The following is a 57,671-nucleotide window of genomic DNA, read 5'->3' as shown; positions in this document are numbered from 1 at the left end:
ACACCGTTAAAACCAGTTGAACGGGTCAGGGCTTGCCCGGTCAAAGCGTCGCCCCGGCCCTGGGAGGCAAGGCTGCCAATCGCGGCGATCCCGTCATAGGCGAGACCGGCGAGCGGATGCGGCGCGCTGCTGTAAGCTGCGCTGTAGCGGGCGTTGAACCCAGCCTGCTGGCTGCGGTTGGGAAGTGTAAACCAGGCTCCCTCGGCGCCCGGCAGACCAAACAGGTCGGGGCGCACGTCCCAGCGGGTCAGCCCGACATATTGCGTCGAAGCCGGCGCAGCGCCATTTTCGGGCAGCATGTTCAGAAGCATCGGCATGGCCGCATTGGTTGCATCCGTCGTGATGAAGACAGTGTCGGCGCCGCTTTCCCGGATTGCGCGACCAGCGGATTGAGCCGTCGCGGACACACCTTCGACAGATAGAGTGTAAGCTTCAGAGCTGACCACCCGAACACCGGCGGATGTGGCGGCCTGTTCGATGGCGACCTTGCCGAACTGCCCCGGAACATCGTCGGAATGCACCACCACAACAGAGTTTTTGCCCTGCTTTTTCGCGAATCTCATCAACCGTTGGGCGGTGTTGTTGAACGTCGGCCCGAGCACAAAGACGTTGCCGCCAGCAATCGACGGGTTGTTGGAGAAGCTGAGGACGTTGACGCCTTCATCAGCCACCGCGAGCCCTGCTGCATTGGCCGCTTCGCCAAAGAGCGGTCCCAGGATAACACGCGCACCTTCATCCACCGCGCGCTGGGCCTGAGCTGCTGCCGTGCTGCTGTTTCCAGCCGTGTCATAGACCCGCAGTTCGATCTTTGCCCCGTTCAGCTCGGAAATCGCAAGACGGGTCGCGTTCTCAAGCGCTTGGGCAACCGGGGCCGCGCCCGCATCGGACTTCGGAACCAGAAGGGCCACCTGGATCGGTTTGCTCGGGTCAATCTTCGGCCCGCCAGAGTTCGCGCCGCCAATGGACGGCAACATGGTCGCGTCACAAGCGGCCAACCCCAGGGCAGCCAGACCAAAGGCTGCGGGCCGGACGGCCTTGCGAACGGATGTCAAAAAAGCAAACATGATGAGCGGGCTCCCTCGTTGTCAGCGCTGGCTTTGGGTGCTAGCGCCGTTTGAGCGCAACTATAAAGCAGCCGAAAGAGGGGTCCAGTGACGATTGCGGGGAAAAATGGCGCTTTGTCGCCGGGTCTGTATCTCGTCGCGACGCCGATCGGGAATGCGCGGGATATCACTCTGAGAGCCTTGGACATTCTGCGCGATGCAGATGTGCTCGCCGCCGAAGACACGCGCAGCTTGCGGCGGTTGATGGACATTCACGGCATCGCCTTGGGCGAAAGGCCGCTGATCGCATACCATGATCACAACGGCGCCAAGGCGCGGCCTCGGATCCTTGCAGCGTTGGAGGCGGGACAATCGGTGGCCTACGCGTCCGAAGCGGGAACGCCGCTGATTTCGGATCCCGGATTTGACCTGATGCGCTCCGTTCAGGACGCCGGTTTGTCGGCAACGACCGCGCCGGGCCCCTCCGCCGTAATCGGCGCTTTGACGCTGGCTGGTCTGCCCACTGACCGGTTCCTTTTTGCCGGTTTCCTGCCGAACGCATCGGGGCCTCGGAAAAAAGCGCTGCGCGGTCTGTTGGATCTGACCGCTACCCTGGTGTTCTACGAATCGCCGAAACGATTGGCAGCCATGCTGAAAGCCGCCTCTGAGGTGATGGGACCGGACCGCCCGGCGACAGTGTGCCGGGAATTGACCAAGAAGTTCGAAGAGGTGCGCCGAGGTACGTTGTCGGAACTTGCAGCTTTTTACGAAGAAACCCCGCCCAAAGGGGAAATCGTGGTGCTGATCGGCAAAGGTGAAGCCGTGCCTGTTAGCGAAGCTTTAGTGGAAGACGCGATAAAAGAGGCTCTGACCCTCATGTCTGTCCGGGATGCGGCCGATACGGTTTCGGCACAACTGGGGGTGAAACGGCGGGATGTCTATCAAATGGCGATGAAAATCGCCAAATCCTAGATCGCGCCGGCTTCATGAGGAGTGCGACGTGACAAAGGCGCCTAAGAAGGACTTCCAGTCGATTCCCGGCATGCCTGTACGGCAAGCCCGTGGGCAGACCAATCATTTTGCCGGATATGCGGCCGAAGATGCGGTGACTCGGGATTACGCCGCGCGCGGTTACGAGGAAGTGAGCCGAAGATGGCGCGGCAAAGCTGGCGAGATTGACCTGATCGTGCGCGATGGGAACGGGCTGGTGTTTGTCGAGGTCAAGAGCAGTCGCGATTTCAACAAGGCTGCCCAACTTTTGACTCCCCGACAGATTCAACGACTTCAACGCGCAGCAGAAGAGTTTCTGGGCACGCAGCCGAACGGGCAACTGACGGATATGCGATTTGATGTGGCGCTTGTGGATCGGTTTGGCACGATCGCAGTTGTCGAGAATGCGCTGGTGGCCATGTAGGCGTCTCGGGGACACCCGGCATTGAACCTGCCACCCGGTTAAGCCATGTAGAGAGAGCCAACCGGGGAGAGACAATGAAGATCGCCTTTCAAATGGACCCGATAACCGGGGTTGATATCAACGCAGACAGCAGTTTCCGGCTGGCCGAAGAGGCACAGGCGCGGGGGCATACGCTTTTCTACTATGGCCCTGACCAGCTGGCTTACGACGAAGGCCGCATTGTCGCGCGGGGGCATTGGATGACCGTGCAGCGCGTGGCCGAAGCACCAGCCATCCTGGGCGAAGAGGTGCTGGTCGATCTAGCAGATATGGATGTGATCTGGCTGCGGCAAGACCCGCCGTTTGACATGCATTACATAACGTCGACACACCTTCTTGATCGTCTCAAGGGGCAGACCCTCGTGGTGAATGATCCGTTCTGGGTGCGAAACTTCCCGGAAAAGCTGCTTGTTCTCGACTTTCCCGATCTCACCCCACCAACAACCATCGCCCGCGATTTGCAAACCATCCGGGCCTTCAAGGAAAAGCATGGAGACGTCATCCTAAAACCGCTCTATGGCAATGGCGGGGCAGGGGTGTTCCGTCTGGACGCAAACGACAAGAATCTGTCTTCGCTGTTTGAGCTGTTCACCGGTTTTTCGCGTGAGCCCTTGATTGTTCAAAAGTATCTGCCGGATGTCACCGCAGGCGACAAACGCGTGATTCTCGTCGACGGCGAGCCTGTCGGTGCGATCAACCGGGTTCCGGCCAAAGGCGAAGTGCGTTCGAACATGCACGTTGGCGGACGGCCCGAGAAGATTGCGCTCAGCGACCGGGACCTGGAGATCTGCGAGGCAATCGGGCCGACGCTGAGAGACAACGGGCAGGTTTTTGTCGGGATCGACGTGATCGGGACTCATCTGACGGAGATCAACGTGACGTCTCCCACGGGGATTCAGGAACTGGAACGGTTTGACCAGATTAATGTTGCCGGGAAAATCTGGGATGCGATCGAGGCCAAGCTGGCGTGAGCTGGCAGGCGCGGTTGCTGACGCGCCTGTTGCGGCTGTTTGTGAAGCCGCATCTGGCGCGGGTTAAAACCGTCCCGTTGGCGCGCCGTGGCTTTCGGCGCGCCGCGCTTGGTTTTCCTCACGTGCCGTTCACCCGAGTGCTGCAGCGCCCCGGTAATCTCTGGTGGATTAGCGCCGGTCCAACTGCGCCGCGCCGCGTCCTTCTCTATTTTCATGGCGGTGGGTACATTGTCGGCAGTCCCGCGACGCATCAGGCCATGCTAGCGCGATTGTCCAAGCTATCCGGTGTGGAGGTCTGCGCGTTGCAGTACGGTCTCGCGCCGGAAAACCCGTTTCCCGGGCCTTTTGAGGACGCGAAAGGGGCTTGGGAGCGGCTCATTGCACTGGGCTATCGCCCTTCTGACATTGTGCTTGGAGGCGATTCCGCTGGCGGAGGCCTTGCGTTGGCGCTGTTGGCGCATCTGTGTCAGGCCGGAAGGCAACCGGCGGCTGCGTTTGCATTTTCTCCGTGGACGGACCTGACACTGTCGTCCCCCAGTTTGGATGAGAACCGTCACAAAGACCCACTTTTGCCAGCAGAGCGGATCGAGGAACTCAGGGAATACCATTTGCAGGGTCACGATCCTGCGGACCCAAGAGGCTCGCCGCTTTTTGCGTCCTTTCCCTCGCCGCCGCCGGTCTTGCTGCAGTGTTCGAACACGGAGATCCTGCGAGACGACACCCTGCGGATAGCAGAGCATTTGCGTGCGGCAGGCGGGAAAGTTACGTTGGAGATGGCAGCGGACTTGCCACATGTCTGGCATCTGTTTGACGGTCGGTTGCCCGAGGCGCGGACGAGTTTGGAACGCGTTGCCGCCTTTGTTCAGGAATCCTTTGCGCCGGTCAGCCGGTAGCTTACGGCTTCGGCCACATGCGGGCGTTTGATCGCTTCGCTTCCTTCGAGATCGGCGATCGTCCGGGCGACACGAATACAGCGATGGTAGCCGCGCGCGGAAAACCCGAAACGCTCTGCTGCCTTTCGCATCAGGTCCCTGCTTTCACTGTCCAGCGCTGCGATTTCGTCAAGCTGGCTGCCTTCGGCGTCGGCGTTTGTGCGAATGTCGCTGTTTTCGCCAAACCTTGCGAGCTGGATGTCACGGGCTGCGGCGACCCGGGCAGCAACCTGAGTTGAACTGTCACCCGAAGGCGGCAGATCCAGGTCGGTGAAGGAGACGGGCGGCACTTCGATTCGAAGATCAAAGCGATCCATGAGCGGGCCCGAAATTCGGCCCAGGTAGTCTTCGCCGCAAGCGGGCGCGCGGGAGCAGGCGCGGGCCGGATCTGTGAGATACCCGCACCGACAGGGATTGGCCGCCGCCATGAGCATGAACCGGCAAGGATAGCGGATGTGCGCATTGGCGCGCGCGATCATGACTTCGCCGGTTTCGATGGGTTGGCGAAGCGTTTCCAGGGTGCTGCGGGCGAACTCGGGGAACTCGTCCAGAAACAGGACGCCGTTGTGGGCGAGACTGATTTCGCCGGGACGCACACTGCGTCCGCCGCCGACAATGGCGGGCATGGAGGCGGTGTGATGGGGTTCTCGGAAAGGTCGACTCTTGGAAATGCCGCCGTCGTCCAGCAACCCGGCAAGCGAGTGGATCCTCGAGGTCTGAAGCGCTTCCATGGCATTAAGCGGCGGCAAGATGGAGGGCAGGCGTTTGGCCAGCATGGATTTCCCCGATCCGGGCGTGCCGACCATGAACATGTGGTGACGCCCTGCCGCCGCGATTTCCAATGCGCGCTTGGCGCGTTCCTGACCTCGGACGTCTCGTAGGTCTTTGTCGCCCCTTGTGTCGTGCACCTCGCCAGCGACGGCCGCAGGCAAGACGGATTGTCCGGTGAAATGTTGGACCACCTCCAATAGCGAGGCCGCACCCAGAACGTTGCAGGCGTCCACCCAGGCTGCTTCGGCACCGGAGGCGCGGGGGCAAAGCAGTGCGCGGTCGTCCTCAGCGGCGGTCAAAGCAGCGGGGAGTGCACCAATGACAGGCATAAGGCTACCATCGAGAGAAAGCTCACCCAGCGCAACGGTTTGCGCCACGGCGTCGCTCGGGATGATGTCCAAGGCGGCAAGCAGGCCGAGCGCAATGGGCAGATCGAAATGCGACCCTTCTTTCGGCAGGTCTGCCGGTGAGAGGTTTATCGTGATGCGTTTGGAGGGCAGGGCAATCGCCATGGAAGACAGTGCGGTGCGCACTCTGTCCCGCGCTTCAGAGACGGCCTTGTCCGGCAATCCGACGATGGCAAAGGCCGGAAGTCCCGGGGTAACGGCACATTGCACTTCGACCGGCCGCGCCTCAATGCCTTCAAATGCAACCGTGTACGCGTGCGAAACCATAGCCAGAAATCCGGAATTGAATGATTTCGTAAAGGTGCCGGTATCGTGGTTAGAATTTCGTTAACGGACGGCAAACCAGATATTCGGAAGGCCGGGCGGACAAAAAACTGATCCGTTCCGCCTATCGCTGCGTACCCCTGACATATCCGGACCCAGAATGGGCAAAAAGAAACGGGGAAGCCGATGGCACTTGATGGTATGAACGATCAGACATTGTCTCGCAAAGCGATGAAGGCCGAGCTGCTCGATGCCGAAACGGAACGCGCGCTGGCTTATGCGTGGCGCGACCAGCGGGACGAACAGGCCCTTCACCGGCTCATCACTGCTTACATGCGTCTGGCGATTTCGATGGCGTCGAAGTTCCGCCGTTACGGCGCGCCGATGAATGATCTCATTCAGGAGGCGGGTCTGGGCCTGATGAAAGCGGCAGACAAGTTTGACCCGGATCGCGGCGTGCGCTTTTCGACCTACGCGGTTTGGTGGATCAAGGCGAGCATTCAGGACTACGTGATGCGCAACTGGTCCATGGTACGCACCGGCTCGACGTCTTCTCAAAAATCTCTGTTCTTCAATATGCGGCGTGTACAGGCGCAAATCGAACGGGAGGCATCGGCAACGGGCGAGACATTGGATCGTCACCAACTGCGCGAGATGATCTCAAAGGAGATCGGCGTTCCCTTGCACGACGTGGAAATGATGGAAGGGCGGCTATCCGGTTCGGATTTCTCGCTCAACGCAACGCAGTCCGTCGAAGACGAAGGCCGCGAATGGATCGATACGCTGGAAGACGACAGCGCGCAGGCCGAGGATCTTGTCGAGAACGCGCATGACCGTGAGCAGTTGCGGGAATGGCTGCTTGTTGCGATGGATTCTCTCAACGAGCGCGAGCGTTTCATCGTGCGCGAGCGCAAGCTGCGGGAAGAGGCGCGTACACTGGAAAGCCTCGGTAATGAACTTGGCTTGTCCAAAGAGCGGGTTCGGCAGCTCGAAGCAGCGGCCTTTCAAAAGATGCGCAAATCTCTGGAGACGCAATCGAGTGAAGTGCAACACTTCCTCGCCTGATCAGTCCTTCACCAACCCAGGCGCGCGGTATAGGGCAATTGAGTTTCCCGGCGGGACGGCCTAACACTTGGTCCGGTAATTCACTTCGGGGCCGGGAGAGACTGTCATGCTGAACGGCAAACGCGTTTTGCTTATCGTCGGAGGCGGTATTGCGGCCTACAAGTGCCTGGAATTGATCCGCCTTTTGCGCGGTCACGGTGCGGCAGTAACGCCTGTGATGACCAAAGCCGCCGAAGAGTTCGTCACCCCTCTGAGCCTGTCCGCCCTTGCCGGAGAAGAGGTGCACCGCGATTTGTTTGATCTGACCAAGGAAGCGGAAATGGGTCACATCCAGCTCAGCCGTGTGGCAGATCTGGTTGTGGTGGCGCCCGCGACGGCGGATCTCATGGCCAAAATGGCCAGTGGGCTTGCAAATGATCTGGCGTCGACGCTTCTGATGGCCACGGATACGCCGGTGATGATCGCTCCGGCGATGAACGTCCGGATGTGGGAACACCCCGCGACGCAAAGAAACCTCGCTGTTTTGCAGAACGATGGGGTGCAGGTTGTGGGACCGGACAGCGGGGATATGGCTTGCGGCGAGTACGGGCCCGGACGTCTGAGTGAACCCTGTGCGATACTGGCTGCGATCGAGGCGCGGCTCTCGGGCGGGCCTCTCAATGGGAAACGCATTGTCGTGACTTCAGGCCCAACCCATGAACCGATTGATCCTGTGCGTTACATCGCCAACCGCTCTTCCGGCGCACAAGGCACGGCGATTGCAAGCGCTTTGCGCGATCTTGGTGCAGAGGTTGTGTTTGTAACCGGTCCTGCGGACGTGGCCCGGCCGGATGGTGTGACAGTGATCGAGGTGGAGACGGCTCAGCAAATGCGTGCCGCCGTGATGGAAGCTTTGCCCGCCGATGCCGGGGTGTTCGCCGCCGCTGTTGCGGATTGGCGCGTGGCGCAGCAAAGCGGGAGCAAAATCAAGAAGAAGGCCGGAGCTTTGCCAGTTCTGGAGTTCGCCGAAAATCCGGACATTCTGGCGGAAGTCTCGCAGCTTTCGGACGGGCGTCCGGGTCTTGTGGTTGGTTTTGCGGCGGAAACCAATGATGTGGTCGCCCATGCCACCGCCAAACGCACCCGAAAGGGCTGCGATTGGATTGTCGCCAATGATGTCAGTCCCGCGACGGGTATCATGGGCGGCGCGGAAAACGCGGTTGTGCTGATTTCCGATGCAGGGGCAGAGGCATGGCCGCGCATGAAAAAAGATGCCGTGGCACGGCAGTTGGCAGAGCGCATAGCGCAAGCGCTGACCTGACCGCCAAGGCTATTGGAAAGACGAAACCCCATGAATCACTGTGAGATCGCTTTCGTTTGGGAGACTGACGCCGACAGCGCGCTGGGCCTTCCAACCTACGCTACGGACGGGGCGGCAGGCGCGGATTTGCGCGCCAATCTGCCGGATCGCGGCGCTGTTGTTTTGGAACCCGGCGGGCGTGTGCTGGTTCCGACAGGTTTGCGCGTCGCTATTCCGGATGGCTTCGAGGTGCAGATCCGGCCGCGCTCCGGGCTGGCTCTCAAACACGGGATCACCCTCCCGAACGCGCCGGGCACAATTGACAGCGACTACCGCGGCCCCCTTGGTGTGATCGTGATGAATGCGGGCGCCGAAGCATTCACCATCGCCCACGGCGACCGGATTGCGCAAATGGTCGTCGCGCCGGTGATCCGGGCGAGTTTTGCCACTGTGGACAGCCTGCCGGATACCGCGCGCGGCGCGGGCGGCTTCGGGTCTACCGGACAAAACTGATGCTTCTGGTCGTAGGTGTCATGGCTGGGCTTTGGGGGATGGGGCACCTCATGGGTGCGCCGGTCCGGGCGCGGCTGATCATGATCGGGTTTGTCTATGTCGGCGTCGTGCTCGCCACGCTTGTCTTGCCCGAGGGCAATGAGTTAAGGGACCGGCTTGGCGGCGGCCCGGAAGGTTGGCTCATCCTAGGTGGAATGCTGGCGCTCGGGTTTGCTTATGCAGGCGTCGTCAGGCGGCTCAAGGCTGCGTCCAGCAAGCGCGCAGGGGACTCCGAGCCTGCGAAGGCGGGCGCTTTTGCTGACGGAGAACTGTCACGCTATGCCCGCCACATCGTTCTGCGCGAGTTGGGCGGACCGGGGCAGAAAAAGCTGAAGGAAGCGAATGTTTTGGTGGTCGGGGCAGGGGGTCTTGGGTCACCGGCTTTGCTCTATCTCGCCGCTGCTGGCGTTGGGACGATCGGCGTGATCGACGACGACGAGGTCGACAGCGGCAACCTGCAACGACAGGTTATCCATGACGATCCGAGCATCGGTAAACCCAAGGTGTTTTCTGCGCGGGACCGCATGCTGGCGATCAACCCGTTTATCGAGGTGCGCCCCTACAAGCGAAAGCTGACCGAAGACATCGCAGCGGATTTGCTGGGCGATTATGATCTGGTGCTGGACGGCACGGACAATTTTGACACGCGGTATCTGGTCAACAAGGTCGCAGCCGCACAGGACAAACCGCTTGTGTCAGGCGCTTTGAGCCAGTGGGAAGGGCAGGTGTCCGTTTTCGATCCGGCCACGTCAGGCCCTTGTTACCAATGCATCTTTCCCGAAGCGCCCGCGCCTGAACTGGCGCCCAGTTGCGCCGAGGCGGGGGTGCTCGGACCACTTCCCGGCGTGGTCGGCAGCATGATGGCCGTGGAGGCGGTGAAGGTGATCACCGGGGCCGGGCAGGCCCTGCGCGGTGAGATGCTGATTTACGACGCGCTTTGGGGCGAGACCCGCAAGATCACGTTGAAGGCGCGCGCGGATTGTCCGGTTTGCGGCGACCAGGCTCCGGACGTTTGATCCGCCTCACCCGGTACGCATCTCCTTCATCTTTTCTCTCCAAACGTGCGTTTGCGCGTTGAAGCGGCGCGCGGCCAAGCCTAGCTTCCAAGGCAACAGACAGGAGATCCGCATGACCAACCCTTTGCTTGCTGACTGGGATACCCCCTTTGGCCTCGCGCCGTTTGACAAGATTTCCGACGAGGATTTCGCCCCGGCGCTGGAGGTCGCGTTGGAAGCCCACCTCGCCGAGATCGAGGCCATTGCAGGCAATGCGGACCCTGCGAGTTTTGCCAATACGATTGAAGCGATGGAGGGCGCGGGTGAAGCGCTCGACAAAGTGTTGGGCACGTTCTTCAACATCGCAGGTGCGGATAGCAACGATGCGCGCCAAGCGCTCCAACGGGATTTCTCCCCGAAACTATCGGCGCATAGTTCGGCTATCTATGCCAACGAGGCGTTGTTTGCCCGGATTCGCGATCTGTGGGAGAAGCGGGACACGCTGGATCTGTCCGACGAAGAAGCGCGCGTCTTGATGCTCACCCATCGCGGGTTTGTCCGCGCGGGCGCAGCGCTGACCGGCGATGAAGCCGAGCGCATGAAAGAAGTCAAGGCGCGGCTTGCGGTGCTTGGGACAGCCTTCACCCAGAACCTGTTGAAAGATGAATCAAGCTGGATGATGGATCTGTCCGAGGCGGATTTGGACGGACTACCAGAGTTCGTGATCGATGCGGCGCGCGCGGCCGGGGCGGCGGCAGAAAGGCCGGGGCCGGTGGTGACTTTGTCGCGGTCCTTGATTGCGCCGTTCCTGCAGTTTTCCCCGAAACGCGCCTTGCGCGAACAAGCCTGGCGGGCCTGGACCGCGCGCGGCGCGAATGGCGGCGAGACAGACAACCGGGCGGCCGCGGCCGAGACGCTCAAGCTGCGCGAAGAGCGCGCGGCGCTGCTGGGCTATTCTGACTTTGCCAACTTCAAGCTGGAAACGGAAATGGCCAGAACGCCCGAGGCGGTGCGCGGGTTGCTGATGGATGTTTGGAGGCCTGCAAAAGCAGCGGCGGAGTCTGATGCCGCCGAGATGGAGGCTATGCTGATCGAAGACGGTTTTGCCGCGCCTTTGGAGCCTTGGGACTGGCGCTACTATGCGGAGAAACGGCGCAAAGCGCTGCATGATCTCGATGAGGCCGAGCTTAAGCCCTACCTGCAACTGGATCGAATGATCGAGGCATCTTTTGCCTGTTCAAACCGGCTGTTCGGGCTCGAGTTCGAGCCGCTGGATGTGCCGCTTTATCATGAAGACTGCCAGGCTTGGGAAGTCACGCGCCGCGGTGAACATGTGGCGGTTTTCATCGGGGATTACTTCGCGCGTGCCTCCAAGCGCTCCGGCGCCTGGTGTTCGGCCTTCCAGTCACAGGCGCGGCGCCCGGTGGAAAAAGCCCCGATCGTGATCAACGTGTGCAACTTTGCCAAACCATCGGAAGGCAAGCCCGCACTTTTGTCTTACGACGACGCGCGGACCCTGTTCCACGAGTTCGGCCACGCATTGCACCAGATGCTGTCCGACGTGGAGTTCGGCTCGGTTTCAGGCACCTCTGTTGCGCGGGATTTCGTTGAACTGCCGTCTCAGCTCTACGAACACTGGCTGGAAGTGCCAGAGGTTCTGTCCGAATTTGCAACACATGCGGAAACCGGCGATGCCATGCCAGAGGCGCTTTTGCAAAAAGTATTGAAGGCGGCGACCTTCGACATGGGCTTTCAGACAGTGGAATACGTAGCCTCTGCGCTGGTCGATCTTGAGTTCCACAGCGGGCCTGCCCCGGCGGACCCGATGCAGAAACAGGCCGAGGTGCTGGAAAGCATCGGCATGCCGCATGCGATCACCATGCGCCATGCGACGCCGCATTTTGCACATGTCTTTGCCGGGGACGGGTATTCTTCGGGCTATTACAGTTACATGTGGTCCGAGGTTATGGATGCAGACGCCTTTGCGGCCTTCGAAGAGGCGGGCGGGGCGTTTGATGCTGAAATGGCCAAACGGCTGGAAAAGTTCATTCTCTCACGCGGCGGATCGGAGGACGCGGCAGAACTGTACATGCAATTCCGCGGGAAAATGCCGGAGGTTGAAGCTCTGCTCAAAGGCCGTGGCCTGATCGCAGCCTGAGCCGGACGGCGGGGTGGCGCTCGTCCTTTGGACATCGCGCCACCCGCCGTCCCGCAACGCGTCAGAAGTTCTGTCGTGTCAGCGTGTAGCCTTGCCTTGACAACAGATCGAGCACGCCGTCTACGCCCGCCAGATGGCCCGCACCGAAGGCGGCGACGACCGGGCCGTCTGTATCTGCCAGCGCTTGCTCTGTGACCGGGATCCACGCTCGGTTGCGGCTGAACAGCAGCGCTTCGAGAAACTCGGCCTGCTCGGCTTCCAGCTTTTCGCGGCTCATGCCGTCGGGTACCGGCGTCAGCAGCAAAGATGCTTGGAACGTTGCGGCATGCTCTTCGCTGACGTAGCCGGCAAACATCGTTTCGAGCAGGTTTTCGCTCAGCGTGGTGTCTGTCACGGAGGCCATCAGGAAGTCGATCTGATCTGCGCGTGGGCTGTCAGTGAACAGGCGGATGGCGCTGTCGTAGGGCTCCAGCGCGCGGGTTGGGATCTGGGCGCGCCCCGCAATAGCTTCGAGGCGGGCATCGACCCCGTCGGGCTCTGCCAGTTTTTGCATCATGCAAGGCGGCATGGCGAGCACCATGGCAATGTACCAAGGTTCGAATTTTGCGGCCATGAAACCGGGGATGCCGCGCGCGGCCATGGCTTCCTTGATGCGTTCCCAGTCTTTTTCGGACAGCAGTTCCGGCAGGCTGGTGTTTTCAAGCACGAAAAAGCCGGGGTCGCTGGACATCATCGTCATCAAAGCCTCCTGATCGGCTTTTGGCAGTTCCAGCAGCAGGAGGCTTGCGTTTTCGATCACCGGTGTGAGGCGCTCCACAGGGGCGTCAAGGCGCGGATCGTCAAGGTGAATCGTCCCGATCAGATGCAGTTGCTCGCCGTCTTTCTCCGCCAGCCAATGGTTGCCGCTTGGGTATGGGGTGCCATCCAGCGCGGCGGCCAGTTGGTCCTGTTGCGCCGCGGTCAACGTCGGCATCAGGTTCTGCCCCTGGCACGCCGCATGGGCGCTTGTTGCAAGGGTGATGGCGAACAAAGCTGAGAAAAGGCGGTGCATCTTGGACTTTCACTGAGACATTTGGCAAAACCAATGCGAGGCATGCCGGGAGAAACGGGCGAGGATGCGGCGGGAAAGCGAACTTTATGCACCGCTCAAGGGATATCTTGAGGCACAGGGCTATGAGGTCAAGGGCGAGGTGGGCGCAGCCGACGTCGTGGCGCGGCGTGGTGGCGAAGAGCCGGTAATCGTTGAGTTGAAGCTGCGCATCACGCTGTCGCTGTACCATCAGGCGGCCGCGCGCATGACGTTGACCGATCTTGTTTACATCGCTGTTCCAAAACCGACAGGAAAGTCGGCCCGGCGATCCCTGAAGGACAACAAGGCGCTGTGCAGGCGCATAGGTCTTGGCTTCATTACGGTCCGGGATGATGGTTTTGTCGAGGTGCATTGCGATCCCGGAGGCGCCGCGCCCCGGCGCAACACCAAAAAACGCGAGCGATTGCTGCGCGCGTTTGAGCGCCTGCGGGGGGACCCGAACGACGGGGGTGCGACGCGCTATGGCATTGTCACAGGCTATCGGCAGGATGCGTTGGCTTGTGCCGCCTACCTGGGCAATGCGGGGGCCGAGAAAGGGTCGATCGTGGCCAAGGCCACTGGCGTGCCGAAAGCGACGGAGATCATGCGGCGCAACATTTACGGTTGGTTCGACAAGGTGGAAACCGGGGTTTACGCGCTTAACGATCAGGGCCGGAAAGGGCTTGCGGATTGGGCGCATAGCCTGGAGGATGTATCCCCTGGCGGCACGGGAAACTAGTCTCGTGGAACGTAGGAAATGGGCGGGTCAGGACACAGCCGATTGTGTCTTTCTGCGCGCGTTCAGGCGCTCGCGGTGCAGAGTGTAAAGGCCTGACACCACGATCACGGCACAGCCGAGCAGGGTCCATTGATCCGGCAGATCCGAGAAGGCTAGATAGCCATAAAGCGTCCCCCACAAGATCAGTGTGTAATGCAGCGGGGCCAGCACTACGGCCTGCGCCATGTCCAGCGCGCGGATGACAAGAACTTCGCCGCCCGCCGACGTGCACGTGAGCCCGAAAAGCAGCACCCATGTTTGCCAGCCTGTTGGCGCCTGCCAGACAAAGGGCACCGCGACGCTCAGGATAACCGTGGCCGTGATCGACGTGTAAGCAACCGTGGTAACCGGGCTATCGCCGCCGCTGAGCCAGCGCGACAAGATCTGGCGAAAGGCGAACAGGCTCGCAGCGGCGACCACCAACAGGATGGCTGGATGAAAGACGCCGAGCCCGGGACGGATGACGATCAGCATGCCGACAAAACCGATGGCGACAGCTGTCCAGCGTCTCGGGCCAACCGGTTCGCGCAGGAGCAACGCGCCGAATATGGTCACAATGAAAGGCGCGATGAAGGAAACCGCAACCGCGTCTGCCAAAGGCACGTGACGGACTGCCGTGATGAACAGAGTGGCCGATCCAGCGGCGGCAATGCCACGCATTATCTGCAAAACCGGGGTCTTGCTGCGCAGCACATGGGAGCCCCGGAGCGCCAGTATGACAAGCACACCGAAAAACAGGCCCAACATGCGGAACCATGTGATTTCCAGTGACGGCAAGTGGGCCGTCAGCAGCTTCGCTTGCGCGTCCGCCGCTGCGAAAAAAGAAAAACCAAAGAACATCAATACGAGCCCCTTCGCATTGTTCGGCGCGGTGGGGGGCGGTGCGCTGCGGATCGGGCTGGTGGTTTGCAGGGGCATGGGCGAACACGGTTGACCTCGCCGGATTGGCGCGGTGGTTGGAAAATGGGGAAGAAGTGTTGACCAACTGTGCGGGCTGACCACCGGTTCGTCAAGTGAAATGCCGCCGGATCAGACGCGGGTCATTGCTCTGGCGAGAGCTTCTTTTCAAAAAAGACGTCCGGGTAGGGGTCTTCGTTGAACCGGTTAATCTCGGCCCAGCTCCATTTGCGGTACATCGCAATGGCTTCCTGCAGCGCCGAGTTGCTATCGAGCCTCAACACGTGGTGGCCGAGCGCCAGCGCCCGGGATTCCAACTCTGCCATCAGCGTTCTAGCAAGTCCCAGGCCGCGCGCTTGGGGGGAAACCCACAGGCGCTTGACTTCGGCGTATCCCTTTGACGTCCCTTTCAAACCCACGCAGCCGAGCAGCTCTTCTCCCTGCGTGGCGATGAGGAATGACCCTTTAGGCGGGATCATGGAACCGGCTTCGGGATCGGCTGAAAGATGTACTTCGAACCCTTTGTCGAGCCGGGTTGCCAACTCTGCGTAGTAGTGCTCTAGACAAGTGATGGCACGCGGATCCAGCGGGGATACTTCGATCAAATCCACGGTTGTTTCTGCGTGCATGGCCTCTGCCTCCTTGATCCACGTTTTCTGGCAGGGGGACAGGGCGGCGACAAGCCCTTGCGTGGCGGTGCGGCGGCGACCCCGGCAAAATTTTTGCGCGCATTTTGGTTGACTCACCTTCTCGCGGTGCCTAGCTATGCGCCGTTAGCACTCGAACAGGGTGAGTGCTAATACCTCTCCGCAGGGGAGGTCCAAGGATATGTAACTTTGAGCAAGGAGACTCGAAGATGGCTTTTAAACCGCTTCATGACCGCGTGCTGGTTCGCCGCGTTGAGAGCGACGAAAAGACCGCCGGTGGTCTGATCATTCCCGACAGCGCCAAGGAAAAGCCCGCCGAGGGCGAGATCGTGGCTTGCGGCGAAGGCGCCCGCAAGGACAGCGGTGAGCTGATCGCGATGGCCGTGAGCGAGGGCGACAAAGTCCTGTTCGGCAAGTGGTCCGGCACCGAAGTAACGGTCGAAGGCGAAGAGCTGCTGATCATGAAAGAGAGCGACATCCTCGGCATAATCAGCTGAGGCGGTAGGGGAGATCCCCGGCCCACGCACTCTTAACGAAATTTAGAATTCAGGAGAACGCTGATGTCTGCTAAAGACGTAAAGTTCGATACCGACGCCCGTGGCAAGATGCTTGCCGGTGTTAACATCCTCGCCGACGCGGTGAAGGTGACCCTCGGCCCCAAAGGCCGCAATGTTGTGCTCGACAAATCCTTTGGCGCACCGCGCATCACCAAGGACGGTGTGTCCGTGGCGAAGGAAATCGAACTGGAAGACAAGTTCGAGAACATGGGCGCCCAGATGGTGAAGGAAGTTGCTTCCCGCACCAACGACGAAGCCGGTGACGGCACCACCACCGCGACGGTTCTGGCGCAAGCCATCGTCAAGGAAGGCATGAAGGCGGTTGCCGCCGGCATGAACCCGATGGACCTCAAGCGCGGCATCGACGCGGCAACTGCCAAGGTTGTTCAGGCCATCAAAGACGCAGCCCGCACCGTCGAAAACTCCGACGAAGTTGCACAGGTTGGCACCATCTCCGCAAACGGTGAGGCCGAAATCGGCCGTCAGATCGCCGACGCGATGCAGAAAGTTGGCAACGAAGGTGTGATCACTGTCGAAGAGAACAAAGGCCTCGAAACCGAGACCGACGTTGTTGAAGGCATGCAGTTCGACCGCGGCTACCTCTCCCCGTACTTTGTCACCAACCCGGACAAGATGATTGCCGAGCTGGAAGACTGCATGATCCTCCTGCACGAGAAGAAACTCTCCTCGCTGCAGCCGATGGTTCCGCTGCTCGAGTCCGTGATCCAGAGCCAGAAGCCGCTTCTGATCATCGCCGAAGACGTGGAAGGCGAAGCGCTGGCGACCCTCGTGGTCAACAAGCTGCGCGGCGGCCTGAAAATTGCGGCTGTCAAAGCACCGGGCTTCGGCGATCGCCGCAAAGCCATGCTGCAGGACATCGCGATCCTGACCGGCGGTCAGGTCATCTCCGAAGACCTGGGCATGAAGCTCGAGTCCGTGACCATGGACATGCTTGGCACCGCCAAGAAGGTTCAGATCACCAAGGACGAGACCACCGTTGTTGACGGCGCAGGTGACAAGGCCGAGATCGAAGCACGCGTTGCTCAGATCCGTGGCCAGATCGAAGAGACCTCCTCGGATTACGACCGTGAGAAGCTGCAAGAGCGCGTTGCCAAACTGGCAGGCGGTGTTGCGGTGATCCGCGTCGGCGGCATGACCGAAGTCGAAGTGAAAGAGCGCAAGGACCGTGTGGACGATGCTCTGAACGCGACCCGCGCTGCTGTGCAGGAAGGTGTCGTCGTTGGTGGCGGTGTTGCTCTGGTACAGGGCGCCAAGGCGCTCGACGGCCTGACCGGCGACAACGCAGACCAGGATCGTGGCGTGTCCATCGTTCGTGCGGCTCTCGAAGCACCGCTGCGTCAGATCGCAACCAACGCCGGCGTTGACGGTTCCGTTGTGGCTGGCAAGGTTCGCGAAAGCGACGACGTGAAGTTTGGCTACAACGCCCAGACCGGCGAATATGGCGACATGTTTGCGTTTGGCGTAATCGACCCGGCCAAAGTTGTGCGCACCGCACTCGAAGACGCAGCCTCCGTGGCTGGCCTGCTGGTCACCACCGAAGCCATGGTGGCAGACAAGCCGTCCAAAGACGGCGCTGCAGCCGGCGGCGGCATGCCCGACATGGGCGGCATGGGCGGCATGATGTAATCTGCCCCGCCTACCGCGGAAAAACTGACATCCGTCAGGACAAGAGCGCCCCCGGGCGCTCTTGTTGCATTTGGGGGCGCGTGAAACAGGCGGCTCCCCTTGTCTGATTAACGGGAATGGGGTTTCACGGGTGGCATGGAACCATTGAAGACAAGTTTTGAGTCGCCCTTCTGGGACAAGGACCTGCGCGTTGCAGGCATTGATGAGGTCGGCAGAGGGCCGCTGGCAGGCCCTGTCGTCGCGGCTGCGGTTGTGCTCAATCCTGATGCCTTCCCGGAAGGCCTGCGCGACTCCAAGACCCTGAGCGCCAAGCGCCGGGAGGCGATGACGCTGCTTATCCGTCAACAGGCCGAAGTTGGGATCGGCGTCGCGAGCGTCGAAGAGATCGACGAGGTGAATATCCTGCAGGCGACCTATCTTGCGATGCAACGCGCCATCGCTGCTCTGCCCAAATTGCCGGATCATGCGCTGGTGGATGGCAACCGGGTTCCGCCGCTTTTGTCCTGTCCGGGGACGCCAATTGTGAAGGGTGACACCAAATCACCCTCCATTGCCGCGGCGTCAATTGTGGCGAAAACATGGCGCGATAATGTCATGAAAGAGATCGCGACACAGTTCCCGGGTTATGGTTGGGAAACCAACGCCGGATATCCCACCAAGTGTCACAAAGATGCACTTCGAAATCTTGGGGTGACCCCACACCATAGACGTTCGTTCAAACCGGTGCACAACATCTTGTATCAAGATGAAATCGCAAGAGACTGATTAAAAAAGGAAATTGACCGCGAATCGCTTAGGATTCAGATTCAAAGCCAATCGACGAGAGCGCAAAAGCGCCGGATCAGAGGCAGAGAATGACGACAATGACTAAGCAGAAGAGCGCGGGCGCGCTCCCACTCAACACGATTCTTTCAGGGGACTGCATCGAAGCGATGAACAGTCTCCCGGAGGCATCGGTGGACCTGATCTTCGCGGATCCGCCCTACAATCTTCAGCTCAAGGGCGATCTGCATCGCCCGGATAACTCCCGTGTGGACGCCGTAGACGACCATTGGGACCAGTTTTCCAGCTTCGCCGCTTACGACAGATTTACCCAGGACTGGCTCAAAGCGGCACGCCGGTTGCTCAAGCCCGACGGGGCGATTTGGGTGATCGGCTCCTATCACAACATCTTTCGGGTTGGGGCCGCGCTTCAGAATGAAGGGTACTGGATCCTGAACGATGTGATCTGGCGCAAGGCCAATCCGATGCCGAACTTTCGCGGTAAACGGTTCACCAACGCGCATGAGACGATGATCTGGGCGTCGAAGAGCGAAGGCGCGAAGTACACCTTCAACTATGAGGCGCTCAAGGCGTTGAACGAGGGCATTCAGATGCGTTCGGATTGGGTTCTGCCGATCTGCAACGGCAACGAACGTCTGAAGGACGACAAGGGCGAGAAGGCGCACCCGACGCAGAAGCCGATCAGCTTGCTACACCGGGTTTTGGTCGGCAGCACCAAACCGGGCGACGTTGTGCTTGATCCTTTCTTCGGCACGGGCACCACCGGGGCTGTTGCCAAGATGCTTGGTCGTGACTGGATCGGGATCGAACGTGAAGCGGCCTATCGCAAGGTTGCCACAAAGCGCATCGCGGAAGTTCGGCCCTTTGACAGCAGTTGCCTTGAAGTCACGCAGTCCAAACGCGCCGCACCGCGCGTGCCCTTCGGCCAATTGGTCGAGCGTGGCATGTTGATGCCGGGTGACGAGTTGTGGAGCATGAACGGGCGTCACAAGGCCAAGGTCCGCGCCGATGGCACGCTGATCGGCGACGACATCAAGGGCAGCATTCACCAGGTTGGGGCGGCTTTGGAAAACGCACCAAGCTGCAACGGTTGGACCTACTGGTGCTTCAAACGCGACGGGAAAACTGTTCCGATCGATGTGCTGCGCCAGCAAATCCGCTCCGAAATGGAAGAACGCCCGTCCTGAGGGCGTAAGGGTTTCAAGAAATCATAGAACACCGCCGGTGCCTTGTGAGTGTCATCCAAGGCATCAACTCTCCCCGCCTGCGTGTCAGGCGGGGCTTTTTCGTATTTGGTCAGCCGGTTCGCCCCTCGCCGTTACCAATCAATGAAGTCTTCGAAATCGCCAATCAGCCGTGTGAACATCTTGAAGTTGTCTACGAAGTTTTCGTCACTGACCCCGTAGTCGAGATTCACGTCCATCTGCAAAAACGGATCCATTTCGTCGTCGAGGTACACGGTTGCGTAGCGCTTTTTTCTGTTCCACTCGTTGGCTTTGACCAGCGCCATGCCGTCAGACATGTCATAGGCGACCTGAAGCTGGATGGTGCGGCAGGCCACGTTGTCCGTACAATCGTAGAAAAAGACGGCAAAGGTACGCCCTTCGAATTTTGCTGTGATTTTCGGATCTCCGACAGAGTCGCGACCCAGCTCAACGGCGTAGCCCTCTGATCGAAGCAGATCGTAAAGGCGCGCCGGGTTTGATGCGTCAACGTTCGCAATGGCCGGCGATGCGGTCAAAGCCGCAAGTGCAAACAATGTGGTTTTCATGGATTGGTCCTTCCAGCAAGAATGAGGAAATCCTAACAAGCAGAGCGGTTTCGGGCAACGTTGCTGCCCCATATGGCGCGTCGGCCAACTTGGGCGCAGAATCCGGTTTTCCTCGTGCCGATAGCGGTCTACAGGTTTCGGTATGGAATTTCGCGCGCTTCTGATGGGTCTGGCTTTTGCGGTCATGTGGTCGTCGGCATTTACGTCGGCCCGGATCATCGTCGCCGCCGCGCCGCCTTTGTCTGCGCTGGCGTTGCGCTTCCTGATTTCAGGTCTTTTGGCGGTCATGATCGCGCGCGCGATGGGACAAAGCTGGCGTCTGACACCGGCGCAATGGCGCGCCACCATCGTTTTTGGCGTGTGTCAGAACGCACTCTATCTGGGGCTCAACTTCGTCGCGATGCAGACGGTAGAGGCCTCTCTGGCGGCCATTATTGCATCCACAATGCCGCTGCTTGTGGCACTTGCCGGATGGCTGTTCTTCGGGGACAAACTGCGGTTTCTGAGCGTTCTGGGGCTTTGTGCGGGTGTTGCGGGCGTTGCCCTCATCATGGGCGCGCGTTTCGGCGGCGGATTTGATTCCTATGGGGTCACGCTTTGCGTCATCGGCGTCGTGGCATTGACCATAGCAACCTTGGCTTTGCGGGGGGCCATGAGCGGCGGAAACTTCCTGATGGTTGTGGGACTGCAGATGTTGGTTGGCAGCGCCGTGCTTTGGCCTGCCGCTCTGAGCCTCGAAACCGTGCAAATCGACTGGTCTGTCAAACTCATCCTTGCCTTTGTCTACACCACGCTTGTTCCCGGTCTTGCGGCGACGTTCGTCTGGTTCCTGCTGGTCAATCGGATCGGGGCTGTTCGGGCGGCGACCTTTCACTTCCTCAACCCGTTTCTGGGCGTCGCGATTGCCGCTGTTTTCCTGGGAGAAACGCTTCGACTTCTCGACATGGTCGGCGTTGCGATTATCGCGGGTGGTATTCTTGCCGTTCAGCTGTCCAAGCTGCCGGCTCGGCAGTGACGCTGAACCTCTGAATTTTAGCGATTTCCTCTCGCGCTTCGCCAGAACTTCTTAACGAACAGACGCCATAAGAGACCATGTTGATACGTGGTTGACCCCACGGCACTTGTGGGACGTGAGGTGTATAATGAGTCTTTTTCTTAGTAGATTTCCTGTTCGATTTCAGGTGCTTCTGTCTTCATTTATCTTGGTCATCGCTCTGGTTTCGGTCGCTGCGACGGCCTGGGTGACAGAGCGCAAACTGGCCGGCAACACCACGGATCTCGCGCAAGTTTACGAGCAAGAAGTGTTTCTTTTGAAAGCAGAAGCATCGATTGCCCTCGCACAAACGCAATTACTGCGCTTTGCCACAGATGCCAAAACCCCTTGGGGGCCGGTGGACGAAACAGTCGGAAAAGTTTCGTCTGCACTCGAAAGAAGTGAGGCCGCAGCTTGGCGTGCGCTGGATTGGGCGCAAGGTCTGACGCAGGTTTCTGGTCAACTCGGGCTTGTCCGTCAGATCGGCGCGGAAGCGAAAGGGGCTAACACGATCGAATCGCGGGCGGACTTGTTCTATCGCGCGGACCAGACCTTGCGGAGCGCGATGATTGAACTGGATGCTGTCGTGCAACGGGCGGATACAGCGGCCAAGGAAATTGTGCTGGCCAATGCTGCGCTGATGGAAAGTGCGCGCGCGACGCTTTTGATCGTTTGTCTTTCGGTCATTGGGATCGGCGTTGTTGTGTCGCTGGGCTTGGGGCAAATCATTACCAAGCAAGTCCTTGCGCTTGCCGGATCCGTTCAGGACCTCGTGGAAATGGATTTCTCGAAAGAGGTAAGCGGATGTGCCCGCAAGGATGAGTTCGGTTCGGTGGCAAAAAACCTGACGGCCTTGCGCGATCGTCTGTCGAGCGCTGAAAGCAAGAACCGCGAAGAAGTCGCCCTGCAGCAGGCTCGGTCTGATTTGTTCGATCAGTTGGGTGGCGCCATGTCCGCGCTCAAAAGCGGCAAGACAGATCGTCAGCTGGAACCGGAAAACTGGTCGGAGCTGGGGTCGGAGTATGTGGAGCTATGCAATGATTTCAATGATCTGAGTGCGAGTCTCAGAATGCTGGTGGGCCAGCTCCGCCAAAGCAGTGCCACTGTTCAGAGCAGTGCCATGGATCTGACCAATATGTCTTCCGACATGTCTCGCAGATCTGAGCTACAGGCGGCCACTCTGGAAGAGAGCGCCGCCGCCCTCGAAGAACTGTCTCAAAGCGTGCAGTCCGCCGCCGAGCGTGCGAAGAGCGCTGATCAAAAAGTTATTGCTGGCCGCGAAAGGGCGGAACGAGGTGGCGAAGTCATGGCGCGGGCGCAATCGGCCATGGGGTCCATCGCGCGGTCCTCCGAGCAGATCACTCAGATCATCGGTGTTATTGACGACATCGCGTTTCAAACCAACCTTCTGGCGCTGAACGCAGGGGTTGAAGCTGCGCGCGCAGGAGAGTCGGGGAAAGGCTTTGCCGTCGTTGCTTCCGAAGTGCGCAGCCTTGCGCAACGCGCTTCCGAGTCGGCCAGCGAAATCAAAGAACTGGTCTCCAACAGTTCGGAACACGTGTCGGCTGGCGAGCGTCTCGTCGAAGAGACCTCTGTGACATTGAAAGACATCGTCGCAAGCGTCAACGAAGTCTCTGTCCTGGTTGCAGATATCTCCGCCTCGGCACAACAGCAGGCCCAAGGTGTTCAGGAGATCAATGTCGGTGTCGCCGAACTGGATAAAACAACGCAACACAACGCGGCGATGGTCAACGAAACAGAAGCGGCGAGCGGACAGTTGAGCCAGGAAGCGGAACGATTGTCCGGGCTGTTAGCCAACTTTGCTGGTGGCGAAACGCCGAAGGCAGAAACGTCCGGAGACACGCGAGACACGACTGTGGAAGACAGTGCTGCAGATCGAATTTTAAGTGGTCCACTGAAAGACATGGAGCAGGGAGCCTTCGACCGCGTCGACGAAGTGGATCGTCCCGTTGTCATGCATGGAGAAAGCGACTTGGAAGTTGCGCCGGAGCCGCTCGTGGAACTGGAGCCTGAAGCAGCGGGAGAACCGACTTCAACATGGGAAACAGTGTCTGCTGAAAGGGCTGAACCCACACCTCGGATGAGCGCACGCACGTCTCAGCTCGCTGTAAACGATCCCGACAGCATGTGGAGTGATTTCTGAAAAGACATTGGCCGAGAAAAAAGAGCACCCGAGATAACTCGGGTGCTTTTCGTATCAAAGCGCAAAGAAATGGTCACTCAAGCAGGCCCGATTTTTCCGCCGGCGTTTCCGATTTGGCCGCGATGCAGCAGCAAATGATCGAGAATGACGCAGGCCATCATTGCCTCTCCGACCGGTACAGCGCGGATGCCGACGCATGGGTCGTGACGACCTTTTGTGATGATCTCGGTTTGCTGACCGGACTTGGTTATGGTTTGCCGCGTCTTGAGGATGGATGAGGTCGGTTTGACCGCGAAGCGCACAACGATGTCCTGCCCGGTGGAAATCCCGCCCAGAATCCCGCCCGCGTGATTTGAACTGTAGACCGGCTTGCCGTCGTTCCCCATGAAAATTTCATCGGCGTTTTCCTCACCGGTCAACATGGCGGCAGCCATGCCTTCGCCGATTTCGACGCCCTTGACCGCGTTAATGGACATCATGGCAGCGGTCAGATCTGTATCGAGTTTTCCGTAAATCGGTGCGCCAAGCCCGGACGGCACGCCGCGCGCAACAACTTCAATGATTGCGCCGACCGAGTTCCCGGACTTGCGGAGCTCTTCTAGGTAGCCTGCCCAGGTCTCTGCCGTTTGCGCCGATGGCACCCAAAACGGGTTTTCCTCGATCTGGCTCAGATCACGTGCCCCTTCGATGCCATGCGGCCCCATTTGGGTCATGTAGCCTTGTATTTCGATGCCCGGTGCCAACGTTTCAAGCGCCGCCCTTGCAAGGCCGCCCGCTGCGACGCGCGCCGCGGTTTCACGCGCCGAGGAACGCCCACCACCGCGATAATCCCGAATGCCGTATTTCTGCCAGTAGGTGATATCCGCATGACCAGGGCGGAACTTCTCGGCGATGTCCCCATAGTCCTTGGACCGCTGGTCCGTGTTCTCGATCATGAGCTGAACCGGCGTTCCAGTTGTTTTGCCCTCAAACACCCCGGACAAAATGCGCACGGCGTCCGGCTCGCGCCGTTGCGTGGTGTATTTGTTCTGGCCGGGTTTGCGCTTGTCGAGCCAGTGCTGAAGCATCGCTTCGTCGATCTCAACGCCCGGAGGGCACCCGTCAACCGTCGCGCCAAGCGCCGGCCCATGGCTTTCGCCCCAGGTGGTGACGCGGAAGAGATGTCCGAAACTGTTGAGGCTCATGGGCTTTCTCCTTTGACCGTTCTCCTAGGCTACGGCGCGCGCGCCCTCAAGCGATTTCACGCTTGAACCGGTCGCCGCCTGGCCCTAGGTTGCCGCCTACCTCGGGGTGTCGGAGCCTGATCCGTCTGAGATTTGCGTGAACGCATCAACCCGTTGAACCTGAACCGGTTAACACCGGCGGAGGGAAGGTCGGGACTCAGCCTTCTATTGGCCCCTTATCTTGCCTTTCGCCGCAGATAGGAGACGCGCCATGAAGGCCCTCACATTTGCAGCGGGATTGTTTGCAGCCAGCGCCGCGCTGGCGGATGATGCCGTTCTCACTGTTTACGCCCCGGACTACTTCACCTCTGAGTGGGGGCCGGGACCAAAAATCGAAGAACTGTTCGAAGCGCGCTGCGGCTGCGATCTTCAGTTCAAGCCCGGTGATCTGCTTCCACGCCTGATGCTGGAAGGGGAGCGGACCGAGGCCGACGTGGTGATCGGTCTGAACACCGATGTCACCAAGAAAGCGCGCGAAAGCGGCCTCTTTGCCCCGCATGGCACGGATCTGGCCGGGCTGACCTTGCCGCTCGACTGGAACGACGATGTCTTCCTGCCGTTCAACTATGGCCACACGGCGTTCATCTATGACACGACAAAGGTAGACGCGCCGCCGGCTTCTTTCGAAGATCTCGTCAATGCGCCGGATGACCTGCGCCTTGTCATTCAGGATCCGCGTTCGTCCATTTCCGGTCTCGCCCTCGTTCTGTGGGTGCAGGCGGTTTATGGCGAGAAGGCTGGCGAAGCATGGGCGAAGCTGGCGCCGAAGATTGTCACGGTCACGCGTGGTTGGTCCGAATCCTACGGTCTGTTCACCGACGGCGAAGCGGACATGGTATTGAGCTACACCACCTCGCCAGCTTACCACATCATCGCGGAAGGTGATGAGACCAAGAAGGCCGCGATTTTCCCGGAAGGCCATTACTTCATGGTTGAACTGGCAGCCAAAGTGGCTTCCAGCGATCAGCCGGAACTGGCGCAATCCTTCATGGATTTCATTCTGACCGAGGATTTCCAGGGCATGATCGCAACCGGAAACTGGTCCATCCCGGCGGCGCTGGATCAGGCCAAATGGCCGGAAGGATTCCAGAAGCTCAACCTGCCCGAAAAGGTCCTGTTCTACTCCGAAGATGAGGCCGCGGCCCTTCGCGATGAGGCCATCGAAGCATGGCGCAGCGCGCTCTCGCAATAATTGCAGGCTCGGCCCTGGCGCTTCTGACGCTGGGGCCGATTGCCGTTGTGTTGCTGCGCGCCGAAGGGTTTGGCAGCTTTCGGCCCGGTGATCTGGACGCGGTTCGGTTCACCGTTTGGCAAGCCTTCCTCTCTGCCCTAGTCAGTTGCCTGTTTGCCGTACCCGTTGCGCGCGCTCTGGCGCGGCGGCGGTTTCCGGGGCGCGCCGTTCTTGTTGCCTTGCTGGGGGCGCCCTTCATTCTGCCGGTGATCGTGGCGGTCATGGGTCTTCTCGCGGTGTTCGGCGGGGCGGGACTCGTCAATACAGTGCTGGGCGCGCTGGGGCTTGCGCGATTTGATATTTACGGTCTCCACGGCGTGGTGTTGGCCCACGTTTTCTTTAATCTGCCGCTGGCGACACGTATGCTTTTGCAAGGCTGGCTGGCCATTCCATCAGAACGTTTTCGGCTGGCAGCTTCGCTAAACCTGACACCGCGCGCGACGTTTCTGGTGTTGGAATGGCCTTTGATCCGGCGTGTATTGCCGAGCGCCTTTGCTGTGATTTTCGTGATTTGCCTGACGTCGTTTGCGGTGGCGCTCACTTTGGGCGGCGGGCCGCGCGCCACCACGGTGGAACTGGCAATCTACCAGGCGATGCGGTTCGATTTTGACCTTGGCCGTGCGGCCCTGCTCGCGATGGTTCAACTGGGGATGGCGTTGGTGGCCGGGATGGTGGCATGGCGGGTGTCTCTCGGGAGCGGGTTCGGCGCGGGGCTTGATCGACAGACACCGCATTGGGGCGCGCGTGGCCTGTGGTTTGATGCCTTCTGGATCGGGCTGGTGGCGGTCTTCCTGCTCTTGCCGCTGGGCATGGTGATCCTGCGCGGATTGCCGGGGCTGTGGCTCTTGGGTTCGGACACCCTGCGCGCGGCGGGGCATTCGCTGCTTCTGGCGGTGGCATCAACGACCCTATGCCTGATCTGGGCGCTGCCACTGGCCACGCGGCGCGGGGAATTGTTGGCTCTATCCTCGATTGCCCTGTCTCCATTGGTGCTCGGCACCGGGCTATTCCTGATCCTGCGTCCTTTTGTGAACCCGTTCAGCATGGCTCTGCCCGTGACCGGGCTTGTCAACGCATTGATGGCTTTGCCCTTTGCCTTGCGGATCCTGCGGCCGGAGGCGGAGGCGATCCGGTCCGATTTTGGTCGGTTGGCACAAACGATTGGGCTGACGCCCTGGGCCTGGACGAGGTTGGTGTTCTTGCCGCGCCTGCGCCGCCCGCTTGGCTTTGCAGCCGGGCTGACCGCGGCGCTTGCGATGGGGGATCTGGGCGTTATCGCCCTGTTTGCCGATCCGGACCGGGCGACGCTGCCGCTGCAGGTCTACCGACTGATGGGCTCATACCAGATGGAGGCGGCGGCGGGGGCGTCGTTGCTTTTGTTATGTCTGAGCCTGGGGCTTTTCTGGATTTTGGATAGGGGAGGGCGCGTGGGTGCTTGAGGTCAAAGGCATGCGTCTGGCGCTGGACGGTTTTGCGCTCGAGGGCGATTTCGCGCTTCAGCCGGGGGAGACCATTGCGGTTATTGGCCCGTCCGGGGCAGGAAAATCCACCCTGCTTGATGTGATCGCAGGGTTCCGAAAACCGGATGCGGGGCAGGTGCTCTGGCAGGGACAAGGCTTGAGTGATGTGCCGCCGCAGGCGCGCCCTGTGTCCATGCTGTTTCAGGATCAAAACTTGTTCCCGCATTTGACTCTCGCCCGCAACCTGGGTTTGGCGCTGCGCCCGGATGGTGGCCGGGTTACGCCGGACGAAGCAGCCCGCGTTGAAGCGGCCTTGAAAACCATGGGGCTTGAGGGGCTGGGGAATCGCAAGCCCGGTGCCTTGTCGGGTGGACAACAGGCGCGCGGCGCTCTGGCACGGGTTCTCCTACAGGCGCGACCGATCATCTTGCTGGATGAGCCTTTCGCAGCGCTTGGCCCTGCTTTGCGGCAGGAGATGCTGGACGCGGTGACGGAGGTTGCGCAGGTCTCCGGCGCTCTGGTCCTGATGGTCAGCCATGACCCGTCAGATGCGCGTCGGTTTGCCCGCCGCGTGGTTTACGTGGATGGCGGCCGCGTTCATGCGCCTGTTGAGACCAAGGTACTCTTCGATGATCCGCCCCCCGCTCTTCGCGCCTATCTTGGGCAGGAGCCGGGGTGAAACCCCGGCCTACTTCACGGGCGCGGCCAACACGTCTGGTTGCGCACAGGGCCAAAGAAAAAGCCCCGCCAGTTTGGCGGGGCTTTTCACTTTCAGTGGCGTATCAGGCTCAGGCCTGCTTTGCCTTTTTCTTGATCGGCTTCCAGATCCGTTTGTTGGTCAGGTAGAGCAGAACCGACAGCACGACGAGGAACAGAACGGCGGTGAAACCAGCCTGCTTGCGCGCCATCATCTTCGGCTCAGCTGTCCACATCAGGAAGGCAGACACGTCTGCCGACAGATGGTGCAGATCGTTGGAGTGGCCGTCGGAATACTCGACCAGACCATCTTCCAGCGGCGGCGCCATGGAGATCCAGCCACCCGGGAAGGCGGTGTTCTCATACAGCGTGGTGCCTGCTTCTTCTTTGATCTCACCGGTGTAGCCGGAGAGCAGGGAGGCGATGTATTCCGCGCCACCGATGCCCTTGACGAACTGGTTGATCCCAAGGCCGTAGGGGCCGTGGAAACCGGCACGGGCCTTCGCCATCAGCGACAGGTCAGGTGCGCCAGCGCCGGTGTTTTCCGGGAAGTGATCCGCCGGACGGGCCGGGCGGAAATCTTCCAGCTCTTCGTCGTAGACTTCGAAGTTCTGGGACGCGTAAGCGCGCACTTCGTCTTCGGAGTACCCAAGGCCGCCTTCTTCCGCCATGGAGCGGATCGGGACGAACTTCAGACCGTGGCAGGCGGCGCAGACTTCGGTGTAGACCTGAAGGCCACGCTGCAGCTGGTGCTGGTCATAGGTGCCGAAGGGGCCTTCAAAGGAGAAGGCGAAGTCTTCGATGTGCCCCGCCGCACCAGCGGCATAAGCGCCGCTGGCGGAAAGGGAGAGGGCCGTCAGGGCCGAGAGTGTGAGTTTCTTGATCATCTCATTCGGTCCTTTCGATTACTCAGCCGGGGTACCGGCTGCGTCACCCTTGGACGAGCCATATTTTGCGTTGAAGTCTTCTTCGATGGTGTCCGGCGTCTGCAGCGGCTTCTCGATCACGCCCATGAGGGGCAGGATGACGAGGAAGTAGCCGAACCAGTAGGCGGACCCGATCAGCGAGAAGGAGGCGTAGGGCTCTTCTGCGGGCATCGCACCGAGCCACATCAGGGCCATGAAGTCGATGACCAGAAGCCAGAACCACCACTTCAGCATCGGACGGTAGCGTGCCGAGCGGACAGAGGAGGTATCAAGCCACGGTGCCAGCGCCATGACAGCGATCGCGCCGAACATCGCCAGAACACCGAAGAACTTCGCGTCGATGATGCCGCCGGTCACGAAGGAGGCGATCTGAACGACCCAGACCTCGGAGGTGAAGGCACGCAGGATCGCGTAGAACGGCAGGAAGTACCATTCCGGAACGATGTGCGCAGGCGTCACCAGCGGGTTCGCTTCGATGTAGTTGTCCGGGTGGCCAAGGTAGTTCGGCATGAAGCCGACGATGGCAAAGAACACCGCGAGGACGACCACGAGAGCAAAGAGATCCTTGATCACGAAGTACGGCCAGAAGGGCAGGGTGTCTTTCTCTGCGTCTGCTTTCGAGGTGCGACGCACTTCGACACCGGTCGGGTTGTTGTTGCCCGTGGTGTGGAATGCCCAGATGTGGATGGCGACGAGAGCCGCGATCACGAAGGGCAGCAGATAGTGCAGCGAGAAGAAGCGGTTGAGCGTGGCGTTGTCCACCGCCGGCCCGCCGAGCAGCCAAGTCTGGATCGGCTCACCGATGAACGGGATGGCGCCAAACAGACCGGTGATAACGGTCGCGCCCCAGAAGGACATCTGACCCCAGGGCAGAACGTAGCCCATGAAGGCGGTGCCCATCATCATCAGGTAGATCAGCATGCCGACAATCCACGTGACTTCGCGGGGTGCCTTGTAGGAACCGTAGTAGAGGCCGCGGAAGATGTGGATGTAGACGGCAACGAAGAACAGCGACGCGCCGTTTGCGTGCAGATAGCGGATCATATAGCCGCCATTCACGTCGCGCATGATGTGCTCGACAGAGGCGAAGGCCAGATCCACATGCGGGGTGTAGTGCATCACCAGCACAATCCCGGTGACAATCATGTGCACCAGACAGTAGGCGAGAACGATACCCCAGATCCACCACCAGTTCAGGTTCTTGGGGGTGGGGATCATGATGGTGTCATAGACGAGACCAACGATCGGAAGACGCTTGTTCAGCCACTTCTCGATCCCGGTCTTGGGTTCATAATGGTCGTGCGGAATACCAGACATACGAGCGCTCCCTTAACCGAGTTTGATGGTCGAGCCGTCTACCCACTCAGCGGGCGGGACGGGAAGGTTTTCAGGGGCCGGACCTTTGCGGATACGGCCTGCGAGGTCGTAGTGCGACCCGTGGCAGGGGCAGAACCAGCCTTTGTAATCGCCGGCATCGCCGAGCGGCACACAGCCAAGGTGCGTGCAGACGCCCATCTGAACGAGCCACGCGCCAGCGCCTTCGCCTTCAGGGGACGGCATGGTGCGGTTGGCATCCGAAGCCGATGCGGTGGCATCGGCAAGGTTGGCGTTGCGCGCCAGCGGGTCAACCACGGCCTCACCTGCGGCGAAGGCAGCATCCTGCTCTTGCGCTTCGGAGATCTCGGCACCGGTGCGGTGGCGGATAAAGACGGGTTTGCCCAGCCATTTCACAGTCAGCTGCGTTCCGGGTTCGACGCCGGAGACGTCAACACGGATGGACGCAAGCGCGCGAACGTCGGCGGAGGGGTTCATCTGATGCACCAGCGGCCAAACGGCTGCGCCTGTGGCCACGGCCCCGGCTCCAGCCGTGGCGTAATAGAGAAAGTCTCTACGTGTGCCTTCGTGATCTTCAGTATGTGACACGTGGGTACGCTCCATTGCTTTCGGGGCCTTCCGTGGCCTCTCTACAACCAGAGGCCGCGAAAAACACAGCCATTCCTCGGCGGTGTTTAGCCGGGCTGCGCTGGGGCGTCCAGCACACAAAAGCCCGCCAATGGAATAAGCGCGGATGTGTCGCGGTTGAAACAGCCACCTGCCAATGCTTAAGTACTTGCGAGACATTGATCCAAGGCGCTCCCATGCGACAACTGATTCTTTCCACAGCCGCGGCGCTTGCAATCGGCGCCGCTTTCGCGGCTCCCGCTACAGCGGAAATGGAACTTTCGTTCTACACGGGCTGGCAAACACTGCCCCATAGCAGAATCTCCGGTGATCTGCCGAACGGCGGCGGCAGCTATGACGAACTGGTGGGGTGGGACGGCAAGTCCCTCCAGATGCCGCCGTATTATGGCGCGCGCGTCACATGGTGGCGCAGCGAGACGCTGGGCTTTGGTGTTGAGTACACCCACGCCAAGGCCTACGCGCCGGACGACGTGCAAAACAAACTCGGCTTTTCGCGGCTTGAGTTCTCCGATGGCCACAATATTCTGACCGCCAATGTGATGAAGCGTTGGCCGGATCAGTGGAACAACATCACACCTTACGTGGGTGCCGGCATCGGGATCGCATTCCCGCATGTGGATGCGGATCACAACTCCGGAAGCAAGACCTACGGCTTCCAGATGACGGGCCCGGCCGTGCGGCTGACCGCAGGTGCAAGCTATCCGATCAATGATCGGTTCTCGGTGTTCGGGGAGTACCAGTTTACCTATTCGTCCAATGAGGGCGAGTTCGAAGACGGCGGTACCTTCAAGACCGATCTGAAGACCAACGCGTTGAACATCGGTATTTCGCTGAACTTCTGAGAGAGTGTGGCGGGGTGAAACCCCGCCCTACGGACCGCCGGTGCGTTGATCAGACCGGAGCGGTCGCCTTCATGGATGCGCGCTGCTCGAATGCCTCGTGCCATGCGGCAAGCGCAGGCCGACCGTTTCGCCACCCGCGCGCGTCATGACGCAGGTCGAGATAGCCCAACGCACAGGCCACGCTGATCTGTCCCATGTCCAGCGGGCCCGCCAGATGGCTCATCCACCGCTCTTCCAACGCATCGAGCGCACGCGAAACCTTGGCCCACTGCGCCTCGACCCAGTCTTCGAACACCAGTTCGGGTCCGCGAAAGCGGGCTTCGTAGGTCATGCTGACGGCGGAATCCATGATTCCGTCGCCGGTGGCTTCCAGAGTAAGGGTCTCCCACAATCGGGATTCGGGATAGAGGCCCGCGCCTGCCTTGGCATCAAGGTACCGGCAGATCACACGACTGTCGTACAGCGCGGGGCCATCGTCCCGCACCAGCGCCGGGATTTTCCCGATCGGGTTCGTCGCAAGCACGGTTGGATCGGAGTTCAGCGGCGAGGTTGTGACGGATACCAGTTCGGTCTGCTCCAAGAGGCCTGTTTCATGCAGCGTGACCAGCGTCTTGCGCACAAAGGGAGAGGCATCGGATTTGATCAGCTTCATGGGGGCGGTCCTGATTTGGAGTTTGGGAAGAGACTAGGCCCCGCGCCGGTCTCTCGCAACGCGCTTATCCCGCTTTGGGGTGCGTCGCCTCGTAGACCTGCATCAGGTGGACCTGATCAACGGATGTATAGGCCTGGGTTGTTGAGAGCGATGCATGACCGAGCAGTTCCTGAATGGCGCGAAGATCGCCGCCCGCTGACAACAGATGTGTGGCAAAGCTGTGCCGCATGGCGTGGGGCGTGGCGGTTGCGGGCAGTCCGAGCTGCATGCGAGCCTGGGCCGTGACCTTCTGGATCAGGCGCGGGTTCAACGCGCCTCCCCGCGCGCCGCGGAAAACCGGCAGGTCAGGGGCCATGGGGTGCGGGCACAGTTGCAGATACGTGTCGATGGCGCGCCGGGCGATCGGCAGAACGGGCACGATGCGTTCCTTCTTGCCTTTGCCCAGAATTCTGAGAGTTTCGCCCAGCGGCAGATCACGGCCCGTCAGACCCAGCGCTTCGGAAATCCGCAATCCGCAACCGTAGAGCAGCGTGACAACCGCCGCATCGCGCGCGCCGACCCAGCCTTCGCGCGATTGCATTTCTACGGTGTCGATCATGGCGCGCGCGGCATCTTCGGTCAGGGGGCGCGGCAGCTTTTTCTGAAACTTCGGGGCGCGGGCGGAGAGAACGGCGGTTGGCTCGAACCCTTCGCGTTCCGAAAGCCAACGGTAGAAGGTTTTCACGGCGGAAAGCTTGCGCGCCATGGAGCGGGATGCAACGCTGGTGCCGCGCAAATGGGCCATCCAGGCGCGCATGTCGGATGTGGTCACACGAGCAAGCGGGGCGAGGCCCTGCGGCTCGGCGTGGTGCGATGTGAGAAAGGCGATGAAATCGAGAACGTCGCCGCGATAGGCGGTGAGCGTGTTTTCGGATGCGTCCTTAAGCGCGCGAGTCTGGTCAAGCCACGTGGCAAGCGCATCGCGCGCGGCAGGGGAGATCGTCAAGGTCATGGCCACTCATCGCGCCCTGTCAGGCGCGCCTCGTTCAAAGGTTGCGAGGCCCGTGGCAGCGAGGGGCCGGAAAGGTGTTCAGCTCAGCCAGCGCCGCATGGCGCGTTCGAAAACACCACCAAAGAAGGCAAGCAGGTCCGTGCCCTGCTGCGGCGTGAACATGTGTGGGTCTTCAGAGCCCATCACCAAAAGGCCGGGTAGACGCCCTGGGCCGAAATCCAGTTTGAGACAGGCTTCAGAGCGAATCCAGTCGGCCTTGTCGCCGAAAATCTGGGTGTTGCCTTCTTCGATCTGTCGCAGAGTAACCGGGCGCAGCGGCGCCTCGCGGCCTTCGGAGATGTAATCCGCAACAAATCCCGGCTCGGCCACAGACAAAACATCGCCGAGACGTTCGACCGCCACTTCGCCTTCGGCGTTGGCGCTTTCGAGAACCAACCGGACGCAATCAACGCGCAGAATCTGCGCCACTTCACTGCCGAGGTCATGCAGGAAAGGTTCGAACTCCAAAGGGTCCAGCATACGCAGAACGGCGCGGTGGATCTGATTGGTGCCCGCGAGGTTTTCGTAGGCGGCGGCGATGACAGAGCGGTGTGTGTCTTCCAGGCGGTCCAGCCGCGCTTCGAGACGTTCCATCGCGATGCCGCGCAGATCGATGATATTGCCACCCATGGCGCGTTCGTTCGCGGCGATCAGCGCATGCATCAGATCCTTGTCGTCAAGGATGATGTCCGGCTGAGAAATGATGGTCTCCCGGATCGAATCGTCGATACGCTGGCTGCTGCTGGTCATGGATGTCTCAATGCTGCTCATGCCGCCCTGTTGCCGGGCGATCAGTTTGATTTGACCTTGTTTGGCCCCGCTGTCCTTGGCCTGTCAAGGAAAACGGGGCCGTTGCGCCAGAAAGCGGCGCAAAGCGGAGAAGCTACAACAGATGTGCCGTGTCAGGCGGCTATGCCGCCCGTGCCCATATCAGCCGCCACAAACCGAAAGCCCGCTCCGCGTGCGGTTTCGATGTCCACGGCGCCGCCCGAGGCGGAAAGCTGGGCGCGCAGATTGCACATGTAGACGTCAAACACCCGCGGATCCGGCTCATTCTCCAACCCGTAGATATGCGTCAGCAGGTTTTCCCGCGTGACCAGACGACCGGGGCGCAGGGCGATGAACTCAAGCAGTTCATAGACTTTCGGTGTGAGCTTGAGACGGACCTCTCCCAGATGGGCGCGCCGATGCATGAGGTCGAGCCGCAGCGGGCCGTACTGCAGAACAGGGCGTCCGAGCCCGTGGCCGCGGCGAGCGATGGCCTGAAGTCTTGCAAGCACCTCCTCGACGCTGGCGGAGCAATCGACAACCGCGTCTGCGCCGGCTGCCAAAAAACCTGACATCGCGTCGGGAGAGACGGCGTTTGTGACCAGAACAACCGGGCTCGCGGGGCTTGCCGCGTGTAGCCTGTCCATGGAAACCGTGCGCTTGTCCATTTGATCCGCTGCAATCAAAATCAGGTCCGCGTGGCCAATTTTTGCATAGTGGAGCAGATCTTCCGGCCGATCCGTTCGGGTCAGCAGGGTGCCGTTGGCGACCAGTTCCTGCGCCAGAGACATCACATCCCAGTTCGTTTCGGCGATCAGGTAGCGCATCCACTTGCTCCTCGCGTTTGGCGCCGGGAGCCCATAAGGGCCGGAGGACCCGAAAGGGACCACCCACATGGCTTCCAAAGACCGGCCCGGGTCTTCTGACGGGGCGGATCGGAACGGAACAACGTTCTGCTGATGGCGTTTAGCCCTATCGGTTCAATGTGTCCGAAGTGTGGAGCAATTCTGGCATGATCTCTGTCAAGGCATTGCGAGCCTGCGCCGTGCGACACTGTCCTTGGCTGGCAAGCCGGTCAGCCTCTTGACTGAAGGAGGAGATGTCCATGTATACCAACATTCTGGTTCCAATTGCATTCGATGAAGGCAGTGACGAGAAGGTCAAAGCAGCACTGGCGCTGGCCGGGCGGCTGGCGGAGGAAGGAGCCAAGATCACCTTGTTGCACGTGATGGAGAAGGTGCCGGGCTACGCGGTCAGCTACCTGCCTGCGGACTACACCGCCCAGTCACGGGCCGCGATTGCAAGCGAGTTGAATGATCTGGCGTCCGCCATTCCCGGTGGAGAAGGTCTCGTGATCGAAGGGCATTCCGGGAGGACGATCCTGGACTGGGCCGAGGAAAACGGCAGCGACCTGATTGTCATTTCCTCGCACCGGCCGGGTATGCAGGATCTGCTGCTGGGGTCCACCGCAACGCAGGTGGTGCGCCACGCCAGTTGCGCGGTGCACGTGCTGCGCTGACATGATCGCGCGCTGCTCCGTAAGGCGGAGCGGCGCGTTCAGCCCGCGCAGGCTTCTGGGATGACCGGGTGCCAGACCGGGCAGAACGCATCCCAGAACCACCAGACATCAGTTGCTCCGATGGCGTGGTGCGTGGCCACCCAGACGTTGCCGGATTTCTGCAAAAGCGCCTGTATGGAGGAACCGTCGGAAAACGCCGGGTCATACTCCCCGCGCAGAGCTCCCGGAACGGTGTTCAGGTCAATTTCGATGCCGCCGGGTCGTTGTGCATGCATGGCCGCAAAAGCGACATCGCCGGAGACACGCAGATCGTGGATGACAAACTCGACCGGCGCGCCGAGGATCCATTCCGCATGCGGCCGGATCGCGGACATCAGGTCGGCTCGAAGCTGGCTACCGCGTTGCGGGGTGTCCCAAGCGAAGGCGGGTGTGGCGAGGAAGAGCAGAAGAGCAAGGAGGCGCATGTCGGATCAACTCGTTGTGTTTTGGCAGTGTCGGTTTGATGCCCGCGCAGGTCAACTTCGGGGCGGGCTGATCTTTCCCAAAGCCTGATGGCGGAGTGCGGATTACCGCTTCCGCCGTTTCACATTCCCGCCCCGTTGCCCGGGCCGTCCCGCGGTTGACCGCCCCTTCGCCTTGACCGCTGCGGCAGAGGCTTTCTCGACCGCCTGCTGGCGTGCCAAAGGATCGTCGGAGACGGCAAGGTCGACAGCTTCCAGCCGTTTCACTTCGTCCCGCAAACGCGCGGCTTCCTCGAATTCGAGATTCTCGGCGGCCTTGCGCATGTCTGCCTTCAAGCCGTCCAGAACCGCCTGCAGGTTGGAGCCGGAATGTTTGGGGTCGATCGTCGCCGTGACGCGGTTCATGTCAGCGTCGCCTTTATAGAGCCCGGCAAGGATGTCCTCGACGTTCTTCTTCACGGTCTCCGGGGTGATGCCATGCTCTTCGTTATAGGCGATCTGCTTGGCGCGGCGGCGGTTGGTCTCTGCCAGGGCGCGTTCCATGGAGCCCGTGATGCGATCCGCGTACATTATCACGCGGCCTTCCGCGTTCCGCGCGGCGCGGCCAATGGTCTGGATCAGGGAGGTTTCCGAGCGCAGGAAACCCTCCTTGTCTGCGTCCAGAATGGCCACGAGCCCACATTCCGGGATATCGAGACCCTCGCGCAGCAGGTTGATCCCGACCAGAACGTCAAACGCCCCAAGCCGCAAATCGCGCAGGATTTCAATACGTTCGATGGTGTCGATGTCGGAGTGCATGTAGCGGACCTTGATGCCCTGCTCGTGCAGGTACTCCGTCAGGTCCTCGGCCATGCGTTTGGTCAATGTGGTTGCAAGCGTGCGGTATCCATCCGCCGCGACCTTGCGAATTTCGTCCAGCAGATCGTCCACCTGCATTTCGACAGGTCGAATTTCCACCTCCGGATCCAGAAGACCCGTGGGGCGAATGACCTGCTCGGCAAAGACACCGCCGGCCTGATCCATTTCCCACGATGCCGGTGTCGCCGAGACGAAGATGGATTGCGGGCGCATGGCGTCCCATTCCTCGAATTTCAGCGGGCGGTTGTCCATGCAGGACGGCAGGCGGAACCCGTGTTCGGCCAGCGTGAATTTGCGGCGGTAGTCGCCTTTGTACATCGCGCCGATCTGCGGGACAGAGACGTGACTCTCGTCGGCAAACACGATTGCGTTGTCAGGGATGAACTCGAAGAGGGTGGGGGGCGGCTCGCCGGGGGCGCGGCCAGTCAGATAGCGCGAATAGTTTTCGATCCCGTTGCAGACGCCCGTGGCCTCAAGCATCTCCAGATCAAAGTTGCAGCGCTGTTCAAGCCGTTGCGCTTCCAGCAGTTTTCCTTCGTTCACCAGCTGATCGAGCCGCTGACGCAGCTCTTTCTTGATGCCGATGATAGCCTGATTCATCGTCGGGCGGGGCGTGACGTAGTGCGAGTTTGCATAGATGCGGATGCGCTCGAAACTGTCGGTTTTCTCACCGGTAAGCGGGTCAAACTCCGTGATGCTCTCCAACTCTTCGCCAAAGAAAGACAGCTTCCAGGCTCGATCCTCAAGGTGCGCGGGCCAGACCTCAAGGCTGTCCCCGCGAACCCGGAAACACCCGCGCTGAAACGCTTGGTCGTTTCGGCGGTATTGCTGTGCGACAAGGTCCGCAATGACCTTTCGCAGATCGTATTCCTTTTCGATGAATAGATCCTGGGTCATCGCCCCGTAGGTCTCGACCGAACCAATGCCGTAGATGCAGGACACCGAGGCCACGATAATCACGTCATCCCGTTCCAGCAGTGCGCGCGTTGCCGAGTGGCGCATCCGGTCGATCTGTTCGTTGATCTGCGATTCTTTCTCGATGTAGGTGTCCGAGCGTGCCACATAGGCTTCGGGTTGGTAGTAATCGTAGTAGGACACGAAGTATTCGACCGCGTTTTCGGGAAAGAACCCCTTGAATTCGCCATACAATTGCGCCGCGAGCGTTTTGTTCGGGGCGAGGATGATGGCGGGGCGCTGGGTCTCTTCGATGACCTTGGCCATGGTGAAGGTTTTGCCGGTCCCGGTCGCCCCAAGCAGTACCTGATCGCGTTCACCGCCGTTGATCCCGCCCGACAGCTCTTCAATGGCAGTGGGTTGGTCCCCGGCCGCATTGAACTCTGTGTGCATGATGAACTGCTTGCCGCCTTCCAGCTTTTCGCGCGTCCGCACATCCGGCGCTGCGGCGTGCATGACTGGCATGGATTGCGGATTGTTGTTGTGCATAGAACAGACTCCTTCGCGTGCCAAATGTGGCACGGTGGGGCGGGGATGCAAGGGCGAATGCTGTCAGAAAATGGCAGGAGAAGGCTCTCAAGGACGCATTCTCCGATTGATTGACAAAAAACCGGCAGGCTTGCCCGACCTTGCTACGAAATACTTGTGAACCCACGTCTACAGTTGCTGGGCCACCACATCGGTTGCTATGCTCTCAAAAAGAAAAACAAATATCTTGCGCACACCAAAAAATACACCTATAGGTTGCATTGAAAGATGCAACTCAACGATAAGAAATAGTCTCCTGACTGGCTTAAGGGTGTTACGCCGCGCGATTCTGCTGCCCTGCATTGGAAGTAAGAACGGTATGTGAGAGGGATCAACTCGGGGACGTCAATGCGAGAGTAGAATGACGTGCGATCATAGCGACCGGCGGATGGCCGGTTTCGATTCGACGGAAAACATCCGCGCAGAGGGGAAGCTCGATGTGTCCCATGACAGGCTTCCCGGAGGCGCCCGGTTCGTTCGGTTCCGGCCGGTCGGGTTCCTGTCGAAGGATGCAGTTCTCGAGACACTGCGACTGCTGAGCGAGAGGTCGGAACTTGGCGCTAAAATGCCCACGTTGTGGGACTTTCGCGGATTTGACTTCAACCCCTACGATTTGGCTGTGTGCCGTCGACAACTGCTTTCACTGGCACACATGCCGCAGCGCAAGGGCGCATTGCGCGCCTTCGTTGTCGACAGCGAGTTGGGGTACGGCTGCATCCGTATGGCGCAGGAGGTTCTCAGTGGCCACGGGATCGAGGATATGGGCAATTTGCACGTTACCTATTCATGCGAAGACGCCTTGCAGTGGATTGCGGAAAAGCTGTTGGCTCAGGAATGAAGACATTGGCCTCCTCAGATGGCGTCTCGACGGATCAAATGACGCAGAAGCCGCGCTTGCCCCGTGACGGCAAATCTTTGATAACCCTTAAAGCCAATTCTGCTATCGCCTTGCCGAGCGCCCTGTGCGACACCCGGCAATCAGCAGCCATGTGAAGGAGAGCCATGATGCGCGCCCGCATTTACCAGCCGTCCAAGACCGCCATGTCATCGGGGCAGGGCAAGACAAAGACCTGGCTTCTGGAGTTCGCCCCGGCGAAAGCCCGCGAGGTGGATCCGCTGATGGGCTGGACATCGAGCAGTGACACGCAAACCCAGGTCCGGCTGCGGTTCGACAGCAAGGATGCGGCTGTGGCCTATGCGCGCGAGCATGGCATTGATGCGCAGGTCTTCGAGCCGAACAAGCGCCGCCCCAATGTGCGCGCCCGTGGCTACGCCGAGAACTTCGCGGTGGATCGAAAAAGCGCCTGGACGCATTGAGCCTATTCCGAAGCGCATGCATGGGGATAATGAGCCAAGGTTCGGAGTGTCATGAACGTATCGCATCTGGTTACACATTCCGGCGGGTTCCACGCGGATGAGCTGCTCTCATCGGTTGTTCTGACCCGGCTGTTCCCGTCGGCGCGTTTGATCCGCAGTCGCGATCCGGAGTGGATTTCGCCTCGGGAGGGGCGGATCATCTATGACGTGGGGCGCGAATACGATCCGGGCGCGGGGATGTTCGATCATCACCAGAAGCCGAACCCTCTACGCGAAGATGGAAGCCCTTTCAGCTCATTCGGTCTGATCTGGAAGCATTTCGGCCGCGACTATCTCAAGGCCATGGCGGTGCCCGATGCCGAAGTGGATGCGGTTCATGCCAGCTTTGACGCCAAGTTTGTCTGGCCGATCGACATGCTGGACAACGGCGCGATGGAGCCGTCTTCTGCGGGGCCTCTTGCCGGTCTGACCCTGCCGGTTCTGCTCGAGACGCTTAAACCGGAATTCGACGAGCGCGATCCTGCGGCGGATGATTCCGCCTTTGCCGAGGCGCTGGACGTGGCCCGCGCCTTTGTCGAGGCCGCTGTACGCAATCTGGCGGCAAAACGGCGGGCGGAGGCAATGGTGACCGAGGCGATTTCCTCAGCAGGAGAAAGCCGGGTTCTGGAGCTTGCCATGGGCATGCCGTTCCGTGCCGCTATTGAAAAGGTCGGCGCGGACCACCTGTTGTTTGTCGTGCATCCGCGTGACAAGGACTGGGCTCTGACCACCATTCGCAAGGGCGGCGATACCTTCGAGAGCCGCGCGGATCTGCCCGCAGCCTGGGCCGGGCTGACCGATCACGCACTGGAAGAAGCCAGCGGCGTGAGCGGGGCCAAGTTCTGCCACAACGGCCGTTTTATCGCGGTGGCGAATTCGCGCGATGCCGTGCTCAAGATGGCGGATCTCGCTGTCGCGGCGCATCTGGGCTGATCGCGTTTGTCCGTCCTGATCACAGGTGAGGGCACTGTGACGGTGATGCTTGCTCATGGCGCGGGTGCCGCCATGGACACATCTTTCATGACTGGGTTGGCGGAGGCATTGGCGGCCAAGGGCCTGCGCACACTGCGGTTCGAGTTCGACTATATGGCGCAAAGGCGGACCGGCGGGTCCAAGCGGCCACCGCCGAAAATGCCGGTTTTGGAAGCTGAATACAGAGAACAGATCGCCGAACTGGCTGGGGACGGGCCATTGATCATCGGCGGCAAGAGCATGGGTGGCCGCGTGGCCAGCCTGATCGCGGATGATTTGTTTGCCAAAGGTCAAATCGCAGGTCTGGCCTGTTTCGGATACCCCTTCCATCCAACGGGCAAGCCGGAGAACCTGCGCACGGCGCATCTTGAAACGCTGACGTGTCCCGCGCTGATCTGCCAAGGCACGCGGGATCCGTTTGGAACAGCGGAGGACGTTGCGGGTTACAACTTGTCTGGTGCCATTGCGATGCATTGGCTGGAGGATGGCGACCATGACTTCAAGCCGCGCAAACGCCTGACCGGATTGACCGCAAACGACCATGTGCTGGCCGCGGCTGCGGCGGTTTCGGATTGGGCCTCGACACTTTAGGCCAAGGGCGGTGTTCCGCCTTTCCTTTGGCAAAGCGGCGGTTTTCCGCAACGAGGTCAGGAATTCCTGCCTACATCGTGATGGCCTAGCGCTTGACCCCGATGCCAGGATTTTGTGTTGTTAACACAATTGGGCTGGCCCGCGCTGCTGTTACGCAGGTTTCCGGGCGCGGCCCGCACCGCATTGATTTTCAGGAGGTGAATTATGCGAATTCTTTCGATCGTCGCGGCGATGGGCGTGGCACTTGGAACCGCCGCTTTCGCAGCGGGGCCGGATCCGGTCCAGCAACACAACTCGAATGCCGTCTGGTTTGAGAACTGGATTGGTCTGACCAATGCCACGATGGTTGTCGCCGCGCCCAATGGCCGGATCAGCCAGGTTCGGTCCGAACGGGGCACGCCAGTGTATGAACTGGATCGCTCGGACGCGCAGGACGGGGTTTACCGGTACGAGTTGCGGGCCGCGACCGAAGAAGAGATCGAGATCGTCAACCCGGTGAACAACGGCCGGGGCGAAGCGCAAACCACCATGAAAAAGCCTTTCTACAGGACCGGCCACTTCGTGGTGTCGCGCGGGGTGATCATCACCCCCGAAGAAGTCAAAGAAGAGTAAACACGCAAGGCCCGGACAACCTCCGGGCCTTAGGGTCCTGACCCTAGCTTTCCGCAAAACGCCCGCGTGTGCGATTGGCGAAAGCCACCAGGGACAGCATCACGGGCACTTCGACCAGAACGCCAACCACGGTTGCCAGGGCCGCGCCCGAATTCAGCCCAAAGAGCGAAATCGCCACGGCGACGGCGAGTTCAAAGAAGTTCGACGTGCCAATCATCGCGCAGGGGGCGGCGATGCGGTGCGGAACCTTCAAAACAAAGGCTGCACCGTAAGCCAGCGCGAAGATGCCGTAGCTTTGGATCAGGATCGGCACGGCGATAAGCGCGATCACCAAAGGGCGTGACAGGATGGTTTCGCCCTGCAGGCCGAACAGAATGCCAACCGTCGCAATCAGCCCGATCATCGACAGCGGTTTGATCCGCGACGTGAAAGCCTCCACCGCTGCACCACTGCCAAGCGCGCGCCGCGTCAGAAGACCTGCGATAAGGGGTAGCAGCACATAGAGCACCGTCGCCAGAACAAGCGTGTCCCATGGCACGGCGATGTCCGTGATCCCCAGAAGGAAAGCGACGATCGGGGCAAAGGCGATAACCATAATCAGGTCATTCACGGAGACCTGCACCAGCGTATAGGTCGCGTCGCCCCGCGTGAGCTGTGACCAGACAAAGACCATGGCTGTGCAGGGGGCCGCGCCCAGCAGGATCAGCCCGGCGGTGTATTGCGCGGCGTCTTCGGGAGAAATCAGCGGCGCAAAGATGTAGTCGAAGAACAGCACGGCCAGCAGCGCCATTGTAAAGGGTTTGATCAGCCAATTGACCACAAGCGTCACCAACAGGCCTTTTGGTTGTCTGGCCACACCGGCGACGGCGCCAAAATCCACACCAACCATCATCGGATAGACCATCGCCCAGATCAGCACCGCGACGACGAGGTTGATCGAGGCCACTTCGGCAGCGGCAATGGCCTGAACCAGCGGCGGGAACAGGATCCCGATGGCCATGCCTGCGCCCATCGCAAGCGCCACCCAGATCGTCAGATATCTCTCGAAGCGGCTCATTTCATTGTCCTTTTTTGGATCCTGTCGGTACGGCGCCGAGGTGAAGGCAGCAGTGCGCCCCGGGTCTAACAAGGGTATCGCACTATGGTGCTTAAGCGCGTTTGGGGCGCAGGAGCAAGACGCCGATCCGCGAAAGTCAAAGCGGACCTTTATGCAACCCAAACATGTCTCTTGTGACGTGGATCACTACTGCACAACATCTTGGCCACAGTTGCCCGTAAAATGACGATCCGAAGGATTGGGTTCATGACGGCTTAGCGGTTTTCCGCCTAACGTGACGTCAAAGGCCGGAGCTGCGTTCGTCGGGGATGCGCGAATCCGGCTGCCAAAGCACTGACGGGACATTTCATGACCAGCTTTCTGCGCCGCGCGCTCTTCACACTCGTGTTTTCTGTTTTGCCGGCTCTTGCCAGCGCTCAATCCGGGGTGACGTTCAATCCTTACTTCTCGTCTTCATCGGTTGTCTCGAACGGTGAAGTAACGGCCATCCTCGATTTTCAGGGGGCTGCGGCGTCAGGGACAACCGGGGTTGCGGTCACGACCACCTTGCCGGGTGTTCTGACAGTTGGTCAGAGTGCAGTGACAAACAGCTGTTTTGGCGCAGCGGTATCGGCCGTCCCCGGCTCTACGTCGGTCAGTGTTTCCGCGTTCAATCTTGGCAGCGGCGCGAGCTGTCAGATTACGGTTCCGGTTGCAGCAGGCACGGTGGCGAGCAATACCACGGAGACTGTTGTCTACAGCTGGTTGACGGACGCGGGCGGTGAGACGGCTGAAAATGCCAGCTTGACCGTTCAACCGGGGTTCTTTCCGGCGTCCAAGTCTTTGTCTTCCTCGATGGCGACCATCGGCGGGCGCACAACGGTGAGTTATACCTTCGGCGCGGGCACTTCGTCATTCCAGCAGGTTATTCTGACCGAAACTCTGCCAACGGGCATTGAAGTGGCGAGCCCGCCCAACGCCGCGACGGACTGTTTGTTCAACGGCACCCCAGGAACGGCCACCATCACCGCCAACCCTGGCGCGTCCACTGTTGAACTGGTTGGGTTCGTGCCAACCACTGCGGCTTGCACTTTGGACTTCGACGTGACAGCGACAGCGGCGGGTGACTTCGATTTGTCCGGGACTGTCTCGCAACTCAGCAGCAGTTTTGTCGAATCGCTCTCGGTTGCGGGTCTCCCGACCGGCGGAATCGTTCTGGAGAAGGCGTTTGACGAAGGCAGCGCCCTGCCGACGGAAACCGTTCAGCTGACCTTCACCGTAAGCAACAAAACACGGAACGATCCCGGAACCGCGCTGACCTTCTCCGATGATCTGTCGTCCATGATCGCAGGCGCCACCTTCACCGGATCCCTGCCGGCTAACCCCTGTGGAGCGGGATCCAGCCTCGCCCTGTCCGGGGGGAATCAGGTTCTGACGCTCACCGGCGGGTCATTGGCCGGTGAACAGTTTTGCTCCTTCACTGTCCCTGTAACACTTCCTGCATCTGTGACCACAGCCGGCTCCTACGAGAACCAGACAAGCGCGATCAGCGGGATGTTGGACGGCAGTCCTTATACCGGCAACCAGGCCAGCGCGTTCCTTTACATCGAATCGTCGAGCGCCTTGCCGCCGATCCTGAGCAAATCCTATGACGCTGATACAGGCACGCCGGGTCTTCAGCCGTCCGCTCCCGACACAGATGTCACGGTCATCTACACGATCGACAATCTCAATGGTGCGGGAATGGACTTCACCGATATCACCTTTGTGGACGAGGTCTCACCGCCAAGCGGCATGATCCCGAATACCGTCTCTGCAGTGAACACGTGCGGTGGGTCGTTCAGTTATGACTCCTTTGACGATGAGCTGACCCTGACGGGCGGGGCGTTGGCTGGCAATGCGCTTGGCAATGCGCAATGTACGATCACGCTGCCCTTTTCCATTCCGGCGGGCACATCGCCGGGAACCTATGACTCCCCGACCGAGACGATTTCCGCCGTGCTGTCCGGCCAGACCCTTTACGGAGACGCAGCTTCGGCAACGCTGACCGTGATCGGCGGCGCAGATCTGAGCCTTTCAAAATCCTTTGATGTGGCCAATGCAGTGGCCGGATCGACAGTCACGGCAACCCTTTTGCTTGAAAGCGACGAGGAAAGCCCGTCCGAGGCGGTGAACCTGCAGGTGGATGACAACCTGGCAAACTTCGTTACCGGTGCAACCTATGCCGGCAACCTGGGCGGCACCTGTGGTGCAACACTCAATGGCACCTCCACATCGACAAACGCGATTTTCGACGTGGCAAGCCTGCCCATCGGGCATGATTGTACGATCGTGTTTGACATCACCCTTCCGACGGGTGTGAACGGCACCTTCACCAACACCGCTGGTGGGCTGACAGGCACGGCTGGCGGTGAGCCGGTTTCTACGCCGCCCGCCACAGCCGATCTGGATATTCTGCCTGTTGCGCCTCTGGACATGGTACGAGAGTTCCTCGACCAGCCGTTGATCCCCGGCGGCAGCTTTACCGCACGGTACACCTTCACCAACACCACTGGCTCCGATTACACCGCCGTTACCTTTACCGACGATTACAACCTGTTCAACAACGCCACAACGATCACCGTTCTGCCGTCCGCCGGCTTCTGCGGAGCCGGCAGTTCCGCGACCGATTTCTCGGCCTTTTTGGTCTTCTCGGGACTTTCGGTGACGGCAGGGACAAGCTGTACCTTCGACGTCACGGGCACGCTGCCCGCAGCCACAGCGGATGGCAGTTATAAGCTGAACAGCAGCGCCGTGACCGGCAGCGTCAGCGGCTCGAGCGTGGTTCTGGCAAGCATCAGTTCGGACGCGTTGGTCAAAAGCGACTTTCTGGAGCTGAGCCGGGTTTACACCCCCGATCCGGTTTCTGCAGGCAACACGCTGAGCGTGACTTACACGATCGAAAACACTCTGGATGATCCTGTCACATCGGTCAGTTTCGTAGATTCCCTTTCGGGCTTCCCCTCCGGCACCACGCTTTCAGGATCGCCGACGTCCACCTGCGGCGGCACCTTCACGGGTGGCCTGAGTTTCGACTTCAGCGGTGGATCGATCGCGGCGCTGGGCACCTGTACGATTTCGGCGGATTTGAACATCCCGTCCAACGCGCCGGTCGCAAGCTTCCTGTCCTCGACAACGGCCCCGCCTTCGGGGAGCGCATCCGGGTTGATGATCTCCGGGATTTCCGTGGAATCGGCCTTCGAAGTGCGCAGCTTCGAGCTGCCGATGTTCGCCCTCAGCTATGATTCCGCCTTTGTCGGGGCGGGTGAGACCCTGACAGGCACCTACACGATCACCAACACCGATGCGTCGGTCACGTTGAGCGATTTGCAGTTCAATGATGACTACGATTCCATCTTGTCGGGCCTCACTCTTGGCGCCGGATCGTCAACGACTTGCCCAACCGGCAGCATAAGTGGAACAGGCACAGGCGTGCTGTCCGCGAACGGCTTGTCGGTTCCGCCTTCAAGCAGCTGTACCGTTGATGTTGTTCTGCAGATTCCCGCCGCGGCGGCGTCCGGTTCCGTCACGACGACCAGCTCGGCGCTCTCCTCGAACGGTGATGTGCTGGCTGATCCGGTCTCCGATAGCTTTACCGTTGTCCCGAACCCGGGCTTCAGCGCCGCCTTTGCACCCGCGCCGGTGGTGCAGGGCGCGATCAGCACCCTGACCTTCACGCTCGACAACAGCGGCGCAGGCACTTCGGCTACCGGTGCCGGGTTCTCCGGAACCCTGGAAAGCTCGCTGCTCGTGGCAACGCCGTCCAATGCCTCCACGACCTGTACGGGCGGAACGGTAACGGCGACGGCTGGCACCTCCGGCTTCTCCTATGCGGGCGGCACACTTCCGTCCAGCGCGACCTGTACCATCAGCTTTGACGTTGTGACTTCGACCGCCGGCCTCAAGACACAGCCCATCGGAAGCCTGACGTCGAGCCTGGGTGGCGCGGCTGGCACGGCTCCGACGCTTCTGGTGTCCAGTGCACCGATTCCGTCCTTCTCCAAGAGCTTTGACGCAGTGAGCATCGCGGCGGGTGGCAGCTCGACCATGACACTGACCATCAACAACGCGACAGCGCTGGTTCCCGCCACAGCCCTGAGTGTTACGGACACGCTGCCTGCGGGCATGGTTGTGGCGACGCCGTCCAATGCGGCAACCACTTGCACCGGCGGCACGCTGACAGCCGTCGCCGGGTCCGGAACAGTTTCCTATTCCGGCGGTACCGTTGCCGCCTCGGGCAGCTGTACAATCACCGTTGATGTCACGCTGACCGGCGCGGGATCTTATGTAAACACAACAGGGGCCCTGAGTACGTCTCTTGGCAGTGCGGGCACGGCGAGCGCAACGCTCAGTCAGCCGGGGATCACGATCACAACGCCGATTGCGACCAATGATATCGTCAATGGCGCAGAAGCGCCTTCGGTGACCGTGTCCGGTATGACCGTGGCCGTTGCCAATGGTCAGACAGTGACCGTCACCGCGACAGACAGCGCGTCCGGCACGTCTACCCAGACCTTCGGCGTGGCGAGCAACGCCTATTCCGTGAACCTCGACATGAGCGGTCTTGCGGATGGCGCTGTGTCGATCACCGCCATGGTATCCGATGTGAATGGCACCCCCGCTTCGGCGACTCCGGCGGCTGTGACCCTGGATGCCACGCCCCCGACGGGACAGTCCGTGGCCTTCGATCAGACCTTGGTGAACCTTGCCAACGAAAGCGCGATTTCCTTCACGCTGACCGGCGGCGAAGTGGGCGCGAGCTTCACTTACCAGATCACCGACACGGGCGCGGGTTCTGTCACCGGTGGGCCGACCACGATCACCTCGGCTTCTCAAACCGTGAACCCGTTGGATCTCAGCGGCCTTGGCGAAGGCACTTTGACCCTCAGCGTCACATTGACCGACACCAATGGCAACGCAGCCCCGGCGGTGACGGATACCATCGAAAAGGATGCTGTTGCGCCGACCGTCGCTTTCGACAGCTCGCTTGCGGGCGATGATGTGGTCAACGCAGCAGAAGCCGCCACGGTCACGATCAGCGGCACCTCCACCGATGCGGAGGACGGCCAGAGCGTCACCCTGTCCATTGGGGATGGCAGCAGCACGGTGCCCGGCTCGGCCCTCGTTTCGGGTGGCATCTGGAGCACGGTTGTCAATTTGTCCGGTCTCAGCGATGGATCGCTCAGCCTGACGGCTGATCTCAGCGACGTTGCGGGCAATCCGGCAACGCAGGCGACGGCCAACCTGACCAAGGACGTGGCAGCGCCCAGCGGCTATTCCATGGCCTTTGATCAGGACCCGGTCAATCTCTCGAACGAGAGCGCCGCGTCCCTGACCCTGACTGGCGGTGAGTTTGGCACGAGTTTCGCCTATACCATCACCTCGGACGCGGGCGGCACGCCTGTTACAGGCAGCGGCACCGTTACCAGCGCGCCCCAGACGCTGAGCGGTATCGACCTGTCCGGTCTTGGCGATGGCACGCTGACGGTCACTCTCTCCCTGACCGATACGGCAGGGAACGCAGGCGGCAACGTCACGGACACAACCACCAAGGACGCAACAGCGCCCACGGTCAGCTTCGACAGCCTGTTGATGGGTGATGATCAGGTGAACGGCACCGAAGTGGCGGCCGTGACCATCAGCGGCACCTCCACCGATGCGGAGGACGGTCAGACCGTGACACTGGCCATTTCCGATGGCACCACCACGATTCCGTCCAGCGCCACGGTTAACAGCGGAGTGTGGAGCGTCACGCTTGACCTGTCCGCCCTGAATGAAGGGGCGCTCAGCCTGACCGCAGATCTCAGCGATGTTGCGGGCAACCCGGCCGCCCAGGCCAGCGCCGGACTGACCAAAGACACCATCGCACCGAGCGGGCACAGTGTCAGCTATGTCCAGTCCTTCGTGAACATCGCCAATCAGTACAACATCGGTTTTGACATCAATAACGCCGAAGTGGGTGCGAGGTTCCGTTACGAAGTGTTTGATGGCTCGGTGATTGCGCCTTCGGGGACTGGCACGATCACGGCCAATCCGGTTCACGAAAGACGAAACTCCGATCACAGTTTCCCGGGGCAGGGCACGCTGACGATAACCGTGATCCTGACGGATGCGGCGGGCAACGTGGCTGCTGGAGTGACTGACACCATCATCAAGGATACGGTGGCTCCGACCCTGACCTTCGACAACCCGCTCATGGGCGATGATGTCATCAACGGCACCGAAGCTCCCACCGTTACGATTAGTGGCACCTCGACAGATGCGGAAGATGGGCAACCCGTCAACATCATCGCGGGTGATGGTGCGACCTTTGTTTTGGTCAACCCGACGGTGAACAGCGGGGTCTGGAGCACGGTTGTTGATCTGACACCCCTTGCAGACGGAACCTTGAACCTGACCGCAGATGTCAGTGACGTTGCGGGCAACCCGGCCACTCAGGCCACCGCCATCTTGGGGAAAGACACGGTTGCGCCGAGCGGTGCGAGCGTGAGCTTCACGCCTTCGTCTGTGAACGGGGCCAATGAAACCTCTGTTGCGTTTGACTTTGCCAGCGGCGAGGTTGGCGCCTCCTTTGTTTACCAGATCACCTCCAGCGGCGGCGGCACGGCAGTGACCGGCAGCGGCACTCTGGCGACCGCCACAGATCAGATCTCGGGTCTTGATCTCAGCGGTCTGGCGGATGGTACGCTAACCTTGACGGCGACCCTGTCGGACCCTGCGGGCAACGCGGGTACAGCGATCACGGACACCATCACCAAGGATACGGTTGCCCCATCGCTTGCCATCGACAACCCGCTTGCAGGTGATGATCTGGTGAACGCGTCCGAGGCCGGCTCGGTTACGATTTCCGGCACGTCCAGCGATCTGCCGGATGGCAATGCGGTCGCAATTGTTGTCACCGATTCCCTGAGCGCAACCGTGCCCGGCACCGCCAATGTGACAGGTGGGGTCTGGAGTGTGACGCTTGACCTGTCAGGCCTCGCCGACGGTTCTCTCAGCATTGCGGCCAATGCCACCGATCCGTCCGGCAACCCGGCCATCGAAGCCACGGCCAGCCTGACGAAAGACACCGGCGTGCCCACGGGCTTCGGTGTGGCGTTCAACCCGGCTTCGGTGAACGCGGCCAACCAGACAGCGGTGGACTTCAGCTTTACAGGAGCAGAAACCGGCGCGACCTTTGCCTTTACCGTGTCGTCCAGCGCGGGCGGTACGCCGGTCACGGGCACAGGCACCCTTGGCAGTGCAACACATCAGGCCTTTGCGGACCTGTCGTCGTTGCCGGATGGCACGCTGACGCTCAGCGTTGTTGTCACCGATATCGCGGGCAACGCCGCCCCGGCGGTCACCGACACCATCGAGAAAGACGTGGTTGCTCCGACACTGGCGTTTGACGGTCCCTTCGCAGGGGATGATGTGGTCAACGCGGCCGAAGAGAGCGCGGTGACCATTGATGGCACCTCCACGGATCTGCCCGATGGCCATGTGATCACGGTTCAAGTCAGCGATGGCACGGCTACCGTCTCGGGCACGGCCACCGTCGGCAGCAACGCCTGGAGCGCCACGTTCGACCTTTCGGGACTTGCCGATGGTCCTCTGACACTGTCGGCCTCCACGACGGATCCGGCGGGCAACCCGGCGGTTCCGGCAACGGATACCCTTACCAAGGACACGGCTGCGCCAACCGGCTTTACCGTGGCCTTCGCGCAGACGGCGGTGAACGCCGCCAATGAAACGGCGTCTGGCTTCGGCTTTACCGATGGCGAAACCGGGGCAAGCTTTGCCTATACCATCACGTCCTCTGGCGGCGGCACGGCTGTCACAGGGACGGGCACAATCAGCAGTGCGACACATGCTGTGAGCGGGCTTGACCTGAGCGGTCTGGCGGACGGCACGTTGACGCTCAGCGTTGTTGTGACGGATACGGCGGGCAACGCATCGACTGCGTCAACCGATACGGTTGAAAAGGACGTTGTCGCCCCGACGCTCGCTTTTGACCGGCCGATTTCCGGCGATGACGTGGTCAACGCGGCAGAGGCGGGCGCGCAAAGCGTCATGGGCACGTCCAGCGGCCTGCCCGATGGGCAGACCGTGACAGTTGCCGCCAGCGACGGCACGGCCACGGTCAGCGGCACAACAACGGTGTCCGGCGGCGCATGGACTGTTGTCCTCGATCTCAGCGGGCTGGCAGACGGGACGATCAACCTGACCGCCGACGCAAGTGATGTTGCTGGCAATCCGGCGGCGCAGGCGGCGGCAACCGTAACCAAGGATGCAACGGCACCTTCGGGATACACCGTGCTCTTCGATCAGGACCCGATCAACCTCGCGACAGCGGGCGCGGCGAGCTTCACCTTTGCCGGAGCCGAAGTTGGCGCGATGTTCAACTACACCATCACCTCCGATGCTGGCGGCACGCCGGTGAGCAGCAGCGGCACCATTGCCTCTGCCGATCAACAGGTGAGTGCGATTGACCTCACGGGCCTCAACGACGGGACGCTGACACTCAGCGTGACGTTGACAGACCTTGCGGGCAACACCGGCGCTGCGGCCACGGATGACGCCACGAAGGATGTGGCGGTTCCAGGTGTCGCCTTCGACAGCCCCCTGCTGGACGATGATGTGGTGAACGCCTCCGAAGCGTCCTCGGCCACGATCAGCGGCACGGCAACGGACGTCGAAGACGGCCAGAGCGTGACACTGGCGGTCAGCGATGGCAGCGCAACGGCGACGGGCAGTGCAACGGTTTCCGGTGGTATCTGGTCCACCGCAATGGACCTGAGCGCCCTCGCGGATGGGGCCCTGTCCCTGACGGCGGACCTCGACGATGCGGCGGGCAACCCGGCACCGCAGGCCACGGCCAGCCTGAGTAAAGACGCCACCGCGCCTTCCGGTTATGGCGTGAGCTTTGATCAGGATCCGGTGAACCTCTCGAACGTCTCGGCGGTGAGTTTCAGTTTCTCCGGTGCCGAGGTCGGGGCCAGCTTTGTCTATGCGATCTCTTCCGATAGCGGCGGCACGGCCATGACGGGAAGCGGCACGATCAGCAGCGCAACCGAGCAGGTGAGCGGGCTGGATGTGTCGGGCCTCGGAGACGGCACGCTGACAGTGACCGTTGCGCTGACGGATACGGCGGGTAACGCCGGCATCCGGGCAAGCGGAACAGCGACCAAAGACGTGATTCAGCCGACGGTCACCTTGACCGTCCCGACCGAAGCACAGTCCGATCCGTTCGAAGTGACGGTGAGCTTCAGCGAACCGGTGACGGGTTTTGCACTGGCGTCGCTGGACATCGACAACGGCACTGCGTCTGTTCTGAACGGCAGCGGGGATACCTACACCTTCACGCTGACCCCGGATCATGACGGTGACATCACCATCACGGTGCTGGCCGCCGCGGCGCAGGACGGGCAGGGCAACGACAGTGTTGTCTCCGATCCGGTCATGGCCACGGCGGATCTGACCGGCACGCCCGATCCGGCACCCTTGCCTGACAGCGATGGCGATGGCGTTCCGGATGCAAACGAGACAGGCGACCGCGATGGCGACGGTATCCCGGATGCGTCGGACTACGATCCGCAGGGCTATTTCTACTGTGAAGACGATGGCCGGATCCTGGCCGGTGGCGGCATCACCGTCAGCGGACCGTCCGGGTCGAACAGCAGCATCGGCCTTGCCAATGACATCAACATTGTCCGCGACGGCTCCACCGGTGAGTTCCAGTGGTTCGCAACACGCCCCGGCACCTACACGGTGACTTACAGCTACCCGGCCAGCGAGGGTCTGCCGAGCACGGCGCGCCTCTCCTCCGGCACGCTGGACGTGACCACGATCCTGCCGTCGAACCCTGGTGTTCTCGGCTCGACCGAGGATGGCAGCACCGGCTTCCTCGCGGATGCCTCGGCGAGCGTCTTCTACGACACCTTTGTCATCGAACCGGGCGATCCGGATGTTCTGGCAAACAACGTGCCCATGACGCAATGCGCGGAAAACCCGGTCACGGCCAGCCTTGGCCAGAACGGGGCGGAAGCGAATGGCGGCACGCCCACGGACGTGACCTTTGTCATCGCGCAGGATCGTCTGTCGGCCCTGCCCACGGTGGTCACCTACACCATGGGTGGCACGGCAACCGGCGGGACGGACTACACCGCGCCGAGCGGCACGGCCACGATCCCGGTTGGCGACACATCGGTTGTTGTGACCGTTCCGGTTCTGGAGGACGGCCTGATCGAAGGATCCGAGAGCGTGTCGCTGACCCTTGCGGGAGTGACCTCCGGCGATACGGTGACGATGCTCAGCACTACCGCCTCCGATCTGACCGCGACGGCCAGCATCCTCGACGATGACAACGCGGTGATCGCGGTCACCGATGTGGATCTGACCACCTCGGAAAACGGCGATGATGATGCGACCATGTCCTTCGTCCTGCTGGGTCAGCCTTCGTCCAATGTCACGCTCAGCTTTGCCGGTGACAGCCAGTGTAAGGTCATGCCCGCAACGCTGACCTTTACGTCGGCCAACTACACCAGCCCGCAGGCGCTGACGATCCGGGCGATTGACGATGAGGATGTCGAGGGCACGCACAGCTGTCAGCCGACGGTCACGGTATCCTCCGCGGATTCCCGCTACGATGCTTATGCGCTGGCGCTCAGCACGGTGACGGTCACGGACGATCTTGTAGACCAAATCCGCGATCCGCTGACGGAAATCCTCAAGGATGACCTTGAGCAGACCGTCCGCACCCAGCAGCGTCACTTCAGCCGCATTGCCAAAGGCGCGCTCAGCCGCCTGAAGGAAGGGCAGAGCGGGTTGGAATGCGGGACGATCTCGGCACCGGATGTGGATGGGCGTCTGACCATTCAGGACGGCACCGGCAGCAGCGACGGCAAGTTCGGCTGGGATGTCTACAACTGCTACACCATGCGGCGTGAGATCCTTGACGGAAGCTTCTCGCTCAACTGGTCGGCAGACAAAGGCACGCAGGCGATGCTGCAGTTCTCGCGCCAGAGCGAAAAGTTCCTGTCCGAGAGCGCGCTGCACGGCTTCTTCTGGGGGGGCTACTACAGCCGAAACCTCGTGGATGGCCCGGCAGATGGTGTGATCAACGGCTTTGGTCTCAATGGCGGCGTCTACGGCGCGCGTGATCTGGGCGATGGATTGTTCATGGACTACTACGCTTCGGCGGCCATCGGCATGCATCGCTATGACCTGACCTTCGATGCCAATCCGGCTGACATCACGGCCACCGGCGACTATCGCTATGCGGCGGTCTTCGGCGGTGTGGCGCTGAGCGGAACACGGGAGTACGAGACGTTCACCCTGACCCCGCGCGTTGGTCTCGATCTGGCTCATGCCTGGGTCTCGGACGCCAGCGTCACGGCCAAGCAGCTTGGCCAGACGGACACGGGCCGGATCGAGTTGCCGGACTTCAGCGGCGGGCGCCTCTTTGCGGAGGTCGAGTTCGCCGGGATCGGCTCCAAGGAGGGCGCGGCCGCCTTTGGCGAGATGATGACCGAAATGAGCTTCACCCCGCGTGTCGCCTGTGAGTTCTCGTCTTATGGCGATGGCGCGGATTGTAGCGCGGGCATCAACATATCCGTGATGATGACCAAGCCGAGCAAGCATCTGAGCTACGGGTTCGAGCTGGACTACGAGCGTCTCGACGATCTCAACCGTCTGACGCTGGACTTCACCCGCGAGCGCAAGTTTGCGCGCGGGCAGGGGGCCGTGGTCACCCGCCTCGCCATGCCGAGCCCGGAAGAAGTGACGCTCGAACACGGCGTCTCGCTCGACTTCTGATCGAGAAACACAAAAAACCGCCGCGCCTCACGAGGGCGCGGCGGTTTCCTTTTGGGAAATCAATTACCGGGCTGGACTCAGTTCGATCCGGGCGGACACCTTCGAGGGCGCGCCGATGTCCTCCAGCCGCAGGGTCTGGATCGTGTAGCCCCAAGAGGGATGCGCCGAAGACAGCCATGTGGCGAGCCGCACAAAATCGACACTGTCGAAGCGCAGGGCAATCACCCCGCCGCTTTCTGTGCCAATGCTGGTCAGGGCACCGCGCAGGTTGGCGGCGATCAGACCTTCCTCGATCCCGGAAAGACCAATCGGCTCATAGGCCTGATCGGGGATGACGGACTGCGCCAAACCCTGTGCTTCCCCCGCGCGGGCCGCGACCCAGGCTTGCAGGGCAACCGCCTCTTCGCGGTCAGCCTCTGCCGCCTGCCGGGCCTCGTAGAGTGGCAAAAGCACAGCAAAACCGATGCCAAGCGGCAGGGCGACCCCGGTCATCAGCCCCAGAAGCCCGCGTTCGCGCGGGCTGAGGCGCAAGAGCATGTCGAGCAAGGAGCCGCTCATTCCACGGCCTCCGCAGGCGCAATCGCGAACTCTGTGCGCACGCCGGTTTCCCCGTCTTCCGTGCGGGAATCGCGCAGATCAACGCGCAAACCGCCCGCCCGCAGGGCGTCAGCCAGACGATCACCCGCTGCAAAGTCCGGCAGACGCGCAATCAGCCGAAGGTCTTCGCCGCTGCGATAATCAAGAAGCTCCGGCACAATCCGCGCGCCGGTCAGCACCAGTGAAACGTTGTGCACCAGATCCAGCGCGTCCATGGCCTCGCCATCAACGTCCTGCCCCGCTTGCAGATCGGCCAGCGCGCGGCTGACCTGAAGGCGCGCATCCAGAACCGGTGCGTTGCCGGTGAAAACCTGTTGCACCATGGACGTCGTCGCTTGCGAGACGGCCTGCGTTTGCCGCTCTGTCCGGTCCAGCTCAAACCACTGCAACCCGGCCCAGAGGCCGCCTGCCAGCAGGGCCGCAACGGCGGTCCAGCGCCACGGCAGCACCCGGCGGGCGAGACGGGCGCGGGCGGCCATCGGGTTCTTGCGCAGATCGCAAGCCAGCTCGCCATGGCCAAGGACCACGGGTTTGCTCCCCTTTGCCTTGGTCAGCGCCTTTGCATCGGTGAACACCGGGACATTGGCTGTTTCTGCCAAAGCCTCCAAGCCGTCCGGTAGATTGCCCGGCGCATAGATCGCCTTTGGCAAATCCTGCGTAACCAACGCCTGTCGGAGCGCGCTCAGCGCCAATGCGGGCTGGGCGGTCAGTCCATCGGATGGACCAAACCGGATCATCACCTGCGGATGGCCGTCCGCCTCGACCTCCTGAACCGTCCAAAGACCCGGTGCGGTGGGAAGGGACAGGTAGTCCGGCAGCACCGCGCGCCCCGGCTCATCGCGCAGCGTTTCAAGCCAGGCCTTGTCAGCCGCGATCACGCGAGACCACGCTTCCCCGGATTTTTTGGCTTTGGATTGGACCGAAAAGGGGCGCATGGCGATCTGCTCCGCGCGCAGGCCGAGCCGATCCGACAATTGCCGCTGCGCCACCTGTTCGCGCGCCTGTCCACGCAGCCGATCCGGCAGGTCCAGCGCCACAAGCGGCACGGCACTGCCCGGCACCAGTACCACCTGACGCGCGCTGGCACGTTTGCCCCCGAGGCGGACAAAGCCGGAGCCGTCGTCTGACTGCGCTGTGTTCTGGCGTGTCTTGGCCACGGGTCCTCTCAAAGCGCGATCCGAAAAGACAGGGCCTGGAATCGGCCTGACATGCGCGCAAAACGGCTCATCCTTGCCGCCGCAGCATGCACCGCCGGGCGGGCCAAGTTCAATGGTTCAAACGATTTCATGGCCGAAACGTCATGGCCCATGTGACTTTTACCTTCGCGGGGACGCCTTCGCGGCTCAGTACGGTCACCCGCCGCGCCATGCGCCCGCGCACTTCGGCGCTGGCATCAAGGCGGAACCAGTCGGAATGCACCGAAATTGTGCGTTCCAGCTCTTGCTGCCGTTGTTTCTCCTCCAGCTCCTGCGCCTCGCGTTCCTCCTCGGTCAAACCGTCCGTTTCGGCCTTGTCGTCGTCTTCTTCGGCCAGTCCGATCTGACGCAGAAATTCGATCCGGGAGGGGAAAGGCTCCTGCCTGCGCTTGACCATCAGCCGGGCCATTTGCGCAGGGGGCACTTGCGGGAAAAACGCGCTGAGCACCTCTTGCGGGGCGGTGTTCACGTTGAGCTGCGAGACGCCCGGCACGGCGGCGATGTAAGGCAGAAGCCGCTCCAGACTGCGCTCTGACAGGCCGGGAATCTGTCTCAGCTGTCCAAGGTCCAGAATGGCCCCGCCGCGCGGCTCCAATGGTGGATCAAGCTGCCGCCAGCCTGCGCGGTCACGCGGCCCGCCGGGCTGGAGAAAGTCGCGAATGGCCGAGCCAGCCTCCGCGCCAACACCCAGCCGGGTGAGCAGCCGGTCAAAAGCTTCGTCGGCCAGAACCAGACCGGGAATGGCAAGCCAGTTCACGTTGTAGCGCCCCTGCAGGTCTTCGAGCTGTCCGGTCACCTGTCCCTGCGCCAGCGCGACCGGGGGTAGCGGTTGTGCCCAGTCTTCGCCCGCATGGTCGATGCCATTGGTGTCGCGGGCCAGCGAGGTGATCGACAGCGCCTCAAACGCATCGAGGTTAAGCGCCAGCTGATCGGCGGCCAACCCGGCCTCAAGCCGGGCCTGACCGGCTTCGGAGCGGGTCAACAGGAAGACTGCAACAGCGCTCAGCGCGGCCACGATGACCAAGGCATTGACCAGAACAAAGCCGCGATCCGTCCTCATTGCAGCCGCTCCACGATGGGAATCGCGCCGTAGTCGCGGGTTATCAGGGTGATTTCCAGGCCCAGCGGCA

The 57,671-nt window shown here is 61.0% G+C and carries 48 protein-coding genes and 1 riboswitch (2 of these 49 cut by a window edge); of the genes, 27 read left to right on the top strand and 21 right to left on the bottom strand.

All coding sequences use genetic code 11. The features are described 5' to 3' along the window. Positions 1–1,064: the 5' portion of a penicillin-binding protein activator gene (locus E4662_RS02660; protein WP_136439710.1), read on the bottom strand. The gene continues 127 nt to the left of window position 1, outside the view; only the first 1,064 of its 1,191 coding nucleotides appear in the window; its start codon is at positions 1,062–1,064; its stop codon lies off the left edge, out of view. Positions 1,065–1,157: 93 nt separating this feature from the next. Between E4662_RS02660 and rsmI the strand changes: the two genes are divergently transcribed. The 4 genes from rsmI to E4662_RS02640 all read left to right on the top strand — a co-directional run bounded on the left by rsmI (position 1,158) and on the right by E4662_RS02640 (position 4,360). Beyond that, positions 1,158–2,015: a 16S rRNA (cytidine(1402)-2'-O)-methyltransferase gene (gene rsmI / locus E4662_RS02655; RefSeq protein WP_420819257.1), complete on the top strand. Its 858-nt coding sequence runs from the start codon at positions 1,158–1,160 to the stop codon at positions 2,013–2,015. Between the two features lie 28 nt (positions 2,016–2,043). Beyond that, positions 2,044–2,457: a YraN family protein gene (locus E4662_RS02650; RefSeq protein ID WP_420819251.1), complete on the top strand. Its 414-nt coding sequence runs from the start codon at positions 2,044–2,046 to the stop codon at positions 2,455–2,457. 74 nt (positions 2,458–2,531) lie between these two features. Continuing rightward, entirely contained in the window at positions 2,532–3,467 is a 936-nt protein-coding gene (gshB, locus tag E4662_RS02645; RefSeq protein WP_136439709.1) for a glutathione synthase, read from the top strand. Next, positions 3,464–4,360, top strand: a complete 897-nt coding sequence (locus tag E4662_RS02640; protein WP_136439708.1) for an alpha/beta hydrolase fold domain-containing protein — start codon at positions 3,464–3,466, stop codon at positions 4,358–4,360. Before gshB ends, E4662_RS02640 begins: the two co-directional genes overlap by 4 nt. On the opposite strand, the gene E4662_RS02635 is transcribed toward E4662_RS02640, so the two are convergent. Continuing rightward, positions 4,330–5,844 carry a YifB family Mg chelatase-like AAA ATPase gene (locus E4662_RS02635; RefSeq protein WP_136439707.1) on the bottom strand — a complete coding sequence of 505 codons (1,515 nt, stop codon included), beginning with the start codon at positions 5,842–5,844 and terminating at the stop codon, positions 4,330–4,332. The two genes, E4662_RS02640 and E4662_RS02635, sit on opposite strands and share 31 nt — an antisense overlap. Before the next feature lie 183 nt (positions 5,845–6,027). On the opposite strand from E4662_RS02635, the gene E4662_RS02630 reads away from it, so the two are divergent. The 5 genes from E4662_RS02630 to E4662_RS02610 all read left to right on the top strand — a co-directional run bounded on the left by E4662_RS02630 (position 6,028) and on the right by E4662_RS02610 (position 11,890). Continuing rightward, positions 6,028–6,906: an RNA polymerase factor sigma-32 gene (locus E4662_RS02630; protein ID WP_136439706.1), complete on the top strand. Its 879-nt coding sequence runs from the start codon at positions 6,028–6,030 to the stop codon at positions 6,904–6,906. Between the two features lie 106 nt (positions 6,907–7,012). Continuing rightward, positions 7,013–8,206, top strand: coding sequence for a bifunctional phosphopantothenoylcysteine decarboxylase/phosphopantothenate--cysteine ligase CoaBC (gene coaBC, locus E4662_RS02625; protein WP_136439705.1), 1,194 nt, complete (start codon positions 7,013–7,015; stop codon positions 8,204–8,206). Positions 8,207–8,236: 30 nt separating this feature from the next. Continuing rightward, a complete protein-coding gene (dut, locus tag E4662_RS02620) occupies positions 8,237–8,698 on the top strand; it encodes a dUTP diphosphatase (protein ID WP_136439704.1) in 462 nt (153 codons plus the stop codon). Beyond that, a complete protein-coding gene (locus tag E4662_RS02615) occupies positions 8,698–9,753 on the top strand; it encodes a HesA/MoeB/ThiF family protein (RefSeq protein ID WP_136439703.1) in 1,056 nt (351 codons plus the stop codon). The genes dut and E4662_RS02615 overlap by 1 nt, the downstream gene beginning before the upstream one ends. A gap of 112 nt (positions 9,754–9,865) precedes the next feature. After that, entirely contained in the window at positions 9,866–11,890 is a 2,025-nt protein-coding gene (locus E4662_RS02610; RefSeq protein ID WP_136439702.1) for a M3 family metallopeptidase, read from the top strand. A 61-nt stretch (positions 11,891–11,951) separates the two neighbouring features. Here the strand turns inward: E4662_RS02610 and E4662_RS02605 are convergent, their stop codons facing one another. Continuing rightward, positions 11,952–12,863, bottom strand: a complete 912-nt coding sequence (locus E4662_RS02605) for a TraB/GumN family protein (protein ID WP_168797875.1) — start codon at positions 12,861–12,863, stop codon at positions 11,952–11,954. A gap of 142 nt (positions 12,864–13,005) precedes the next feature. Here E4662_RS02605 and E4662_RS02600 point away from each other — a divergent pair, with 142 nt between their 5' ends. After that, positions 13,006–13,698: a DUF2161 domain-containing phosphodiesterase gene (locus E4662_RS02600; RefSeq protein ID WP_136439700.1), complete on the top strand. Its 693-nt coding sequence runs from the start codon at positions 13,006–13,008 to the stop codon at positions 13,696–13,698. 27 nt (positions 13,699–13,725) lie between these two features. Here E4662_RS02600 and E4662_RS02595 read toward each other — a convergent pair whose 3' ends face one another. Next, the gene (locus tag E4662_RS02595; RefSeq protein WP_136439699.1) at positions 13,726–14,655 is read right to left on the bottom strand and encodes a DMT family transporter; all 930 of its coding nucleotides are present in this window, start codon (positions 14,653–14,655) and stop codon (positions 13,726–13,728) included. 122 nt (positions 14,656–14,777) lie between these two features. Beyond that, a complete protein-coding gene (locus E4662_RS02590; RefSeq protein WP_136439698.1) occupies positions 14,778–15,263 on the bottom strand; it encodes a GNAT family N-acetyltransferase in 486 nt (161 codons plus the stop codon). 227 nt (positions 15,264–15,490) lie between these two features. On the opposite strand from E4662_RS02590, the gene E4662_RS02585 reads away from it, so the two are divergent. From E4662_RS02585 to E4662_RS02570, 4 genes are all read left to right on the top strand, one after another. Then, positions 15,491–15,778: a co-chaperone GroES gene (locus tag E4662_RS02585; RefSeq protein WP_136439697.1), complete on the top strand. Its 288-nt coding sequence runs from the start codon at positions 15,491–15,493 to the stop codon at positions 15,776–15,778. A gap of 63 nt (positions 15,779–15,841) precedes the next feature. Next, positions 15,842–17,485, top strand: coding sequence for a chaperonin GroEL (gene groL, locus E4662_RS02580; RefSeq protein WP_136439696.1), 1,644 nt, complete (start codon positions 15,842–15,844; stop codon positions 17,483–17,485). 135 nt (positions 17,486–17,620) lie between these two features. Beyond that, on the top strand, positions 17,621–18,250 hold the full coding sequence (locus E4662_RS02575; RefSeq protein ID WP_136439695.1) for a ribonuclease HII: 630 nt from the start codon (positions 17,621–17,623) through the stop codon (positions 18,248–18,250). Between the two features lie 89 nt (positions 18,251–18,339). After that, positions 18,340–19,455, top strand: coding sequence for a site-specific DNA-methyltransferase (locus tag E4662_RS02570; protein ID WP_136439694.1), 1,116 nt, complete (start codon positions 18,340–18,342; stop codon positions 19,453–19,455). 131 nt (positions 19,456–19,586) lie between these two features. Here E4662_RS02570 and E4662_RS02565 read toward each other — a convergent pair whose 3' ends face one another. After that, positions 19,587–20,039: a YbjN domain-containing protein gene (locus E4662_RS02565; protein WP_168797874.1), complete on the bottom strand. Its 453-nt coding sequence runs from the start codon at positions 20,037–20,039 to the stop codon at positions 19,587–19,589. 142 nt (positions 20,040–20,181) lie between these two features. Between E4662_RS02565 and E4662_RS02560 the strand changes: the two genes are divergently transcribed. Both E4662_RS02560 and E4662_RS02555 read left to right on the top strand, forming a co-directional pair. Next, positions 20,182–21,054 carry a DMT family transporter gene (locus E4662_RS02560; RefSeq protein WP_136439692.1) on the top strand — a complete coding sequence of 291 codons (873 nt, stop codon included), beginning with the start codon at positions 20,182–20,184 and terminating at the stop codon, positions 21,052–21,054. A 127-nt stretch (positions 21,055–21,181) separates the two neighbouring features. Next, positions 21,182–23,236 (top strand): methyl-accepting chemotaxis protein, encoded by a 2,055-nt coding sequence (locus E4662_RS02555; RefSeq protein ID WP_136439691.1) that lies wholly within the window; start codon positions 21,182–21,184, stop codon positions 23,234–23,236. Positions 23,237–23,313: 77 nt separating this feature from the next. Here the strand turns inward: E4662_RS02555 and aroC are convergent, their stop codons facing one another. Continuing rightward, the gene (aroC, locus tag E4662_RS02550; RefSeq protein ID WP_136439690.1) at positions 23,314–24,420 is read right to left on the bottom strand and encodes a chorismate synthase; all 1,107 of its coding nucleotides are present in this window, start codon (positions 24,418–24,420) and stop codon (positions 23,314–23,316) included. A gap of 92 nt (positions 24,421–24,512) precedes the next feature. Beyond that, positions 24,513–24,623, top strand: a riboswitch (TPP riboswitch). 47 nt (positions 24,624–24,670) lie between these two features. Between aroC and thiB the strand changes: the two genes are divergently transcribed. From thiB to E4662_RS02530, 3 genes are read left to right on the top strand one after another with little or no spacing between them, the layout of a single operon-like run. Beyond that, positions 24,671–25,651 carry a thiamine ABC transporter substrate binding subunit gene (gene thiB, locus E4662_RS02540; protein WP_136439689.1) on the top strand — a complete coding sequence of 327 codons (981 nt, stop codon included), beginning with the start codon at positions 24,671–24,673 and terminating at the stop codon, positions 25,649–25,651. Continuing rightward, positions 25,627–27,129 (top strand): thiamine/thiamine pyrophosphate ABC transporter permease ThiP, encoded by a 1,503-nt coding sequence (locus E4662_RS02535; RefSeq protein WP_136439688.1) that lies wholly within the window; start codon positions 25,627–25,629, stop codon positions 27,127–27,129. Before thiB ends, E4662_RS02535 begins: the two co-directional genes overlap by 25 nt. Beyond that, complete coding sequence (locus E4662_RS02530; RefSeq protein ID WP_420819250.1) at positions 27,122–27,829, top strand: thiamine ABC transporter ATP-binding protein; 708 nt, start codon at positions 27,122–27,124, stop codon at positions 27,827–27,829. Before E4662_RS02535 ends, E4662_RS02530 begins: the two co-directional genes overlap by 8 nt. Positions 27,830–27,938: 109 nt before the next feature. Here the strand turns inward: E4662_RS02530 and E4662_RS02525 are convergent, their stop codons facing one another. Genes E4662_RS02525 through petA form a run of 3 tightly spaced genes read right to left on the bottom strand, consistent with a single transcriptional unit; the run spans position 27,939 to position 30,695 of the window. Then, positions 27,939–28,733 carry a cytochrome c1 gene (locus E4662_RS02525; protein ID WP_136439687.1) on the bottom strand — a complete coding sequence of 265 codons (795 nt, stop codon included), beginning with the start codon at positions 28,731–28,733 and terminating at the stop codon, positions 27,939–27,941. 18 nt (positions 28,734–28,751) lie between these two features. Next, complete coding sequence (gene petB / locus E4662_RS02520) at positions 28,752–30,089, bottom strand: cytochrome b (RefSeq protein WP_136439686.1); 1,338 nt, start codon at positions 30,087–30,089, stop codon at positions 28,752–28,754. A gap of 12 nt (positions 30,090–30,101) precedes the next feature. Next, positions 30,102–30,695 (bottom strand): ubiquinol-cytochrome c reductase iron-sulfur subunit, encoded by a 594-nt coding sequence (gene petA / locus E4662_RS02515; protein WP_136439685.1) that lies wholly within the window; start codon positions 30,693–30,695, stop codon positions 30,102–30,104. 215 nt (positions 30,696–30,910) lie between these two features. Here petA and E4662_RS02510 point away from each other — a divergent pair, with 215 nt between their 5' ends. Next, positions 30,911–31,576, top strand: coding sequence for an outer membrane protein (locus tag E4662_RS02510; RefSeq protein ID WP_136439684.1), 666 nt, complete (start codon positions 30,911–30,913; stop codon positions 31,574–31,576). Positions 31,577–31,625: 49 nt separating this feature from the next. Here the strand turns inward: E4662_RS02510 and E4662_RS02505 are convergent, their stop codons facing one another. The 4 genes from E4662_RS02505 to E4662_RS02490 form a co-directional block, all read right to left on the bottom strand. Continuing rightward, positions 31,626–32,228, bottom strand: a complete 603-nt coding sequence (locus tag E4662_RS02505; protein WP_136439683.1) for a glutathione S-transferase — start codon at positions 32,226–32,228, stop codon at positions 31,626–31,628. A 64-nt stretch (positions 32,229–32,292) separates the two neighbouring features. Next, complete coding sequence (locus E4662_RS02500) at positions 32,293–33,219, bottom strand: tyrosine recombinase XerC (RefSeq protein ID WP_136439682.1); 927 nt, start codon at positions 33,217–33,219, stop codon at positions 32,293–32,295. 78 nt (positions 33,220–33,297) lie between these two features. Beyond that, entirely contained in the window at positions 33,298–34,029 is a 732-nt protein-coding gene (locus E4662_RS02495) for a DUF484 family protein (protein ID WP_420819249.1), read from the bottom strand. A 131-nt stretch (positions 34,030–34,160) separates the two neighbouring features. Then, a complete protein-coding gene (locus E4662_RS02490; protein WP_136439681.1) occupies positions 34,161–34,853 on the bottom strand; it encodes a winged helix-turn-helix transcriptional regulator in 693 nt (230 codons plus the stop codon). Positions 34,854–35,131: 278 nt separating this feature from the next. Between E4662_RS02490 and E4662_RS02485 the strand changes: the two genes are divergently transcribed. Then, the gene (locus tag E4662_RS02485) at positions 35,132–35,545 is read left to right on the top strand and encodes a universal stress protein (RefSeq protein ID WP_136439680.1); all 414 of its coding nucleotides are present in this window, start codon (positions 35,132–35,134) and stop codon (positions 35,543–35,545) included. Between the two features lie 38 nt (positions 35,546–35,583). On the opposite strand, the gene E4662_RS02480 is transcribed toward E4662_RS02485, so the two are convergent. Together E4662_RS02480 and uvrB are read right to left on the bottom strand one after the other, a co-directional pair. Then, positions 35,584–36,009 carry a hypothetical protein gene (locus E4662_RS02480; protein ID WP_136439679.1) on the bottom strand — a complete coding sequence of 142 codons (426 nt, stop codon included), beginning with the start codon at positions 36,007–36,009 and terminating at the stop codon, positions 35,584–35,586. A 102-nt stretch (positions 36,010–36,111) separates the two neighbouring features. Continuing rightward, on the bottom strand, positions 36,112–38,307 hold the full coding sequence (gene uvrB / locus E4662_RS02475; RefSeq protein ID WP_136439678.1) for an excinuclease ABC subunit UvrB: 2,196 nt from the start codon (positions 38,305–38,307) through the stop codon (positions 36,112–36,114). 400 nt (positions 38,308–38,707) lie between these two features. Here uvrB and E4662_RS02470 point away from each other — a divergent pair, with 400 nt between their 5' ends. The 5 genes from E4662_RS02470 (at position 38,708) to E4662_RS02450 (ending at position 41,877) form a co-directional block, all read left to right on the top strand. Beyond that, positions 38,708–39,184, top strand: a complete 477-nt coding sequence (locus E4662_RS02470; RefSeq protein ID WP_136439677.1) for a hypothetical protein — start codon at positions 38,708–38,710, stop codon at positions 39,182–39,184. Between the two features lie 167 nt (positions 39,185–39,351). Continuing rightward, positions 39,352–39,663: an ETC complex I subunit gene (locus E4662_RS02465; RefSeq protein WP_136439676.1), complete on the top strand. Its 312-nt coding sequence runs from the start codon at positions 39,352–39,354 to the stop codon at positions 39,661–39,663. A 51-nt stretch (positions 39,664–39,714) separates the two neighbouring features. Further along, a complete protein-coding gene (locus E4662_RS02460; protein ID WP_136439675.1) occupies positions 39,715–40,635 on the top strand; it encodes an MYG1 family protein in 921 nt (306 codons plus the stop codon). 45 nt (positions 40,636–40,680) lie between these two features. Then, positions 40,681–41,265: an alpha/beta family hydrolase gene (locus E4662_RS02455; protein WP_136440216.1), complete on the top strand. Its 585-nt coding sequence runs from the start codon at positions 40,681–40,683 to the stop codon at positions 41,263–41,265. 204 nt (positions 41,266–41,469) lie between these two features. Further along, complete coding sequence (locus tag E4662_RS02450; RefSeq protein ID WP_136439674.1) at positions 41,470–41,877, top strand: hypothetical protein; 408 nt, start codon at positions 41,470–41,472, stop codon at positions 41,875–41,877. A 43-nt stretch (positions 41,878–41,920) separates the two neighbouring features. On the opposite strand, the gene arsB is transcribed toward E4662_RS02450, so the two are convergent. Then, complete coding sequence (gene arsB / locus E4662_RS02445; protein WP_136439673.1) at positions 41,921–42,934, bottom strand: ACR3 family arsenite efflux transporter; 1,014 nt, start codon at positions 42,932–42,934, stop codon at positions 41,921–41,923. Between the two features lie 348 nt (positions 42,935–43,282). On the opposite strand from arsB, the gene E4662_RS02440 reads away from it, so the two are divergent. Beyond that, entirely contained in the window at positions 43,283–54,748 is an 11,466-nt protein-coding gene (locus tag E4662_RS02440) for a DUF7933 domain-containing protein (protein ID WP_136439672.1), read from the top strand. Positions 54,749–54,811: 63 nt separating this feature from the next. On the opposite strand, the gene gspM is transcribed toward E4662_RS02440, so the two are convergent. The 4 genes from gspM to E4662_RS02420 all read right to left on the bottom strand — a co-directional run. Further along, complete coding sequence (gene gspM / locus E4662_RS02435) at positions 54,812–55,306, bottom strand: type II secretion system protein GspM (protein WP_136439671.1); 495 nt, start codon at positions 55,304–55,306, stop codon at positions 54,812–54,814. Continuing rightward, on the bottom strand, positions 55,303–56,502 hold the full coding sequence (gspL, locus tag E4662_RS02430; protein ID WP_136439670.1) for a type II secretion system protein GspL: 1,200 nt from the start codon (positions 56,500–56,502) through the stop codon (positions 55,303–55,305). The genes gspM and gspL overlap by 4 nt, the downstream gene beginning before the upstream one ends. A gap of 127 nt (positions 56,503–56,629) precedes the next feature. Beyond that, entirely contained in the window at positions 56,630–57,601 is a 972-nt protein-coding gene (gene gspK, locus E4662_RS02425) for a type II secretion system minor pseudopilin GspK (protein ID WP_136439669.1), read from the bottom strand. Continuing rightward, positions 57,598–57,671, bottom strand: the end of a protein-coding gene (locus E4662_RS02420) for a type II secretion system protein GspJ (protein WP_136439668.1). Its footprint extends 580 nt past the window's final position; 74 of the gene's 654 nt are visible here — the last part of the coding sequence; its start codon lies beyond the right edge, outside the window; its stop codon occupies positions 57,598–57,600. Before E4662_RS02420 ends, gspK begins: the two co-directional genes overlap by 4 nt.

The organism is Pacificoceanicola onchidii (genome assembly GCF_004804335.1).
GTDB classification, from domain to species: domain Bacteria; phylum Pseudomonadota; class Alphaproteobacteria; order Rhodobacterales; family Rhodobacteraceae; genus Pacificoceanicola; species Pacificoceanicola onchidii.
The sequence above is the reverse complement of the archived record's forward strand: the minus strand, read 5'-3'. Positions and strand labels throughout refer to the sequence as shown.

Excerpts from the sequence above, each read along its gene's own strand:
- E4662_RS02595 (WP_136439699.1), bottom strand. The coding sequence starts at position 14,655 with ATGCCCCTGCAAACCACCAGCCCGATCCGCAGCGCACCGCCCCCCACC.
- dut (WP_136439704.1), top strand. The coding sequence starts at position 8,237 with ATGAATCACTGTGAGATCGCTTTCGTTTGGGAGACTGACGCCGACAGC.
- E4662_RS02510 (WP_136439684.1), top strand. The coding sequence starts at position 30,911 with ATGCGACAACTGATTCTTTCCACAGCCGCGGCGCTTGCAATCGGCGCC.
- E4662_RS02485 (WP_136439680.1), top strand. The coding sequence starts at position 35,132 with ATGTATACCAACATTCTGGTTCCAATTGCATTCGATGAAGGCAGTGAC.
- E4662_RS02465 (WP_136439676.1), top strand. The coding sequence starts at position 39,352 with ATGCGCGCCCGCATTTACCAGCCGTCCAAGACCGCCATGTCATCGGGG.
- E4662_RS02495 (WP_420819249.1), bottom strand. The coding sequence starts at position 34,029 with ATGAGCAGCATTGAGACATCCATGACCAGCAGCAGCCAGCGTATCGAC.
- E4662_RS02630 (WP_136439706.1), top strand. The coding sequence starts at position 6,028 with ATGGCACTTGATGGTATGAACGATCAGACATTGTCTCGCAAAGCGATG.
- E4662_RS02560 (WP_136439692.1), top strand. The coding sequence starts at position 20,182 with ATGGAATTTCGCGCGCTTCTGATGGGTCTGGCTTTTGCGGTCATGTGG.
- E4662_RS02585 (WP_136439697.1), top strand. The coding sequence starts at position 15,491 with ATGGCTTTTAAACCGCTTCATGACCGCGTGCTGGTTCGCCGCGTTGAG.
- E4662_RS02575 (WP_136439695.1), top strand. The coding sequence starts at position 17,621 with ATGGAACCATTGAAGACAAGTTTTGAGTCGCCCTTCTGGGACAAGGAC.
- aroC (WP_136439690.1), bottom strand. The coding sequence starts at position 24,420 with ATGAGCCTCAACAGTTTCGGACATCTCTTCCGCGTCACCACCTGGGGC.
- E4662_RS02590 (WP_136439698.1), bottom strand. The coding sequence starts at position 15,263 with ATGCACGCAGAAACAACCGTGGATTTGATCGAAGTATCCCCGCTGGAT.
- gspM (WP_136439671.1), bottom strand. The coding sequence starts at position 55,306 with ATGAGCGGCTCCTTGCTCGACATGCTCTTGCGCCTCAGCCCGCGCGAA.
- E4662_RS02470 (WP_136439677.1), top strand. The coding sequence starts at position 38,708 with ATGACGTGCGATCATAGCGACCGGCGGATGGCCGGTTTCGATTCGACG.
- E4662_RS02455 (WP_136440216.1), top strand. The coding sequence starts at position 40,681 with ATGCTTGCTCATGGCGCGGGTGCCGCCATGGACACATCTTTCATGACT.
- E4662_RS02535 (WP_136439688.1), top strand. The coding sequence starts at position 25,627 with ATGGCGCAGCGCGCTCTCGCAATAATTGCAGGCTCGGCCCTGGCGCTT.
- E4662_RS02500 (WP_136439682.1), bottom strand. The coding sequence starts at position 33,219 with ATGACCTTGACGATCTCCCCTGCCGCGCGCGATGCGCTTGCCACGTGG.
- E4662_RS02635 (WP_136439707.1), bottom strand. The coding sequence starts at position 5,844 with ATGGTTTCGCACGCGTACACGGTTGCATTTGAAGGCATTGAGGCGCGG.
- E4662_RS02440 (WP_136439672.1), top strand. The coding sequence starts at position 43,283 with ATGACCAGCTTTCTGCGCCGCGCGCTCTTCACACTCGTGTTTTCTGTT.
- E4662_RS02600 (WP_136439700.1), top strand. The coding sequence starts at position 13,006 with ATGCGGCGGGAAAGCGAACTTTATGCACCGCTCAAGGGATATCTTGAG.
- gshB (WP_136439709.1), top strand. The coding sequence starts at position 2,532 with ATGAAGATCGCCTTTCAAATGGACCCGATAACCGGGGTTGATATCAAC.
- gspK (WP_136439669.1), bottom strand. The coding sequence starts at position 57,601 with ATGAGGACGGATCGCGGCTTTGTTCTGGTCAATGCCTTGGTCATCGTG.
- E4662_RS02555 (WP_136439691.1), top strand. The coding sequence starts at position 21,182 with ATGAGTCTTTTTCTTAGTAGATTTCCTGTTCGATTTCAGGTGCTTCTG.
- arsB (WP_136439673.1), bottom strand. The coding sequence starts at position 42,934 with ATGAGCCGCTTCGAGAGATATCTGACGATCTGGGTGGCGCTTGCGATG.
- groL (WP_136439696.1), top strand. The coding sequence starts at position 15,842 with ATGTCTGCTAAAGACGTAAAGTTCGATACCGACGCCCGTGGCAAGATG.
- E4662_RS02505 (WP_136439683.1), bottom strand. The coding sequence starts at position 32,228 with ATGAAGCTGATCAAATCCGATGCCTCTCCCTTTGTGCGCAAGACGCTG.
- E4662_RS02480 (WP_136439679.1), bottom strand. The coding sequence starts at position 36,009 with ATGCGCCTCCTTGCTCTTCTGCTCTTCCTCGCCACACCCGCCTTCGCT.
- thiB (WP_136439689.1), top strand. The coding sequence starts at position 24,671 with ATGAAGGCCCTCACATTTGCAGCGGGATTGTTTGCAGCCAGCGCCGCG.
- E4662_RS02450 (WP_136439674.1), top strand. The coding sequence starts at position 41,470 with ATGCGAATTCTTTCGATCGTCGCGGCGATGGGCGTGGCACTTGGAACC.
- petB (WP_136439686.1), bottom strand. The coding sequence starts at position 30,089 with ATGTCTGGTATTCCGCACGACCATTATGAACCCAAGACCGGGATCGAG.
- coaBC (WP_136439705.1), top strand. The coding sequence starts at position 7,013 with ATGCTGAACGGCAAACGCGTTTTGCTTATCGTCGGAGGCGGTATTGCG.
- uvrB (WP_136439678.1), bottom strand. The coding sequence starts at position 38,307 with ATGCACAACAACAATCCGCAATCCATGCCAGTCATGCACGCCGCAGCG.
- E4662_RS02460 (WP_136439675.1), top strand. The coding sequence starts at position 39,715 with ATGAACGTATCGCATCTGGTTACACATTCCGGCGGGTTCCACGCGGAT.
- E4662_RS02490 (WP_136439681.1), bottom strand. The coding sequence starts at position 34,853 with ATGCGCTACCTGATCGCCGAAACGAACTGGGATGTGATGTCTCTGGCG.
- E4662_RS02525 (WP_136439687.1), bottom strand. The coding sequence starts at position 28,733 with ATGATCAAGAAACTCACACTCTCGGCCCTGACGGCCCTCTCCCTTTCC.
- E4662_RS02610 (WP_136439702.1), top strand. The coding sequence starts at position 9,866 with ATGACCAACCCTTTGCTTGCTGACTGGGATACCCCCTTTGGCCTCGCG.
- E4662_RS02605 (WP_168797875.1), bottom strand. The coding sequence starts at position 12,863 with ATGCCGACGTTGACCGCGGCGCAACAGGACCAACTGGCCGCCGCGCTG.
- E4662_RS02615 (WP_136439703.1), top strand. The coding sequence starts at position 8,698 with ATGCTTCTGGTCGTAGGTGTCATGGCTGGGCTTTGGGGGATGGGGCAC.
- E4662_RS02570 (WP_136439694.1), top strand. The coding sequence starts at position 18,340 with ATGACGACAATGACTAAGCAGAAGAGCGCGGGCGCGCTCCCACTCAAC.
- E4662_RS02565 (WP_168797874.1), bottom strand. The coding sequence starts at position 20,039 with ATGAAAACCACATTGTTTGCACTTGCGGCTTTGACCGCATCGCCGGCC.